The following is a 55,896-nucleotide window of genomic DNA, read 5'->3' as shown; positions in this document are numbered from 1 at the left end:
GGCCTGCCCCGTATCACCGCAGGTGGCGAGGCCATGGCGAGCTGGTGAAGGATCTTCGCGGCCGGCAACGATCCGGGCTCGGGCACCTCGCGTGCCCGCGCTCTCGCCTACCGTGCTGCCCATGAGCGATGCTTCGCCCACCGTTCGCCGGCCCGGTCCGCGGCTCTCCCGCACCGGCCGGTTCGTTCTTGTGGCCGTGCTGGGTGTCCTGATCGTGCTGGTCGCCCTGGCTGTCCTGCTGCTGCCGCGCGTGCTGCGCGGGCCCGGGCGGACGCTGACCGTTCCGGAGGGGCAGCGGGCCGGGCAGGTCTACGCCGCCGCCGACAAGGCCCTGCATCTGCCCGCCGGGTCCACCGCGAAGGCCGCCAAGCGCACGCGCCTTCCGCTCCCGGCGGAGGCGAAGGGCAATCCGGAGGGCTACCTCTACCCGGCGACCTATCCGATCGACGCCGACACCACCCCGGCGTCCCTGCTCGCGTACATGGTGAAGACCGCCAACCAGCGCCTCGCCGCCGACAGGATCACCTCGTACCGGACGGTGCTCATCGCCAGCATCGTGCAGGCGGAGGCGGACCGGCCGGCCGACATGGGCAAGGTCGCCCGGGTCATCGACAACCGGCTCGCCCACGACATGCCGTTGCAGATGGACTCGACGATCAACTACGCGCTGGGCCGCAGCACGCTCCACACCAGCCACGCCGACACCCGCACCAAGAGCCCGTACAACACCTACCGCTACCCGGGCCTGCCGCCGACGCCGATCGACAATCCCGGTGCGGACGCGCTGAAGGCGGCCGGTGCGCCGCCCGCCGGTGACTGGCTCTACTTCGTCACCGTCAAGCCGGGTGACACCCGCTTCACCGGCGACTACCAGGAACATCTGCGTAATGTGCGGGAGTTCAACGAGCGGCAGCGCAGCAGCGGGAGTGGCGGGGGCGGGGCTTAGGGCGGCCGTCCTTCGCCCCGCCGCCGGGACGTGCCTACTCCTCGCCCGCCAGGGTGAGCGCCTTCAGCCGGCGGGCGGCGTACCAGGTCGCGGCGACCGTGAGCCCCACCAGCAGGCAGACGGCGAGCGGAAGCTGGACGTCGGAGGTGAGCGCACCGTCCGCGGCCGCCTTCTGGCCGACGGCCAGTGCCCACTGCTGGACGCTGAGGGTCTTCGCGCCCGGGATCAGCGTCCCCACGAACGCCTCCCAGACCAGGGCGTAGACCAGGCCGAACACGACGGCGTGCCGGCTGATCGTGCCGAAGAGCAGGAAGAGGGCGCTGTAGGCGACCGAGGCGACGGCCGCCGCCACCGCGTATCCCACGGCCATCTGCTGGCTGTTGCCGTTGAGCAGGAAGCCGGCGAGCAGGACGGGGAGGGCGGAGAAGGCGACCGTGACGCCTATCGCGACCAGGAGTTTGGTGAGGATGATCGTCGGCCGGGAGACCGGCTTGGCCAGGAGGTAGACCACCGAGCCGTCGTCGATCTCCGGGCCGATCGCGCCCGTACCGGCGATGACGCCGATCAGCGGGACCATCGTGCCCAGCGCGAAGCCGCCCAGGATGCCGCCGGCGGTGGAGTCGTCGGCGCCGGCCAGCACCCGGACGGCCACCGCGAGGGTCACCAGCAGGGCGGGCAGCACGAAGAGGATCAGGGCCCGCCGGCGGCCCAGCAGGGCGCGGTAGGTGAGCCGGGCGACGGTCGGGTGGAACAGTGAGGTCCTGGGCGCGGCGGGTGCCGCGGGCCGGGCCGCCGGAGTGGTCGTGGACATGCGTCAGGGCTCCTTTCAGGCCTCAGGCCGCTACGAGGTAGGAGAAGACGGATTCCAGCGACTCGTCGGAGGGCGAGACCGTCAGCAGGCGGATGCCGTGGTCGCGGGCGACCCGCGGCAGGAGTTCGGTGAAGCGGCCGAAGTCGACCGCCTGGATGCGCAGCGCGCCCTCGGTGAGGTCCACCTCGATACCGGCCGTCGAGGGGTCGGCGATCAGTGCGCCGGCCAGCGCCCGGTCGTTGTCGGACCGGACGAGATAGCGGTGCGGGCGGTCCGTCATCAGCCGGCGGATCTTGCGGAAGTCGCCGGACGCGGCGTGCCGTCCCGCCACCACCACCTCGATGTGCGTGGCGAGTTGCTCGACCTCTTCGAGGATGTGCGAGGAGAACAGGACCGTACGGCCCTCGTCGCCCATCCGCCGCAGCAGCTCCATCAGCTGCATCCGCTGACGCGGGTCCATGCCGTTGAACGGCTCGTCCAGCAGCAGCACCGACGGGTCGTGGACCAGCGCGGACGCCATCTTCACCCGCTGTCGCATGCCCTTGCTGTACGTCGAGATCTTGCGGTTCTGGGCGTACTCCATCTCGACGGTGGCCAGCGCCCTGGCCGCCTCCGCCCGGCCGAGGCCGTGCAACTCGGCGTTGGCGAGCACGAATTCGCGGCCCGTGAGGAAGTCGTACATCCCCTCGCGCTCCGGGACGATGCCGATGTGGCGGTAGATGCCGGCGTTGCGCCAGATCGTCGTCCCGTCGAGGGTGACGGAGCCGTTGGAGGGCGCGAGGAAGCCGCCCATCATGTTGATGAGGGTGGACTTGCCGGCGCCGTTGGGGCCGAGCAGGCCGGTCACGCCGGGGCCGATGGCCATCGTGATGTCGTTGACGGCAACGACGTTGCCGAACCAGCGGGAGACATGGTCGATGTGCAGAGTCGTCATGGGCGCGGCCCATTCCTTCGGAGGGTGGTGGCGGGCGACAGACGGAAGGCGCATGGGCGCAGCCCATCCCTGGGAAGGGCGGTGGTGGGTGACAGACGGAAGGCGCATGGGCGCAGCCCATCCCTGGGAAGGGCGGTGGTGGGTGACGGGTGGGCGGTCACAGTCCGGCCTTCCGGTAGCGGCGCATCAGGAGCGCGTAGCTGCCGACGATGACGGCCAGCGTCACGAGCAGGTAGACGACGCCGGCGCCGGTGGTCGGGGCCAGGTCGTTGGGGAAGGAGCTGCTGCCGCCGAGGAAGGTCGACTGCACCCCGTCGATCAGCGTGATGGGGGAGAACAGCCCCAGCCAGCCGACGGCGGACTCGTTGCCCTGGACGAAGGCGATGCCCTGGACCGCGCTCACCGCGGCGTACGGAATGGTGAGGACGGCGATCACGGCGGCGACGCCGAAGCCGCGGCGCGGGGTGGCCGCGGAGACCACCAGGCCGATGCCGGCGAACAGCAGCGAGAGCAGCACCACGGCGATCAGTCCTTGCCCCAGGCCCTTGGTCTGGTCGAGGAAGTCCAGCTTCGCCAGCAGCGCCCCGACGTAGAGGATCAGCAGCGGCGCGCCGGTGAGGATGAACAGGGCCGCGGCCATGGCCGCGAACTTCGAGGCCACGTAGTCGACCCGCTCGATGGGCCGGGAGAAATACAGCGGTATCGACTTGAACCGCAGATCGCGGGAGACCGACTGCGGCGCCTGGGCGGCCAGATAGAGGCCGATGACGGCCTGGAGGTAGACGGCGTAGCGGGAGTAGCCGACCGGGAGGGCCCCGGCCTTGGTGACCACCGCCACCGCCACCATGATCGCGGCGGGCAGGCACATCGTGGCGAAGAGCAGCATCGGCAGCACCTTGCTCTTGGCCGAGCGGCCCAGACCGTAGGCGCCGCGCAGGCTCTGCGAGAAGAGCGACCGGCGGGCGTAGGCGCGGCCCAGGCGGGGGCCGTCGTAGTGGCGGTAGCCGATGTTGTGGATATAAGCGCCGCCCGGATCGGCGGAGGGGGCCGCCGGATGCGCGGACGTCATGGGCTCAGGCGACATCGTGGGCGCCTCCGTCCTGGGTGGCGTACGGGGCGCTCGGGGCGCCTGCGGGGGCGGGGGCGGACTGCGCCGCGTCCGCGTCGCGGAAGACCTCGGCGATCTGGTGGCGGCGCTGTTCCATCCGGATCAGGCCGAGCCCGAGTCCGGCGACGGTGTCCCGCACCAGGTCGTACGTCTGGTCGCCGGCCGCCTCGACGAACAGCAGGTGGCCGGCGGCGAGGCCCTCGGACCCGGCCGCGCGGGTGGTCACCGTGGCCCCGGCGGCGGCCAGGGCCGCACGCAGCGCCTCGGTGCCGTCCGGATGGGCGTCGGTGTCCGTGACCTCGACCGCCAGCGAGGCCGTGACCTGTGTGAACTCGTCGGTCGAGGAGGACCGCAGCAGTTTGCCGCCGTCGATGACGACGACATGGTCACAGGTGCGCTCCAGCTCTCCGAGGAGGTGGGAGGTCACCAGGACGGAGATCCCGAAGTCGCTGTGGACACGGCGGATCAGGCCGAGCATCTCGTCCCGGCCGGCCGGGTCGAGGCCGTTGGTGGGCTCGTCGAGGAACACCAGCTGCGGGTCGTGGACCAGCGCCTGGGCCAGCTTCACCCGCTGCTTCATACCCGTCGAGTAGCCGCCGATGGGGCGGTAGCGCTCCTCGTAGAGGCCGACATGGCGCAGGGTGTCCGCGGTGCGCTCGCGGGCGGCGGTCGGTGGCAGCCCGGACATCCGGGCCATGTGCACGACGAATTCGGTGGCCGAGACGTCCGGCGGCAGGCAGTCGTGCTCGGGCATGTAGCCGACCCGCTCACGGATGGTGCCGCCGTCCTTGGTCACGTCCAGGCCGAGCACATGCGCGGTCCCTTCGGTGGCGGGGGCCAGTCCGAGAAGGATCTTGATCAGGGTGGACTTACCGGCGCCGTTGGCACCCACCAGGCCCGTTACGCCGGGGGCGATGTCAACGGAGAGCCGGTCCAAGGCGGTCACCCGCGGGTACCGCTTGCTCAGGCTTTCGGTCACGATCACAGTCACGTCATCGACGGTAGTGGCGCCGGCCACACCGGTCGTCAACCCAAACGATGGGATGTTCCTCCCCCTGCGGTATTACGTGCCCGTAGGGGTCTCCTGCTGTGAGCTGGTCCGGCGTAGGGGTCACGGGGTCGCCGGGGCGGCGTCACGGGGCGCCGAGGTGACGTCATGGGGGGGGGCGGTGCGGCGTCATGCGGGGGGCCGGGGCGGGCGTCACGGGGCGGCGGGTGCGGGTACGCGGGCCTCTTCGGCGGAGGGGGCGGGTCCCCTTGCGCGGGCGGGCGGGCCTCTTGACGCAGCCGTCGGGCATTGTCACATTCATCAGTGTCACCTTGCGGGCGCGTACCACGATGAACGTCTCACGGACGGACGGTTGACGATGGCCTCAGTCACCTCAGCGACGTCACCAGGAGCCGGCGAACTCGGCGCCCGGCTCAGGGGGTTCCGAGCGGCCCAACGGCTCGCCTATGCCTGCGCCGAAGCGGTGGCAGCCCAGCTCAGGCCCGGGGTGACCGAACGCGAGGCGGCGCGGATGCAGCGCGAGTGGCTGCGTGAGCGCGGGGTGCGGGACTGGTTCCATCTGCCGTTCGCCTGGTTCGGCGACCGCACCGCCTTCGTCAACTTCCGGGTGCCGCTCCAGTTCTTCCCCACCCATCGTGAGCTGGAGCCGGGGATGCCCTTCATCCTCGACCTGGCTCCCCTGCACAACGGCTACCCCGCCGACGTCGGCTACTCCGGCTGCCTGGGCCTCAACCCCGTGCACGACCGGCTGCTCGCCGACCTCGGGGCGCACCGGGAGCTGATCCTGCGCGAGGTGCGCGAACGGCGCCCGCTGCGGGAGATCTACGCGGACGTCGACCGGCTGATGGTGCGGCAGGGCTATGCCAACCGCCACCGGGCCTACCCCTTCGGCGTCATCGCGCACAAGATCGACCAGGTCCGGCAGCGCCGCTGGTCCCCCACGCTCTTCGGGTTCGGCGTCCAGTCCCTGAAGGGCCTGGCCTCCGACGCACGGCACGGTCACCGTGACGGCTGGTCCCCGCTGTGGAGCCCGTACCGCTTCTCCGACCACCCGCCGCAGCCGGGTCTGTGGGCGGTCGAACCCCACCTCGGTTTCCGGGGAACGGGCGCGAAGTTCGAGGAGATTCTGGTCGTCACGGACTCCAAGGACCCACAGGAGAGCGCCTTTTGGCTGGATGACGACCTGCCGCATGTGCGGCGCTGCCAGGAGCAGGAGGAGAAGGCCGCGTGAACACGGGACGTGGACGCGGAACGGGCAACGGACGGGGCCCGGGGAAGGGACGCGGAATGCGACGGCGAATGGGGCGGGGCATGGGACGGGGCAGGGGACAAGGCAGGGGACGGGACCTGGGGAACGGGCCGGGCTCGGGACGGGGCCCGGGGCAGCGGCACGGGGTCGGGTCCCACGCGGGTTCCGGAGCCGGGGCGGGCGTCGGGGCCGGGAAGCCGGGTGCGGCCGGGGACGGTGCTGGTGCCGGGCTCGCCGGGGCCCGGGAGCGCTGGGTGCGGACCGGGGGGATCGAGCTGTGCGTCGCCGAACTCGGCGATCCGGCACAGCCCACGGTGCTGCTGGTGCACGGCTACCCGGACAGCAAGGAGGTGTGGTCCGAGGTCGCCCGCGGTCTGGCCGACCGGTTCCATGTGGTGCTCTACGACGTCCGGGGCTGCGGCCGGTCCATCGCCCCGCAACCGCTGCGGGGCGGCTTCACCCTGGAGAAGCTCACGGACGACTTCCTGGCCGTCGCCGACGCCGTGAGCCCCGACCACCCGGTCCATCTGGTCGGTCACGACTGGGGCTCGGTGCAGGGCTGGGAGTTCGCCACGGTGCGGCGTACGGAGGGCCGGATCGCCTCCTTCACCTCCATGTCGGGCCCGTCGCTGGACCACTTCGGCCACTGGCTCAAGAAGCGGACGGCGCGCCCCACCCCACGGCGGGCCGCTCAACTCCTCCACCAGAGCGCCAAGTCCTGGTACATCTACCTGCTGCACACCCCCGTGCTGCCCGAGCTGGCGTGGAAGGGACCGCTCGGCAAGCGCTGGCCGAAGCTCCTCCAGCGGGTGGAGAAGCTGCCGGGCGGTGACTACCCGACCGCTTCGCTGCCGGCCGACGCGGCCCATGGCACCTGGCTCTACCGCGACAACGTGCTCCCCCGGCTCCGCCGCCCGCGCCCCGACGCCTATGCGCACTGCCCGGTCCAGCTCATCACCCCCACCGGCGACGCGTTTCTCTCACCGCGGCTGTACGACGACCTGGAGCAGTGGGCGCCGCAGCTGGTACGCCGTACCCTCCCCGCCAAGCACTGGGTGCCACGCACCCGCCCCGACCAGCTCGTCTCCTGGATCGGCGAGTTCGTCACCGCCAAGGAGGAGGGAGATCCGGCGCGGCAGGTCGTGGCGTCCGGCGCCTACGCCGAGCGGTTCGGCGGGCAGCTGGTGCTGGTGACCGGCGCGGCCGGCGGCATCGGCCGGGCGACGGCCTTCGCCTTCGCCGAGGCCGGGGCGCGGATCATCGCCGTCGACCGGGACGCCGAAGGCGCGGCCCGGACCGCCGAGATGTCCCGGCTGATCGGTGCGCCCCGGGCCTGGACGGAGACCGTCGATGTCTCGGACGAGGCGGCGATGGAGAAGCTCGCCGACAAGGTCCACGCGGAGTACGGCACCGTCGACGTCCTGGTGAACAACGCCGGCATCGGCCTGTCCGGCCCCTTCCTCCAGACCGGCACCGAGGACTGGAAGAAGGTCCTGGACGTCAATCTGTGGGGCGTCATCCACGGCTGCCGGATCTTCGGCAAGCGGATGGCGGACCGCGGCCAGGGCGGCCACATCGTCAACACCGCCTCGGCCGCGGCCTTCCTGCCGTCGAAGACACTGCCCGCGTACAGCACCTCCAAGGCGGCCGTCCTGATGCTCAGCGAGTGTCTGCGCGCCGAGCTGGCGGACCAGGGCATCGGCGTCTCGGCCATCTGCCCCGGGATCATCAACACCGGCATCACCGCCACCGCCCGCTTCGCCGGCGTCTCACCCGACGAGGAGAAGCGCCGCCAGGCCAAGGCCACCCGGCTGTACGGGCTGCGCAACTACCCGCCGGAGAAGGTCGCCGACGCCATCCTGCGCGCGGTGACCCGCAACCAGGCGGTGGTACCGGTCACCCCCGAAGCACGCGCCACCCTGCTGCTGTCCCGCCTCGCCCCCCGCGCGGTACGAGCCCTCGGCCGCTTCGGACCACGGTTGTAGGGGGAGGAGTCGGTGGGGACGCCGGGGGCGTCGCGCACGGCCGGGCCGCTGCGCCCCGGCCCGCTACCCTCCCGGCGTTTGGCCGCTCCCAGGGCTGGCGGCTCCCTCGGTCACCTGGCGTGGGGGGAGCCGGGTGCGGCGAGTCCTCGGCGTCGAGGGCGGTCGTACCATCCCTCGCAGGAAGGGTCGCTGCGTACGGCCGTCGCCTGCCTGGCGTCCTCCCCGGCCGAACGAGGCCGCGGCGTGGGCCAGTGGGCCGCACGGCCGTCTCGTCTCTCGCGGCCATCTCGTAAGGAGCACCACAGTGACCGAGCAGCCGCCAACGGCCCAGTCCCACACCGCCGAATACCGCATCGAGGACCTGGCTCACCTCAGCGGCGCCACGGTCCGCACGATTCGCGCCTATCAGGACCGTGGACTGCTTCCCCGACCGGAACGCCGCGGCCGGGCCAATGTCTACGGCAACGCCCATCTGGCCCGGCTGCGCCAGATCGCCGATCTGCTCGACCGCGGCTACACCCTCGCCAGCATCAAGGAACTCCTGGAGGCCTGGGACGCGGGCCGCGACCTCGGCGGGGTCCTGGGCCTGGTCGCCGAGATCGACGGGCCGTGGACCGACGAGAAGGCGTCCCGCATCAGCCGCACCGACCTGGAAGCCGCCTTCGGGGGCAGCCCCGACGAGTCAGCGCTCGCCGAGGCCGTCGAACTCGGCGTCCTGGAACGCATCCCCGGCCGGGACGACGAGTTCCTCGTCCCCAGCCCGCAGGAACTCGCCGTCGCCACCGAACTGCACTCCGCCGGCGTCCCGCTGACAGCGATCTCCGGTCATCTGCGGGAGGTACGCGGCCAGGTCGAGCACATCGCCGCCCGCTTCCTGGACTTCACCACCGAGCATGTCTTCCAGCCGTACCTGGACCACCCGCCCACCGAGGCCGATGCCGCGGAGGCCGCCACCCTCGTACGCCGGCTCCGCCCCCTGGCCCAGCAGACCATCGACGCCGAACTCGCCCGCGCCATGCGCACCCTGGCCACCCGCTATCTGCGCCATCACCTCAGCGAGGCACTGCCGGCAGAGACCCGGATGCCCGCAGGGGGGACGGCCAAGGCCGAGGACGGGCCCGGGACCGATGCCGATGCCGGGACCGGGGCCGGGGCCGGCAGCAGGGCGGAGGTCTGGAGCGTCCCCACGCCTCGGTCCGCTTCCAGCCCGCCGACCGCCCTGTCAGCGGCCCCGCTTCCCGCACCCGGGCCAACGACGGACCCCCGCACCGCGGCCGCACCGGTGGATGCCCCGACGCCCGGCCTGGAGACTGTCCTGCTCCCCGCCGAGGCCGTGCGGGCCGTACGGGATCTGGTCGGCGCGGCGAACACGACCGCCTTCATCACCGCCGCCGCACACCGGGAGGCACAGGCCCGCACAATGGACGCCCTGGTGACGAGCCGCGCAGGAAGCGGCAGCGGCAGCGGCAGCGGCAGCGGCAGCGGCCCAAACTGCGGCGCCTCGGCGGGCGACTCGGGCACCCCCACCGACAGCCCCGGCGACGACCCCGAGCCCGCGGACCGGCCCTAAGACCAGCCCACCCCCACCCCCACCTCCCGCAAACCACCAGTCCACCAGACCGCAGACCCGCACACCCGCAATCCAGCCCCACACACTCTTCAGCTCTCAAGAATCAAGCGGTCCGCGGCTCCTGCCGCGCCCTCCCCCCCCCACCTCAACAGATCTCATCCGGAAGCCAGTTGCCGTGAAATCCGTACGGCACACGCTGCGGGAGGTGGACCGTGGCGACCGGGTCGGCGGATATGTCCTCCGAGTCGAGTACGACGAGATCGCTGGTGTCGGTGGAGGCGTCGTAGATGTAGGTGATCAGCCAGCCCGGGCCTCCCGGGCGGTCGTCCGCCGGGGCGAAGACCGCCTCGCCCGGCGTGCGCCCGGGGCCGAAGTCATGCCGGACGGCCGCGCCGGTCCGCAGGTCGTAGCGGAGCAGGGCGCCGGGTATCGGGTCGGTGCCCGGCAGCTCGGCGACCGTGGCATGGCCGAAGCGGGCCGGCTGTCCGGCGAGGCGGTCGTCCACCCGGGGGAACTCGCAGAACCGGTCGTCGAGTTGCTCCTCGGTGACCGTGCCCGCCACCAGGTCGACCGTCCAGCGCCAGAGGTGCGCCGGGGTCCGGCCGCCGTAATCGGCATAGCGGAAGACATGGAGGACGATCCGCTGGTCGCCGTCGTCATAGGCGTTCAGGGCGTGGAAGACATAGCAGGGGTCGAGGGGCAGCCAGCGGACCTCGCCGTAGGGATCGTCGCGGCGCAGCACACCGAGCCGGGCGCCGTACTCCGGGTCCCAGTGGTACGGCATACCGGGGTGGCTGCGGTCGAAGACGACCGGGAGGTCCATGAAGATGACATGGCCGGCGGTCAGATGGAAGTCGTGCATCATCGTGTGCCCCGGAACATCGACGGGGCGGCTGATCACCAACTCCCCCGCGGCGTCGGTGCGGTGGTAGGTCAGATAGGGCGGGGTGGGGCCGCCGTATCCGAAGAAGTGCAGCTCACCAGTGGTGGGGCAGGTCTTGGGGTGGGCGGTCATGGCGGTGGTGAGCCGGCCACCGAAGTCATGGACGCCGACGGTCTCCAGCTCATGGCCGGGGCGGCAGTCGATCTCGTAGGGGAACGACGACTCGACCAGGGCGAGGGTGCGTCCGGCGTGCCGGACGACATGGGTGTTGGCCACACCCGCCGCCGGATTGCGGCGGCCCTGCGCATCCACCGGTCGCGCGCCGTCGGTGAAGGTGGCGGTGCGGACCCAGCGGTTGCGGTAGGAGACGGCCCGGCCGCCCTCCAGGCGCAGGCCGTGGACCATGCCGTCGCCGAAGAACCAGTGGGGAGTGGCGGCATCCCGTGGGTTGGGGCCGTTGCGCAGGAACCAGCCGCTGAGTTCGGGCGGGATCGTGCCCGTCACCGGCAGGTCGTAGGCGGTCAGCTCGTCCGTCACCGGGGCGAAGTTGCCGGCCATGTGCGGTGCGGGAGCGGTGGATTCGGTTGCGGTGGTCGGGGGTGCGGATGTCATGAGGCCAGGCCTCCTTGGATGTCGGCCCGCGTGCCGGAGGCCTTCATGAAGCGGGCACGGGCCCGCTCCGGGTAGACGGCGGTGAAGCGGGCGGGAAGGACGAATCCGGCGAACTGGATGAGGATCGAGAAGGCCGCGTGCCACCCGTAGGCGGAGGCGGCCGCCTGGGCCAGGGCGCTGAGGGTGAAGGACAGCGCCCACGCGGCCGTGAGCACGACGTTGATGCGGCGGAAGAACGGGGTGTGCCAGACCTCCGGCGGAGCCATCCGCCGCGCGATCCCCATCGTGAAGGGCCGCCGCACGGCGATCGACAGCCAGGCGATGACCGCCAGCCACCCCATCGACAGGGCGCTGCCGTACATCCTGAGACCGCTGTCGGGGCGGCCGAAGGCCAGTGCGGCGAGGGCCGCGAAGAACACGATCGTGCCGTACTCCAGCAGGCGCAGGCCGGGCGACAGGCCCGCGGCGCGGTCGGCGACGAGCAGCGCGGCGGCGGTCACCAGACCGGCGAGCGCGCCCCACTGCCAGCCGGCCGAGGACACCCCCGCGAAGACCAGCCACGGGATGAAGCCCCGCAGATAGTTCATGTTCCCCCCTCATCACGCGCGGCCGCACGACTCGGCGTCACGACGAGCCACCTGGAACCGCACCGCACATTCCAACTTCGACATGTCGAACATGGAAGCTCCACCTTTGACATGTCAACAGTGGAAGGTAAAGTGCCGGTCATGAGCCTGAGACATGCCGTGCTGGGCCTGCTGGCCGAGTCCCCCGCGAGCGGCTACGACCTGATGAAGCTGTTCAACGCCTCGCTCGCCAGCGTCTGGCCGGCCACCCAGAGCCAGGTCTACGGCGAGCTCACCAAACTCACCACCGCCGGCCTGGTCGAGGTCGCCGCCCACGGTCCCCGCGGCCGCAAGGAGTACGCGATCACCGGGGACGGCCTGGCGGAGCTGCGCCACTGGCTGACCGACGTCGAGCCCAGCGGCCCCCAGCGCCACGACGGCCTGCTGCGCGTCTTCTTCCTCGGGGTCGTCACCCCGCTCGAGGCGCAGACGTTCCTGCTGCATCAGGCCGAGCGCGCCGCGCGTACCCGTACCTCGCTCGAACAGCTCGACGAGACCGCCGAGTGGGACGAGGAGATGATTTCGGTCTACGGGCGGATCGCGCTGGAGTACGGCCTGCGGATATCGGCGGTCCAGGAGGAGTGGGCCCGTTGGGCAGCCGATGAGGTGACCAGCGCAAAGGCGCGCAGGGCCGGCGAACTGACCCGGGCGCAGCACAAGGGGAAGGGCGAGGAACCGCGCACGGAGGCCCGGCCGGGCAGCGAAGAGGAGTGACGCACCGGGCAGCCGCGGGACCGCAGGGCGCCCGGCCGCAGGGCGCCCCGCCACAGGCGCCCTGCCACAAGCGCCCTGCCACAGCCCCACGGCCCCAGGCCCCGGCCCGTCCATGGCCCCACCCCGGAATTCACGTGCCACCGCCCGCTCCCCGCGGCACTCTGGAGGCATGAACAGCCAGCGCTCCGTGCGCATCTCGAAGTATCTGGCGAAGCATCTCCGCCATGAACCGGAGCGGATCGGCCTCACCCTCGACGCCCAGGGCTGGGTGCCGGTAGCCGAGCTCATGACGGCGGCAGCGCGGCACGGATTCCCGTTCTCACGGGCCGAGTTGGCGGCCGTGGTCGCCGGCAACGACAAACAGCGCTACACCCTCGACGGCGACCGCATCCGCGCCAACCAGGGCCATTCGGTCCCGGTCGACCTCGACCTGCCTCCGGCCGCGCCCCCCTCGCATCTCTTCCACGGCACCGTGGCCCGCAGCGTGGCCGCCATCCGGGACGAGGGGCTGCGGCCGATGTCGCGGCACGACGTCCATCTCTCCCCCGACCGCGAGACCGCGACCCGGGTGGGCGCCCGACGCGGCAGGCCCGTGGTCCTGACCGTCGACGCGGGCGCCATGCACCGCGCCGGTCATGTCTTCCGGGTCAGCGCCAACGGGGTCTGGCTCACCCGCCGCGTGCCGCCCGAGTTCCTGCGTTTCCCGGGCTGAGCCACCCGCCCTCAGCGCTCAGAGCCCCGGCGCGCCCCACACCGGGAACCACCGCGCCAGATCCTCCTCGATCGTCAGATCGTCCCCGAGCATCGCCCGCACCTGCAGCTCCAGTGGGTTGTCACGCTTCTCGCCGCCGTCCCGCTGCGGCGCGAAGGGGTAGAACGTGCCCCGCTTGTAGAGGTAGACCAGCGCCAGCGACCGCTGCTCCTCCGTGCGGAAGCCGACCAGCGAACACAGCAGCTGGGGACCGAACCCGGCCTCCTCCAGGGACGTGTTGACCGCGTGCAGGTCGTTGACCAGGCCCGCCGCGTCCTCCGGCGGATGCTCGACGAGCAGCCAGGTATAGCCGTACGCGTCCCGGGTGAACTCCACGGAGCCGTCCAGCAGGGACCGCGCCTCCTCCTGGATACGGGCGAACGTCCCGCCCTCGACACTCGCGAAGCACACCGACCCCCGTCCGGTGGGCACGAAACCCGACGCGGCCTGAAGGGTCACCGCGGCGGACGGCAGCGCGAAGAGCTGGTCGAGGTCGGGCCGGACCGGCTTGCTGCGGCCGAGGATGGCGTCCAGAAAACCCATCTGCTGCTCACTCCTTGATCGTCACGGCCGTCCGGTCGGCAGCGGCACCTCATGCGCACCGTGCCTCACGCCCGCCCCAGCTCCGTCGAGATCCGGGCCAGCTGGTCCAGCCGCTGTTCCAGCGTCGGGTGCGAGGACAGCAGCTTGCTGAAGCTCTCCTTGTTGAACGCGGGCGCGAAGTAGAAGGCGTTGTACGGCTGGGCCTTGCGCAGATCCTCGGTCGGGATTCTCGCGATCTGGCCCGTGACCTTGGTCAGCGCGGCGGCCAGTGCCGACGGCCGGCCGGTCAGCAGGGCGGCGGCCCGGTCGGCGGACAGCTCGCGGTAACGGGACAACAGCCGGGTCAGCAGGAAGCTCAGCGCGTAGACGACCACGCTGACGGCGGTGACGATGAGCACGGCGATGGCCGCGTTCTGGTCCCGGTTGCGGCTGATCCCGCTCCACAGGGCGGCCCGGGTGATGATCCCGGCCAATACGCCGAGGAACGAGGCGATGGTCATCACGGCGACATCGCGGTGCGCGACATGCGAGAGCTCGTGGGCCAGCACCCCCTCCAGCTCCTCCGGCTCCAGCCGCCGGAGCAGCCCCGTGGTGGCGCACACCAGCGAGTTCTTCTGGCCGCGGCCGGTGGCGAAGGCGTTCGGCACGTCCGACTCGGCGATCGCGACCCGCGGCTTGGGCATGTCGGCCAGCGCGCACAGCCGGTCGACGGCGCCGTGCAGTTCGGGCGCCTGCTCCGGGGTGACCTCCCGTGCGCCCATGCTGAAGGCCGCGATCCGGTCGCTGAACCAGAACTGCGCGACGAACAGGGCGCCGGCGATCACCAGCACCACCACCCAGGCGCCCTTGAGCAGCACCACCAGCACGCCGACGACCACGACGTACAGCAGTCCGATGAAGAACATCGTCGTGACCATGCGCGAGGTCAGCCCGCGGTCCGGGGCGAATCGGGTCTGTGCCATGGCTCCTCCACACACGCCGCACTTCGCGCAGTGCACCGGCCCGCTCGCGCGCCGCCTCGCACCGCGCGCCGCATGCCGCGCACTGCGCCGCTGCCCCAATTCTCCCTCTTCAGGGCTATATGCGGGATAAAGCCCAGGCCAGGGGGCGGCGCGGCGCGTCGGGCATACGGGAGCAGCGGGGCGCGCGGGCGGTGGCGCGCCCCGGCCCCGTAGGAGCGCCCGGCCGGGAACCGTCCACCGGGCGCCACCGGGACCGTCCTACAGGGCGGCCAGTTGCGCCGCCCCCTCCGTGGCGATCCGCTCGAAGACCGCGGGATCGGCCTCGAAGAGCGAATCGGCGATCGGCCAGTGGAGGACCAGCTCGTCGATGCCCAGCTCGGCGTGGTGACCGGCGAAGTCCACGAAGGCGTCCACGGAGTCCAGCGGACGGTCCGGGGTGAAGCCGGCCAGCATGATCTTCTTCAGCTCGGCGACGTCACGGCCCTGGTCGGCGCAGGCCTTGCCCAGCCGCTCGATCTGTCCGCGGATCGCCTCGCGCGACTCGGCCGGCGTGCCGCCCCCGTTCGACACCTTGGGATCGCCGGTCGTCACCCAGGCCTGGCCGTACCGGGCGGCCAGCTCCAGCCCGCGCGGGCCGGTGGCCGCCACCGCGAAGGGCAGCCGCGGCCGCTGCACACACCCGGGAATGTTGCGCACCTCGTGCGCGGAGTAGTGCGTGCCCTCATGGGAGACCACGTCCTGGCTCAGCAGCCGGTCCAGCAGCGCGACGAACTCGGCGAAGTGGTCGGCCCGTTCGCGCGGCGCCCAGGGCTCCTGGCCGAGCGCGGTGGCGTCGAAACCGTTGCCGCCGGCGCCGACGCCGAGGGTGATCCGGCCGTCGCTGATGTCGTCGAGCGAGATCAGTTCCTTGGCGAGGGTGACCGGGTGCCGGAAGTTCGGCGAGGTGACGAGGGTGCCCAGCCGCAGCCGGGAGGTCACACCGGCGGCCGCGGTCAGCGTCGGCACGGCGCCGAACCAGGTGGTGTCGCGGAAGCTCCGCCACGACAGGTGGTCATAGGTGTACGCGGCGTGGAAGCCCAGCTCCTCGGCGCGCTGCCACACCTCCCGCCCGCCCTCGGACCAGCGGCGGACCGGGAGTATCAAGGTGCTCAGTCGCATACACCGAGCCTACGGCCGCCCCCATGGACCGGACGATTCCGCGCGGTGCACCGGGACAGCAGCGCCCGCCTGCCCGAACGCCCCGGCCGGGCGGCGCACGGGCTCATGCGCGCAACCCACCGCACGCCTGTGCACGGCGGTACGGGAAGATGGCACCGTGACTGATGCCTCCGCCCCATCCCTCCGGGCGCCCGAAACGGCCGTTACGCCCCGGCTGATCGCCACCGACCTCGACGGCACGCTGCTGCACGACGACAAGACGGTCTCCGACCGCACCATCGCCGCGCTCGCCGCCGCGGAGCGGGCCGGCCTGGAGGTCTTCTTCGTCACCGGACGCCCGGCCCGCTGGATGGGCGTGGTCAGCGACCATGTGCACGGTCACGGCCTGGCGATCTGCGCCAACGGCGCGGCCGTCGTCGACCTGCACCGCGGCGGCCGGATCGTCGAGGTCAGCCCCCTGGAGCGGCACGCAGCCCGCCAGATCGTAGACGCGCTGCGCGGCGCCGCGCCGGGCACCTCGTTCGCGGTGGAGCGGACCGGCGGCATCCACTACGAGCCGCAGTACCCGCCGCTGCTCCTCGACCCGGCCGCGGTCGTGGCCCCCGCGGAGAAGTTGCTCGCCGACGACTTCGTCCCGCCCCTGGGACCGGAGGACGCCGACCCGGACGGACCGGACGGTGGCACGGACCTGCCCGCCTTCCCCGACCAGCCCGTGATCAAGCTGCTGGCGCACCACCCCGAGCTGGACCCCGACGCCTTCCTCGCCCTGGCCCGTAAGGCGGCCGGCGGTCTCGCCACCTTCACCCGGTCCAGCCCCACCGCCCTCCTGGAGATCAGCGGGCCCGGCGTGAGCAAGGCCGGCACCCTCGCCCGCTGCTGTGCGGAGCGCGGTATCGCGCCGGAAGAGGTCGTCGCCTTCGGGGACATGCCGAACGACATAGCGATGCTGTCCTGGGCCGGCGCCGCGTACGCCATGGCCAACGCGCACCCGGACGTGCTGGCCGCCACGACGCGCCGTACCGCGTCCAACAACGACGACGGGGTCGCGGCCGTCATCGAGCGCATCCTGCGGGACGGTCACCTCTAGGACCTGCCCGGCCCGCGACGCCGTCGGCCCCCGCGTCGGCTCACAGCGGCGCCTCCCACACCACCGTCGTGCCCGTGCCGCCCTCGCCCAGCCCCGGGCCGTACGTGCTGGAGCCGCCCAGCGACTCCGCCCGGTTGGCGAGGTTCCTGAGGCCGCTGCGGCGGCCGTTCTCCGGGATGCCGATGCCGTCGTCGGCGACGGTGAGACGGACGCCGTCGGTGCCGTCCGGGAGCCGGATCGTGGCGTCGACGACGACCTCGATCCGGGAGGCCTGGGCGTGCCGGAAGGCGTTCGACAGCGCCTCCCGCAGCGCCGCGATCAGGTTCTTGCCGGTCAGCTCGCCGACCCGGGAGTCGACCGGGCCGACGAAACCGGCCGACGGCTGGAAGCCGAGCGGTACGGCGGCGGTGCCGATCTCACGCAGCACCCGGGTCCGCAGCCCGGACGGCGCCTCGGCCGGGCCCTGTTGGAGGGCGAAGATCGCGGTCCGGATCTCCTGGATGGTCACATCCAGCTCGTCGACGGCCTTGCCGACGCCCTGGGCCACATCCGGCACGATGGTCCTGCGCTGGGCGCTCTCCAGCATCATGCCGGTCGCGAACAGCCGTTGAATCACGAGATCGTGCAGGTCACGGGCGATCCGGTCGCGGTCCTCGTAGACCGCGAGGCGCTCACGGTCGCGCTGGGCGTCGGCCAGCACCAGCGCCAGCGCGGCCTGCGCCGCGAACTGGGTGGCCAGCGTCCGCTCGGCACCGGTGAACGGGCGCGCGCCCCGGGACCGCGGTGTCGCGAGGGTCCCCAGCACCCGTCCGCCGCTCTTGAGCGGCAGCATCATGCTGGGGCCGAAGCGCTGCGCGATATCGGTGACCATGCGCGGATCGGTGGCCGAGTCGTCCACGAACACCGGCTCCCCGGCGAGGAGTTGCTCGACCACCGGGCTGTCGGTGGGAATCTGCGTCCCCATGATCCCGGCGGGATCGTCCGCCGACACCGCGACGATCTCCAGGCCGCCCTCCTCATCGGGCAGCAGCACGATCCCGGCCGCCGAGTCCGCCAGCTTCCTGGCCTGCTCGGCGACCACCGCGAGCGCGTCGTCGACATCGCTGCCGGCCAGGAGTTCGGTGGTCACCGCCACCGAGCCGTCGATCCACCGCTCCCGCTGCCGGGTCGCCGCATGCAGCCGGGCGTTGCCGATCGCGATACCGGCCTCGGTGGCCAGCACCCGCACCATGTGCAGGTCCTCCTCGCTGAACACCCCGCCGTCGCGCTTCTCCGTCAGATAGAGGTTGCCGAAGATGTCGCCCTGGACGCGGATGGGCACCCCGAGGAAGGTCCGCATCGGCGGGTGCCCCGGCGGGAAACCGGCCGAGCGGGCGTCCTTCGTCAGATCGTCGAGGCGCAGCGGCTTGGGATCGTGGATGAGCGCACCCAGCAGCCCCTTGTGGCCGTCGGGCAGCGCCCCGATCCGCTCGTGCTGCTGCGGGGTCACGCCGTACGTCACGAAGTCGGACAGCCCCTCACGGGCGTCGTCGATGATCCCGATCGCCGCATAGCGGGCGTCGGCCAGCTCGGCGGCGGTCTCCACGATCCGGTCGAGGGTGACGTGCAGATCGAGCCCCGCGCCGACCGTGCGCATCGCTTCCAGCAGCTGCGGCACCCGGGCCGTCAGCTCCGACGAGAGACCCCGCAGGCTGCGGGTCGCCTCGGTGGCGGCCTCCATGGGGTCGGGGGCCGCGTCCGGGCCACCGCTCCCGATGCCCCCGGGGTCTGAGGGGGGTCCTGCCGTGGCTGCCATGCCCCGAGCCTAATAAGGGCTGATTTCCGGGGAAAGTCCAGGTTTGCGGAGGAGGGGTGCCGGCGGGCTGCTCGGACGGGCTGCCCCTGCGTACGGGGGCGCTCCCGCCTACGCCACCGGCTGGGCCGCGCCGTACGCCGCGTCCACCGCCCGCTCGCGCTCCAGCATCCGCCGGAACGGGCCGTCCGCCGCGGCCAGCTCCGCGTAGGTCCCGCGCTGCACGGCCCGGCCGCGGTCCAGGACCAGTACCTCGTCGACCGCGTCGAGACCGGTGAGCCGGTGGGTGATCAGGACCGTCGTACGGCCCTCGGTCGCGGTCAGCAGATCGGCGGTCAGCGCGTCGGCGGTGGCCAGGTCGAGGTGCTCGGCGGGCTCGTCCAGGACGAGCACCGGGAAGTCCGCGAGCAGCGCACGGGCCAGTGCCAGCCGCTGGCGCTGGCCGCCGGACAGCCGGGCGCCGCGCTCCCCGACCATGGTGTCCAGGCGGGCCGGCAGCCCCCGCACCCAGTCGGCGAGCCGCGCCCGGCCGAGCACGTCCCACAGGTCCTGGTCGCCGGGGGTCCCCCGCCGGTCCGGACGGGCGAGCCTGAGGTTCTCCCGCAGCGAGCTGTCGAAGAGGTGCGCGTCCTGCGCACACAGCCCGACCAGCCGCCGCACCGCGTCCCCGGCCATCTCCCTGGCGTCCGTACCGCCCAGCGTGTAGCTGCCCGACTCCTCGTCCAGGAAGCGCAGCAGCACCTGTGCCAGCGTGGTCTTGCCGGAGCCGGACGCGCCGACGACGGCGAGCCGGTGCCCGGCGGTCAGGGTGAAGCCGATGCCGTCCAGTGCCGGCCGGTCCTGGCCCGGGTGACGTGCGGTCAGCTCCCGTACGGCCAGCGGGAACGGCGTCGCGGGCGCGGGGGCCGGGGCGGCCGGCTCGGACACCGGCGCGGGCGCGTCCAGCACCTCGAAGACCCGCTCGGCGGCGTGCCGGGTGCGCCCGCGGTACTGCACGGCGAGCGGCAGCCCCGTCACCGCCTCGAACGCGGCCAGCGGGGTCAGCACGACGACGGCCAGCGCCACACCCGTCAGCCGGCCCGCCTGCACGGCCTGGACGCCGGCCACCGCCGAGGCCGCGACCGTCAGCCCGCACAGCAGCGCCGACAGCCCGGCACCGGTCCCGGCCACGGCGGCCGAGCGGGACGCGATCCGGGTCAGCTCCCGGTCCGCGCGGCGCACCGCGTCCGTACGGGCCCCCAGGGCCCCGGCCACCGTCAACTCGGCGGTACCGGTGAGCACATCGACGACCCGGGTGGCGAGCCGTCCGCGGGCCGGCGCCAGCCGGCGCTCCGTACGGCGGGCCAGCGCGCCCGAGAGCACCGGCACCCCCACGCCGGTGAGCAGCAGCCCGACGGCGAGGATCGCACCGGCCTCCGGCAGCAGCCATCCGGTGAAGCCGACCGTGCCGGCGCCGACCAGCAGCGCCGCGCCCACGGGCAGCAGCCAGCGCAGAAAGTAGTCCTGCACCGCATCGACATCGGCCACCAGCCGCGACAGCAGATCGCCCCGGCTGCGCTCCCGGAGCCCGGCCGGCGCCAGCCGCTCCAGCCGCCGGAAGACGGCCACCCGCACGTCGGCGAGCATGCGGAACACCGCGTCATGGGCCACCAGCCGCTCGGCGTACCGGAAGACTGCGCGCCCGATGCCGAACGCCCTGGTCGCGGTCACCGCCACCATCAGATACAGCACCGGAGGCTGCTGCGCCGCACGCGAGATCAGCCAGCCGGAGGTCGCCATCAGACCCACCGCGCAGCCCAGTGCCAGGCTCCCGAGCAGCAGCGCCCACGCGAACCGCGCCCGGTGGGCACGGGCCAGCCGCCGCAGCCGGGTGAGCGCCGGCCCGCGGGCGGTGGCCTCGTCGGGCGCGGCTTCGGACGTGAGCTCAGGGGATTCGGGCGCCGTGTCCGCGACCGTCGCCGTCCCGGCGGGACCGCCGTCCCCGGCGACCGCGTCCCCGGCCGTCTGCGGGCACACCGCCGGCGGGGCGTCCGCCCCGGCCGACACCGCCGGCGGGTCCGGCAGCCGCACCACCCGGTCGGCCACCGCCAGCAGCGCCGGCCGGTGGACGACGAGCAGCACCGTACGGCCGGCCGCGAGCCGGCGGACCGCGGCCACGATCGCCTCCTCGGTGGCACCGTCCAGATTCGCGGTGGGCTCGTCCAGGAGCAGGATCGGGCGGTCGGCGAGGAAGGCGCGGGCGATCCCGAGGCGCTGACGCTGGCCGGCGGAGAGCCCGGCACCGGACTCGCCGAGCCGGGTCGCCGTCCCGTCCGGGAGCGCGTCGACGAAGTCCAGGGCGCCCGCGTCGCTCAGGGCGGTGCGCACCGCGGCGTCGTCCGCGTCCGGCCGCGCCAGCCGTACGTTCTCGGCGATGGTGCCGGCGAAGAGATGCGGGTGCTGCGGCACCCAGGCGATCCGCTGCCGCCAGCCTCCGGGGTCGAGGGAGGCGATGTCCCTGCCGTCGGCCAGGGCCCGGCCCCCGGACGGTGCGGTGAAGCCGAGCAGCACGCTCAGCAGCGTGGTCTTGCCGGCGCCGGAGGGCCCGACCAGCGCGACGGTCTCGCCGGGCCGCACCTCGAACGAGGTCGCGGGCAGCGAGTCGGTGGTCCGCCCGGGATGGCGGACCACCAGGTCCTCGACGGCCAGCGCGGTGCCCCGGGGCGCGGGGGCGGTGCCGGGCGTCCGCAGCGGCGTCTCCAGCACCGCGAAGATCTCCTCCGCGGCCGAGAGCCCCTCGGCCGCGGCGTGGTACTGCGCCCCGACCTGCCGCAGCGGCAGATACGCCTCGGGCGCCAGCACCAGCACCATCAGGCCGGTGTAGAGGTCGAGTTCACCGTGCACCAGCCGCATGCCGATGCCGACCGCGACCAGTGCGACGGAGAGGGTGGCGAGGAGTTCGAGGGCGAAGGAGGAGAGGAAGGCGATCCGCAGGGTGCGCAGGGTGGCCCGGCGGTATTCACCGGTGATGGACCGGATCGACGCGGCCTGGGCCTTGGCCCGGCCGAAGACCTTGAGGGTGGGCAGGCCCTCGACGACATCGAGGAAGTGGCCCGACAGCCGGGCGAGCAGCCGCCATTGACGGTCCATCCGCGCCTGGGTGGCCCAGCCGATCAGGATCATGAACAGCGGGATCAGCGGAAGCGTGACCACGATCGTCAGCGCCGAGATCCAGTCGCCGGTGACGATCCGGGCCAGCACCGCCAGCGGAACCACGACCGCCAGGCCCAGCTGCGGCAGGTAGCGGGCGAAGTAGTCGTCCAGCGCGTCGATGCCCCGGGTGGCGAGGGCGGTGAGTTCGCCGGTGCGCATTTCGAGCGTCCCCGGACCGGCCGCGGTGCCCGGACCGGCTGCGTCCGTGACGTCCGCGTCCGGGCCCGGCTCGCCGCCGTCCGCGCGACCGAGTACCGCGCCGGGGCCCAGCCGCGCCGCCCGCTCGACCAGCCGCATCCGCAGCTCGGACTTGGCCGCCGCGCCGGCCCGGTGCGCGGCCAGCTCGGTGAGCCAGGAGACCAGGCCACGTCCGACGGAGACCGCGGCGAGCAGCGCCAGCGGCGTGCTCAGGGCGGCGACCGGGAGATCCTGCTGGAAGGCACCGACCACGACCTCGGCGATCAGCATCGCCTGGCCGACGACCAGGCCCGCTCCGGCCAGCCCGAGCACCACCACCGCGATCAGAAAGCCTCGGGTGGCGTGGGCGTAGCGGAGCAGACGCGGGTCGACGGGTTTCACGTGAAACATTCCATCCTGCTGAGGCCGCCCCGAGGGGCGGCAACTCAACTAGTGGGTCTCTGCGAGGTGTTGGGTGCCGATGCGCTTGCGGAACACCCAGTACGTCCACCCCTGGTAGAGCAGGACGAGCGGGGTGGCGAAGGCGGCACCCCACGTCATGATCTTCAGGGTGTAGGGGCTGGACGCGGCGTTGCTGACCGTGAGGTTCCAGCTCTCGTTCAGCGTGGACGGCATGACGTTCGGGAAGAGCGTCAGGAACAGCATCACGACCACGGCCACGACGCTGAGGCCGGAGAAGGTGAACGCCCAGCCCTCACGCCCGAGCCGGTTGGCCACCAGCGCCGCGACCAGCGCGACCACCGCCACGATCGTGGCGACCAGGCTGCTGCTGTCGCCGTTGCCGGCCTGGGTCCAGCCGAGGAAAGCTGCCACCAGCACCGCGGCGACCGGCCCGAGGACGGCCGCCATCCTGCGTGCCCGCTCCCGGATGTCGCCCACCGTCTTGAGCGAGGCGAACACCGCACCGTGGAAGGTGAACAGCACCAGCGTGACCAGGCCGCCCAGGAGCGCGTACGGATTCAGCAGGTCGAGCAGGCTCCCCACGTACTCCATGTGGCTGTCGATCTTGACCCCGTGCACGAGGTTGGCGAACAGCACGCCCCACAGCACCGCGGGCAGCAGCGAGGCCCAGAAGATCGTGTGCTCCCAGTTCCGCTGCCAGCGCTCCCCGCTCCGCTTGACGCGGTACTCGAAGGCGACCCCGCGCAGGATCAGACAGATGAGGATCAGCAGCAGCGGCAGGTAGAAGCCGGAGAAGAGGGTGGCGTACCACTCGGGGAAGGCCGCGAAGGTCGCACCGGCCGCACTGATCAGCCAGACCTCGTTGCCGTCCCAGACCGGCCCGATGGTGTTGATCAGTACGCGCTTCTCACTCCGGTCCCGGGCGAGGAGCTTGGTGAGGACGCCGATTCCGAAGTCGAATCCTTCGAGGAAGAAGTACCCGGTCCAGAGAACGGCGATCAGGATGAACCAGACGTCGTGGAGTTGCACAGTCGCCTCCTAGTACGAGAAGGCCATCGGCCGGTCGGCGTCCGTGCTGTCGCCGCCGATCTTGGTGGGCGGGTTGAGGTCGGAGTCACTGAGCTCCGGGGGGCCGGCCTTGACGTACTTCACCAGCAGCTTGACCTCGACCACGGCGAGGATCGCGTAGAGCGTGGTGAAGACGATCATCGAGGTGAGCACCTCACCCTGCGAGACGCCCGGGGACACCGCGTCGGAGGTGCGCAGCACGCCGTAGACGGCCCAGGGCTGGCGGCCCATCTCGGTGAAGATCCAGCCCCAGGAGTTCGCGAGGAGCGGGAAGCCGAGGGTGACGAAGGCGAGCGACCAGTACCACTTGCTCAGACGGGCACCGAGCTCCTTGTTCCTGGTGAGCACGAGCCGGGGTGGCTCCTCGTCCCCCGTCCGCAGCCCCGGCGCCAGCCAGAACTTCTTCCGGGTGAGCCACAGCCCGGCGAGGCCGATGGCGAACGACGACATCCCGAAGCCGATCATCCAGCGGAAGCCCCAGTAGGCGACCGGGATGTTGGGCCGGTAGTCACCGGGTCCGAACTTCTGCTGCTCGGAGCGGTTGACGTCGTTGATGCCGGGGACCGGCGAGGAGAAGTCGTTGTGGGCGAGGAAGGAGAGCAGACCGGGAACCTCGATGGCGACCTTGTTGTGGCCCTGGTCGACGTCCCCATAGGCGAAGACCGAGAACGGCGCCGGCTTCTCCGTCTCCCACAGCGCCTCGGCGGCCGCCATCTTCATCGGCTGCTGCTTGAACATCACCTTGCCGAGCTCGTCACCGCTGACCGCGGTGAGGATGCCGGCGATGACCATCGTGATCAGCCCGAGCCGCAGCGACGTCCGCATGACCGTGAGGTGCTTCTTGCGCATCAGGTGGAAGGCGGATATGCCGACCATGAACGCGGCGCCCGTCAGGAAGGCCGCGGTCAGCGTGTGGAAGACGACGACCAGGGTGGTGTCCTGGGTGAGGACCTTCCAGAAGTCGGTCAGTTCGGCGCGGCCGTTGGCGGCGTTGTACTTGTAGCCGACCGGGTGCTGCATCCAGGAGTTCGCGGCCAGGATGAAGTACGAGGAGAGAATCGTGCCGATGGAGACCATCCACATGCAGAAGCAGTGAATCCTCTTCGGCAGCTTGTCCCAGCCGAAGATCCACAGTCCGATGAAGGTGGACTCGAAGAAGAACGCGATCAGCGCCTCGAAGGCCAGCGGAGCACCGAACACGTCGCCGACGAACCGCGAGTAGTCGGACCAGTTCATACCGAACTGGAACTCCTGGACGATGCCGGTGACGACACCCATCGCGATGTTGATCAGAAACAGCTTGCCCCAGAACTTGGTGGCCTTGAGGTACTTCTCCTTACCCGTGCGTACCCATGCGGTCTCGAGTCCGGCCACCAGAGCGGCGAGGGAGATCGTCAGGGGGACGAACAGGAAGTGGTAGACGGTCGTGATGCCGAATTGCCATCGCGCCAGAGTCTCTGGCGCCAACGCCAGTTCCATGTCGTGCTCCTTACGTCGCCGTGTCGCGCCACGGCAATGCCCCTTTTGCAACGCATAAACGCCACATAATGGACGAGCTTGTGAACGCGTTCACATTCACAAGCAATTATCTCCTACGGCTTTCGGCCACATCCGCGGGGGGTACGTGACCGCGGTCACGTAGGTGCGAAAACGGTTCGAGGCCGCGGGTCGACGGACCCACGGCCTCGGTAAAACGCTCCTGCGACGGCCTACAGCGCCTTGCGGAACTCCTCCGTGGCCTGCAGGAACAGATCCATCGCCGGGCTCTCGCCGATCGTCACCCGCACCCCCTCGCCGGGGAACGGCCGCACGACCACGCCGGCCCGCTCACAGGCCGCCGCGAAGTCGGCCGTACGGTCCCCCAGCCGCAGCCAGACGAAGTTGGCCTGCGATTCCGGGACCGTCCAGCCCTGCCCGAGCAGCCCGTCCACCACGCGCGCCCGCTCCGCCACGAGGGCGTCGACCCGCTCCAGCAGCGCAGCCTCGCTGCGCAGCGAGGCCACCGCCGCCTCCTGGGCGAGCTGGCTGACGCCGAAGGGCACCGCCGTCTTGCGCAGCGCCGCGGCCACCGGCTCATGGGCCACCGCGAAGCCGACCCGCAGCCCCGCCAGGCCGTACGCCTTGGAGAAGGTCCGCAGCACACACACATTGGGGCGGTCGCGGTAGAGGTCGATACCGTCCGGCACCTCGGCGTCCCGGATGAACTCGCGATAGGCCTCGTCCAGCACCACCAGCACATCGCCCGGCACCCGGTCCAGGAAGGACTCCAGCTCCGCACGGCGCACGACGGTGCCGGTGGGGTTGTTGGGGTTGCAGACGAAGATCAGCCGGGTCCGCTCGGTGATCGCGGCCAGCATCGCGTCCAGGTCGTGCACCTCGCCGGAGGTCAGCGGGACCTGCACGGGCGTGGCACCGGATACCTGGGTGATGATCGGGTACGCCTCGAACGAGCGCCAGGCGTAGATCACTTCGTCCCCGGGCCCGGCCGTCGCCTGGACCAGCTGCTGGGCCACCCCGACCGATCCGGTGCCCGTCGCCAGGTGCTCCACCGGCACCGAGAACCGCTCGGACAGCTCCGCCATCAGCCCCGTGCAGGCCATGTCCGGGTAGCGGTTGAAGGCCCCGGCGGCGGTCACCGCGCTCTCCAGGACGCCCGGCAGCGGCGGATAGGGGTTCTCATTGGAGGACAGCTTGTATGTGACGGGGCCGTCGGCCGCCGCCGGCCGGCCCGGCTTGTAGGTCGGGACGCCGTCCAGCGCAGCACGCAGCTTCGGGGTCTTCTCGCTCACCGCAGGTCCTCCTCGACCGTCCGCTCATCTCCAATACTGCACACCTTATGAGGATTGACCCGTTCGGCGGCAGCCCCGGCCCGGCGGCGACTCCGCTCCGCCCTCCGGACGACCCTCCGGAGATCCCGCGCGGAGCCCCGCGGGAGCGCTCCCCGGACCGGCGCACGCCGGTGGCTTGCGCCGTGGCGCGCGTCCCCCGTCAAGGTGACTTGAGACCGGTTCGGGACCGGAACCGATCGACAGGTGACGGCAGAAAAACTCCCTCAGAATGATCACTTTGCGCATCAACTTCCTTTATTTTCCAGGGAATTGCGGATTGATCACCGTGCAGAAACGTGCCTTTCCACAGCCGTTGGCAGCCCCCCGTGAATGCCTCTAACGAGCCCTACTATCGGCTCGCCATGACAGCAGCAGGGAAGCACCAGGTGAGCCGGTCGACCGGTCGCCGGCTGGGACGCGCGGGCATCCGGGACGTGGCCGCCGCAGCCGGTGTGTCGATCACGACCGTCTCCGACGCGCTCAACGGCAAGGGCCGGCTTCCGGATGCCACCCGTAGCCATGTCCGCGAAGTGGCCGACCGGCTGGGCTACCGCCCGTCCGCAGCCGCCCGCACCCTCCGTACCGGCAAGTCCGGGCTCCTCGGCCTGACCGTGACCACGTACGGGGACGAACCCTTCACCTTCACCGAATTCGCCTACTTCGCCGAGATGGCCAGAGCCGCCACCTCGGCGGCCCTGGCCCGCGGCTATGCGCTGGTCATCCTCCCGGCGACCTCCCGCCACGACGTGTGGTCCAACGTCGCCCTCGACGGGACCGTCGTCATCGACCCCGCCGACGGCGACCCCGTCGTCACCGAACTCGTCCGGCACGGCATCCCCGTCGTCTCCGACGGCCGCCCCGGCGGCACGCTGCCGGTCACCGGCTGGGTCGACAACGATCACGAGGCGGCCGTCCTCGGGCTGCTCGACCATCTCGCCGACGCCGGCGCCCGCCGCATCGGACTCCTCACGGGCAACACCACCGACACCTACACCCGGCTCTCGACCACCGCGTATCTGCACTGGTGCGAGCGGGTCGGCCAAGATCCGGTGTACGAGTCCTACCCGGCGCACGACCCGTGCGCGGGGGCCGTCGCCGCCGACCGGCTGCTGGCCCGCCCGGACCGTCCGGACGCCGTCTACGGGCTCTTCGACCCCAACGGCACGGACCTGCTCGCCGCCGCCCGGCGCTACGGCCTGCGGGTGCCGGAGGACCTGCTGCTGGTCTGCTGCAGCGAGTCCACCCTCTACGCCGCCACCGAACCGCCGATCACCACGCTGTCCCTCAAACCGCGCCGCATCGGCACCGCCGTCATCCAGATCCTCATCGACGCGATCGAAGGGCTGGACCACGGCCGGCCCATCGAACAGGTGATACCCACCGATCTCATCGTCCGTGCCTCGTCCCAGCGACGGTCACCGCGCACGACCGTCAGTCCTCCGCGGGGACCGGCCGGCGACTGAAGGGGCTCCCACGTACGGACGACCGGGCGTTCTCAGCTACCAGGAAAAAACAGGGCGATCACGGGATAAACCAGCCTCGAATGCCGGGCTCCGGTGGATTGACCACCCCCGGGTGCGTCACAACCCGCGACCAGCATTCCTATGATGGGCGGACGACACTGCGGACCGCCGTCGACCAGGCAAAGGTCCGAGAGGTGCACGGCGGCGCGAGGTGGAGGGGTCGATGACTCAGGGGGCCAGTCTGGGACCCATGGTGCGGACCATGGCGGGAGAAACTCCGGCGCCTGCTCCGCCGCCAGGAGTGCCTTCCGGCACGCCCGCAGGGTCCCCCGTGCCGCCCGTCGGCCCGCCGCTCCACCTGCCCGCCGGCGCCCCGGCCGCGCCCCCCGCGGCACCGCCCGCCGAGCTGCCCGAGGAGTACACCCCGACCGCGCGGGACCTCCCGGTCATCGCCCCGGGCCGTACGGACACCCTCATCGACCGCCCGGCGGTCGTCCCGGTGCCCGAACCGGCCGGGGACCCCGACGCGCCCGAGGGCATGGGCCCGTTGTACGTCGTCGGCGATGTGCACGGCTACTACGACGAGCTGCGCGAGGCGCTGGCCGCCGAGGGCCTGATCGACGCCGACGGCAACTGGGCGGCGGGCAACGCCCGGCTCTGGTTCCTCGGCGACTTCACCGACCGCGGCCCGGACGGGATCGGCGTCATCGACCTCGTCATGCAGCTCTCCGCCGAGGCCGCTGCGGCCGGCGGCTACTGCAAGGCCCTGATGGGCAATCACGAACTGCTGCTGCTGGGCGCCAAGCGGTTCGGCGACACGCCCGTACAGTCCGGCGCCGGCACCGCGTCCTTCCAGGCCGCCTGGCTCCTCAACGGCGGCCAGAAGTCCGACATGGACCGCCTGGAGGACCACCACCTCCAGTGGATGGCCCGGCTCGACGCCGTGATGGAGGAGGACGGGCATCTGCTCGTGCACTCCGACACCACCGCCTACCTCGAATACGGCGACTCCATCGAGGCCGTCAACGACACCGTCCACGACGTACTCACCCGCAGCGAAGCGGATGAAGTCTGGGATCTGTTCCGGAAGTTCACCAAGCGCTTCGCCTTCCGCGACGAGTCCGGCTCGGACGCCGTCCGGGAACTCCTCGACGCCTACGGCGGCGACCGCGTGGTCCACGGCCACAGCCCGATCCCGTATCTGCTGGGCGAGGTCGGCGCGGAGGAAGGCGAAAGCGAGGCCATCGCCGTCGACGGTCCGCATGTCTACGCCGACGGTCTGGCGATCGCCATGGACGGCGGTGTCACGATGGCCGGAAAGCTGTTGGTCGTTCAACTTCCGCTGGCCGGCTGAGAATTGCCGGGGGAGCCTGCCGCCGGTCGGCCGACGGGCGGCAGGACGAAAGCCGGGGGCGGCACCGGCAAAAACCGGTCGTGGCATTACTCAATTTCCGCAAACTCTCTGTCACGCCGTGCCGGAGTCGCTCTACCATCGGTCTATCCGTAGCAGGCTCTCCTCCGTTTCCGCCCACTGCCCGGCCAACGCCGGCCGTACGGCCCTACGGAGCATCGGGGGACCCATATGAACAGCGCTCCGCACCTGCTGAACGAGGACCGCGCGGACTTCGCGCGCATCCTCGATGAGGCGCTGCGTACCGCCCCATACCGCCCGGACGACCTGACCGACGCCACGGGACACCCGCTCAACACCGAGCAGTTGCGCACGATGGCGCTCGGCGCGACCACGGCCATCGCCGCCTGCGCCGCGGCCGAATACCAACGCTATGTGCATCTCCGCGCCGCTCTGCGCGCACCGGCACCCGTCGCGTCCGCCACCGATACGGGCGGCGAGGAGCAGAGTGTGGCCGCCGGCGGGAGTCCGAACCCGGACAGCGCCACGATCCTGGAAGCGGCCGAAAGCACCGGCGCGGGGCTGACCGCCATGATCGCCGTGCTCGCCCCCGTGCTCGCCGGTATCGCCGCGGTCCTCTTCCTCCTCATCGGATATGTGCTGCGCGCCATCAGCCCCGACAAGTCCCTGGCCCAGCCGCTGATCAGCGTCGGCTGGATCTTCGCAGCGCTGACCGCGGCGGGCGGTCTCGTCGCCATGGCCGGACTGCTCCTCACGGCGCTGCGCAACGGCGCGTCCGCCCAGGTCGCCGCAGTCGAACCGGCCGAGGCGCTGGACCGGGCCCGCGAGGACTGGCACCGCGCCCTCCTGGAACGCGGCCTGCTGCCCTTCCTCCGCACGGCCCTCACCGGCCCCACCAGCGGCCCGGACGACGGCCCCGAGCCCCATGTCCCACGCCGCACCACGTCCTCTGAGAGCCGTATCCCCACCCTCGGCTACACCCGCCCGGAGTTCACCAGCCCCGACAGCGGCTCCTCGGGCTCCCGCCCGCGCTACTCCAGCCCGGACTTCACCAGCCCGGATTACGGCGGGCCGGATCACCAGCAGGAGTAGGGCCCGGGCCCGCGCGGGTGCGGTCCTGCGGCTCGGCGGGCGCGCTGTGGCGCCGGCACCGGGAAGGCCCCCGCCCGTTGTCGGGCAGGGGCCTTTCGCCGAGTGCGTCCGGGCGGAACGGCCAGACGGAACGGCTAGTCCGCGATCGGCAGATAGACGCGGTTGCCCGCCGCCGCGAACTCCTTCGACTTCTCGGCCATTCCGGCCTCGGGGTCGACGGCCAGATCCCCGCCGTGCTCGCGGCGGATGTCCTGACTGATCTTCATCGAGCAGAACTTCGGGCCGCACATCGAGCAGAAGTGCGCCGTCTTCGCCGGTTCGGCCGGCAGCGTCGCGTCATGGAAGGCGCGGGCCGTGTCCGGGTCGAGGGCCAGGTTGAACTGGTCCTCCCAGCGGAACTCGAAACGGGCGTCCGAGAGCGCGTCGTCCCACTCCTGGGCGCCCGCGTGGCCCTTGGCCAGGTCCGCCGCATGGGCCGCGATCTTGTAGGTGATGACACCGGTCTTGACGTCGTCGCGGTCCGGCAGGCCCAGGTGCTCCTTGGGCGTGACGTAGCAGAGCATCGCGGTGCCCCACCAGGCGATCATCGCCGCGCCGATACCGGAGGTGATGTGGTCGTAGGCCGGGGCGATGTCGGTGGTCAGCGGGCCGAGTGTGTAGAACGGCGCCTCCTCGCAGATCTCCTGCTGAAGGTCGATGTTCTCCTTGATCTTGTGCATCGGGACGTGCCCCGGGCCCTCGATCATGGTCTGTACGCCGTGCCGCTTGGCGATGGTGTTCAGCTCGCCGAGCGTCCGCAGCTCCGCGAACTGCGCCTCGTCGTTGGCGTCTGCGATGGAGCCGGGGCGCAGACCGTCACCGAGGGAGAAGGTGACGTCGTAGGAGGCGAGGATCTCGCAGAGCTCCTCGAAGTGCGTGTAGAGGAACGACTCCTGATGGTGCGCCAGACACCAGGCCGCCATGATCGAACCACCGCGGGAGACGATGCCGGTCTTGCGGCGGGCCGTGAGCGGCACATAGCGAAGCAGCACACCGGCGTGCACCGTCATGTAGTCGACGCCCTGTTCGGCCTGCTCGATGACGGTGTCCTTGTAGATCTCCCAGGTCAGTTCCTCGGCCTTGCCGTCGACCTTCTCCAGCGCCTGGTAGAGGGGGACGGTGCCGATGGGGACGGGGGAGTTGCGCAGCACCCACTCGCGGGTGGTGTGGATGTTGCGGCCGGTGGAGAGGTCCATGACGGTGTCGGCGCCCCAACGGGTCGCCCAGGTCATCTTCTCCACCTCCTCCTCGATGGAGGAAGTGACCGCGGAATTGCCGATGTTGGCGTTCACCTTCACCAGGAAGTTCTTGCCGATGATCATCGGCTCGATCTCCGGGTGGTTGACGTTGGCGGGCAGCACCGCGCGGCCGGCCGCGATCTCGTCGCGGACGAACTCGGGCGTGACCTTCTCACGGAGGGCGACGTACTCCATCTCCGTGGTGATCTCGCCGCGCTGGGCGTACGCGAGCTGGGTGACCGCTCCTTCACGGCCGCGGCGCGGCTGACGGGGGCGGCCGGGGAAGACCGCGTCGAGGTTCTTGAGTCCGCCGCGCGGCGAGGTGTGCTTGAGGCCGTCGTCCTCCGGCCGCATGGGGCGGCCCGCGTACTCCTCGGTGTCGCCGCGGCCGATGATCCAGTTCTCCCGCAGCGGTGCCAGACCACGGCGGACGTCGGTTTCGATATTGGGGTCGGTGTACGGCCCTGACGTGTCGTAGAGCGTCACGTCCTTGCCGTTGGTGAGGTGCACCCGCCGGACCGGCACCCGAAGGTCGGGACGCGATCCGGAGACATAGCCCTTGTGCCAGCCGATCTGCGGCTTTTCGCCGTCGTTGGCACCGTTTTCGGGCGTGCGTGCATCCTGCAGAGTCATGGAGACCCAACTCCCTACGCCGGCATTACCCGGTAACAGGTTCGGCGGTCGACGCAGCGGCTTCCGTCCGTCGGCGTTTCACGTGAAACGCCGCTGGGACGAAGGTCAGCGCCCTCTCAGCCCGGTGCTCCGAGCTCCCGCGATTGCAAAGGTGCCACCACGGTAGCGGCCGATGTGGCGCGGTGAACAGTGGGCCCCTGGAGTTCTTGCGATGATCGGGCGGTGTCGCCTCATGAGTCCCACAGCCACTCCGCCCCGCACTCCCACGGGCACGGTCATGGCCCGGCCGCGCCCGTCTCCCGGCATCTGCGCAAGGTCATCGCGGCCGTACTGATCCCGTTCGCGGCCGCGGTGGCGGTCGGCCTGGTCGTGCTCTGGCCCGGCGGAGCACCGCCGCACAAACCGTCGGGTGTCGGCTTCGACCAGCCCACGGAGACGGCCCGGGTGATCAAAGTGGTGGAGGTGAACTGCGCGGATGTCCACGCCGAGCAGCAGCCCCAGCCCCCGTCGCCGACGGGGCAGCCACCGGCCGCGGGAGCGGACAAGGGAAAGCCCTGCCAGCAGGCGACGATCGAAGTCACCACCGGGCAGAACAAGGGGCACACCTTCCGGACCGTGGTGACACCGGACGCGCTGCGCCACTACACCACCGGCCAGGAGGTGGTGGTGGCGTACTCCCCCAAGGCGCCGAAGGATCTCCAGTACTCGGTCAGCGATGTGGACCGGTCGCTGCCGATGTGGCTACTGGCCGCGATCTTTGCCTTCGCGGTCGTGATCGTCGGCCGGCTGCGCGGCGTCCTCGCGCTGGTGGCACTGGCGGCCAGCTTCGTCGTCCTGACGCTGTTCATCCTTCCGGCGATCCTCCAGGGCTCCAATCCGCTGGTGGTGGCGGTGATCGGGGGCAGCGCAATCATGCTGATCGCGCTCTACCTGTGCCACGGGCTGACCGCCCGTACCTCCGTGGCCGTGCTCGGCACACTCGCGTCCTTGCTGCTGATCGGGCTGCTCGGATCGGTCTTCATCGGCTGGGCACTGCTGACCGGCAACACGGATGACACGACCGGACTGGTGCACGGTCTGTACCCGGACATCGAGATCCGCGGACTGCTGCTGGCGGGGATCATCATCGGTTCGCTGGGTGTGCTCGACGATGTGACGGTGACCCAGACCGCCGCGGTCTGGGAGCTCAAGGAGGCGGACCCGTCGGCCGGCTGGCGCAAGCTGTACGGCGCCGCGATGCGCATCGGCCGGGATCACATCGCGTCCGTCGTCAACACCCTGGTGCTGGCCTACGCGGGTGCCGCACTGCCCCTGCTGTTGCTGTTCTCGATCGCACAGAGCAGCGTCGGTACGGTCGCTTCGAGCGAGGTGGTCGCGGAGGAGATCGTCCGCACGCTCGTGGGCAGCATCGGACTGGTCGCCGCGGTGCCGCTGACCACGCTGCTGGCCGCGCTGGTCGTCTCGGCGGACCGGCAGGCACCGGCAGCCCGGAACGGGCGGGCCGCACCGGCGAGTGACGACCTGGGGGCCGGAGCCCCGGCCGGGGCGGCCTCCGGGGCCGAGGTCACCGGCGGCGCGCCGACGAGCCCCACGGGCGGCCGGGCGGGACGACGTGGGGGACGCGGCAAGCGGCGTAAGCAGTGAGGACGGGGACGGGAGCGGGGGAGGGCGGAGACGGGCCGGTCAGCCGGCCGGGGCCTCCGTGAGAATCCGGTCCAGCACGGCCTCGAGGGTGTCGCAGACCTCTTCCTTGCCCAGCGGCACCAGCCGGTCCGTACGGTCCAGGAAGGCCACCAGCGGCGCCGCGCTCACCCGGAACAGCGCAGACTCGGCGCCGACCTGAAGGCTGATGAGGACATCGCTGAGGTTCTCGGGGGAGGCCGGCTCGATCCGCACATCCCCCTCACCGGACGGCCGGCTCAGCCCGTCCAACAGCAGTTCCCGGCCGAAAGCCCAGGTCACCGGCGCGTCGCCGGGCAGATCGAAGGTGAGGCGGACGGCGTAGGGATCGGCGCTGGCGAAGTCCAGCTCCACCGGAATCCGGAACGCAAGCTCCTCCGAGACGACGAAGCTCATGATCACTTCTGCCTGAACTGTGTCGGTCATCAACCACTGCCCCGCACTTGATCGGAGATGGCCGGGAAAACCCCCGGTAGCCCTATTGGCGCCATCGTCTGCCACGCGCCAGCAGATCACAAGGAGTGAGTTTTCAGATACTGATAGAGAAGGCGAGTGTCGTTAGTGTCGCCTCCGCCATTTTCCGTAGTCGGTCTGTGACGGACCGCAATCGACGCAGTTCGTCCACGGGCAACGAAACCGCCAACGTCGCGGCGGCCGCCCCGACCTGGACAGGAATGGCAGCACACACCGTGCCCAGGGCATATTCCTGACGCTCGTAAGCGGCGTGACCGCGACGCACCGTATCCAAACGCCGCAGCAATTCGCCCTCAGATGACACGGAAAAGGGCGTTATCGACTGGACGGGATGGCGCGCGAGATGATCCTTCCGCGTCGGCTCGTCGAGCTGCGCCAGAAGACACTGCCCGATCGCGTGGGCGTGCGCGGTGGCGCGGAAGTCGGCCCATTCCACCACCGGCGGCCGCGCCGGATCACCCGTCACCGCCAGCACCTCGACTTCACCCTCACGGTAGACAGCGAAGTAGACGGCGGCGCCCAGTTCCTGGCCCACCACGGCCAGCGCTTCGGAGAGATGAGCGCGTTGCCGGCGCCCGGCCCCGGCCCGGCCGATCTCCTCGGCCGCCGTACCGAGGACGAAGACCCCGTTCTCCCGCTGGAGATAGCCCTCGTGCGTCAGGGTCCGCAGCAGGTGGTACGCCGTCGGCAGCGGCAGCCCCGCTTCTCGGGCCAGCTGCTTGGCGGGTGCGCCGTCGATATGCGCACCGGCCGCCTCCAGCAGCCGGAGCGCCCGCCGCACCGAACCGATCAAGGTGGGGTGGGAGTCGGATTCGCCGTTCACCATCGCCAAGGCCAAACCCCCAGGTCCGCTCTCAGAGGGGCGCAGGGCCCCGGTCGCGGGACCAACTCCCGTGACCGCGCGCGTCTCCCGGCACCCGCGAGGGGCGGCCCGACCGGGCTCGTCGGGCTTTCCGGAACGCCGCCGTCCGGAAGACGCCTGCGACCGGCACCCTAGCTCGGCCGGGCCGGGCGGCAGGGCGAAAGCCGGGGGAGTTACCCCGCCCGCGCACCCCTGAGCGGGACTGTGCGGGCGGGGTTCGACAGCGGAGTCAACTGCGTGGCAATGAGGGGCATTTGAGGGGGTTTGCGAGGTGATGGGCCCGGTGACCACCGCCGGGCAGGACCCTTGCCCCATGACCGTCCACGGTCGGGCGCTGGAGGGCACGCGCACCGGCGGTCGATCGCGTCGGCCGTGGCTTACCAGTCGCCCTTCGAGGAAGAAGACGACGAGCCGCCGACCCGGCGGACGAGGTAGATGACCCCGGCGATCAGGGCCGCCGCGATGAGGACCTTGAACAGCACGCTGATCAGAAAGCCGAGCGCGCTGGCGATCAGTCCGCCGAAGACGACGATCACGATGACGGGCGCCACGACCCAGGTGACCCACCACGGAAGCCCTGCGAGTATCCCTTTACCGGCCACTGCTCTCCCCTGCTTTCTTTCTGTCGCGCTGTCGTTGTCCGTACCGCGCTGTCGTCCGCTGCGCTGTGCTCGCGCCGATGGCACCGTCCGCGTGCTGCGCGTCTGCCGCCGCACGCCTCAGGTTTCCCTTCACCCACGATGCTAGGACGCTGACCACGGTCGCGGGGGCTTCGTATCCCCGGTCCTCCCCTGACCCGTCCCCTACGGGTCCCCAGGCCCGGCCCTTAGCTCTCAGGAGGAGAGAAGACCACCATCACCCTGAGGTCCTCGCTGATGTGGTGGAACTTGTGGGGCACCCCGGCGGGCACATAGACCACGCTTCCCCGCGCCACCGACTGTGTCTCCTGCCCTACGGTGATCGCCGCCCGGCCGCTGACCACGAGATACACCTCGTCCTGGGCGTGCGGCTGCTGTGGATCGACGCTTCCGGCATCCAGCGCGTACAGCCCGACCGACATGTTGCGCTCCCGGAGGAACTGCAGATACGCGCCATCGTTGGCGGCCCGCTCCGCTTCCAGCTCATCCAGTCGGAAGGCCTTCATGCCGTTCGCACCCCTCACTCGTTCAGAGTCGTCTGCGACGATCTCACCATGAAGCATTTTCTGGTCAAGACGATCGCCAATGCCGCGGCGCTTGCCGTGGCCATCTGGCTGCTCAAGGACATCACGCTCACCGGTGAGAACACCGGCCACCAAGTACTGACCCTGATCCTCGTCGCGCTGATCTTCGGGCTGGTCAATTTCCTGGTCAAGCCCCTGGTGAAGCTGCTCTCCTTCCCCCTGTTCATCCTCACGCTCGGCCTGATCACACTGGTCGTGAACGCGCTGATGCTGCTGCTCACCTCCTGGCTCGCAGGCAAGGCCGATCTCGCCTTCCATGTGAACGGCTTCTGGACGGCCATGCTCGGCGGCGTGATCATCTCCATCGTCGCCTGGGCGATGCACGTGATCCTTCCCGACGAGGACTGAGCCTTGACCGCTCCCTTCCGTATCTGCTTCGTCTGCACCGGCAACATCTGCCGGTCGCCGATGGCCGAGTCCGTCTTCCGCGCCCGCCTCGCGGAGGACGGGCTCGACGGCCTGGTCGAGGTCGACAGCGCGGGGACCGGCGGCTGGCACGAGGGCGAGGGCGCCGACCCGCGCACGGTCGCCGTACTGCGCGCGGGGGGCTATGAACACGCGCACACCGCCCGGCAGTTCCAGACCTCCTGGTTCGACCACCTCGACCTGGTCATCGCGCTCGACTCGGGGCATCTGCGCGAGCTGCGCCGCCTGGCCCCCACCGCACAGGACGCCGCCAAGGTCCGCCTGCTGCGTGCGTACGGGACGGGCACGGTGACGGAGAGCGGCTCGGGCCCGGTGGCCACCCCGGCCTCCGGGCCCGTTCCCGTTCCCGATGCCGCCGGTGATCTCGATGTGCCCGATCCGTACTACGGCGGTTTCGAGGGCTTCGAGGAGTGCCTGGAGATGGTCGAGACGGCGAGCGACGGCCTGCTGGCCGCGGTCCGCACCGCGCTCCCGGCCCCTACCGTCGTCACGGCCCGCACCGCCGCCCACGACAGTCGGCCGATCGCCCGTGAACCGCATCCGCCGCAGCTTGAGGAGCACGCATGACCGGCGACGGCACCCGCGCCGTACGAGCCGGGCTCCCGGAGCCGGACGCCCATGAGCCGGCCCTCCCCGGGCCGGTGTTCGCGGCGCACTACCACCTCCCCGGCGACGCGACCGGCCCCTACACCTACGGCCGCGACGCCAACCCGACCTGGACCCGTCTGGAACAGGCCATCGGCGCCCTGGAGTCGCCGGACGAGAGCGCCCATACCGTCGCCTTCGCCTCCGGGATGGCGGCGATCAGCGCGGTCCTCTTCTCCCACCTGCGCTCCGGCGACGCGGTGGTGCTCCCCGGCGACGGCTATCAGCTGCTGCCCGCCGTGCGCGCACGTCTGGAGAGCTATGGCATCGAGGTCCGTACGGCGCCGACAGCACACGACGCTCAGCTCGATGTACTGGACGGCGCCCGGCTGCTGTGGATCGAGACGCCCTCCAACCCCGGCCTCGATGTCTGCGACATCCGGCGGCTGTCCGACGCGGCGCACCGCCGGGGCGCGCTGGTCGCCGTCGACAACACCCTCGCCACCCCGCTCGGCCAGCGGCCCCTCGACCTCGGGGCGGACTTCTCGGTGGCCAGCGGCACCAAGGCGCTGACCGGCCACGGCGACGTACTGCTGGGCTATGTGAGCACCCGGGACGCCGCACTCGCCGATTCCGTACGGCTGTGGCGCAAGACCGTGGGCGCGATCCCCGGCCCCATGGAGAGCTGGCTCGCGCATCGCTCCCTCGCCACCCTCGCACTGCGTGTCCGCCAGCAGTCGGCCGGTGCGCTGGCCCTGGCCACGGCGCTGACCGACCGCCCGGAGGTGAGCGGTCTGCGGCACCCCGGACTGCCGTCCGACCCGTCCCACGAGCCGGCCACCCGGCAGATGCGGCCGGGCCACTTCGGCTGCGTGGTGTCCTTCGTGCTGCCGGACAAGTCCTTCGCCGAGCGGTTCCTGGCCGCGCTGACCCTGGTGGACGAGGCGACGAGCTTCGGGGGCGTACGGTCCAGTGCGGAGCGGAGGGCCCGTTGGGGCGGGGACGCGGTGCCGGAGGGCTTCATCCGCTTCTCCGTCGGCATCGAGGAGCCGGAGGATCTGATCGCGGATGTCCTCCGGGCACTGGACTCGGCCGCGCACCGCTGACCGGGCGCCGCTTGAACCGCAGCGCCGGGACATGTCGAACAGGCTGAGTGCGCCGCCACGTCCGGCGCCTCTCATGGCATAAGAGCGGCCGGCAGGGTATCCCCCCTCGTCACCCTGCCGGCCTGCGGTTCCCATGGCCCCGAGCCCACGCGTTTCACGTGAAACCAGATGTTCCACGTGAAACCAACCGCTCGAACAAGGCTAGTTGACCGAGCGTCAGTGTCCAATCACGCTAGCGACACATCCCTATCGACAAATTTATGGTTGTCCCGCGACCAGGCTTCCGAGGGGCGCAGGAGGTACGTGATGGATCTGGCCCTGCTGCGCACCTTTGTCACGGTGCACCGAGCCGGCTCCTTCACCCGCGCCGCGGCGTTACTCGGCCTCTCCCAACCCGCGGTGACCAGCCAGATCCGTACGCTGGAAAGGCAGTTGGGCCGCCCGCTCTTCCTCCGCTACGCCCGCGGCGTCACCGCCACCACCATCGGCGACGAACTCGCCCACAAAGTGGCGCCGCACCTGGACGCGCTCACCGAGATCACCGAGGCGGGTCTGGACCGGGACTCCGTCACCCGCACCCTCCATCTCGCCGGGCCCCCGGAGTTCCTCACCGAGCGCGCGCTCCCGGCACTGACCCCGCTGATATCGCAGGGCCTCTCCCTCCGTACGGCCTTCGGGTCCGCGGAGGAGATGCTGACCGGCCTGGCGGCCGGCCACCACGATCTGGCCGTCACCACGACCCGGCCGCGCGGCGGGCTGCTCACCGCCACCCCGCTGTGCGACGAGGAGCATGTGCTGGTCGCCGCACCACACTGGGCGGACCGGCTGGGCGGCCCCGGGGCGCTGCGGGGCGAGGGCGTCCGCCTGCTGGATTCCGTGCCGATCGTCGAGGTCCACGAGAGTCTGCCGCTGATCGCCCGCTACTGGTCCGCGGTCTTCGACGCCAAGCCCACGGCCTCCGCCGCCGTGATCGCCGGCGATCTGCGGGCGGTGCTGTCCTGCGTCGCGGCCGGCGCGGGGCTCGCCGTACTGCCCCGCTACCTGTGCGCCGACGCGCTCGCCGGCGGCGAGGTCATGACCCTGCTCGACCCGGCGGTGCCCCCGCTGCGGACCTATTTCCTGGCCGTACGGACCGGGACGCTGGGTCTGCCGCATATCGCGCGGGCGCATGAAGGGCTGCTGCGCACCGCTGTCGACTGGTGACCGAGGGACGTGGGTTTCACCAGGTCGTGACTGCGGCATCTGTCCCCTATGAACGAACGGCCAGTCGTCAAACGCACCGCCCGCGCGATTCTGCTCGACGGTGCGGACCTCGTTCTGATCAAGCGCACCAAGCCGGGCCGGGCCCCGTACTGGATCACTCCCGGCGGTGGTGTCGAGCCCGAGGACGCCACCGTCATCGATGCCCTCCACCGCGAGCTGGACGAGGAGCTGGGCGCGAAGATCAAGGACGTGGTGCCGGTGTTCGTGGACACCGTCGAGCACTTCAGCGACGGCGGGGTGGACGGCGTGAAGGTCCAGCACTTCTTCGTCTGCCGGCTCGACGCGATGGACCCGGCACGCCGGCACGGCCCCGAGGTCGAGGAGCCCTGCGGGGACTACGAGATCGTGCGGGTGCCCTTCACCCGCGTCGGCATCGCCTCCGTCGAGGTCGTACCGCTGTCGCTGCGCCACTACCTGGACGGCAACATCGAGGGCGTACGGGCCATGCACGCCCCCGACCTGGGCTGAGCGGAGCGCGAGGCACCGCGCGCCGCCTGCTGCCGCGGGGCGCCGTGTCAGCCGTCGCGCCGGTCGAACCAACCACGGAACCCGGCCTCGTCCTCCGCGGGGCGACGCGGCCGGGCGCGGGCGAGCACCCGCTCGACCCGGTCGAGGAACTCCGCGTTCAGCTCCTCCACGAAGTCCCGCCGGCCGGAGACACCGGGCGCGGAGCCGTGACCGGACTCGGGCTGTGCGGCCTGCGGCGCGGCGGCATGGGCGCGGTCGCCCCCGTACACCGGGGCCGCGGTCTGGCGGGCCGTGTCATCCGTGTCCTCGTGGAGTCCGCCCCGCAGGTGCTCGTTGCCGCGCTCCGGGCGCCGGAACGCCGGGCGCTCGCCCGCCTCGGCCGCAGCGCCGAAGAAGTCGCCGCCCTTGCGCTTGCTGTCGTCGGTGCCCCACGCCCGCGCCCCGCGCTGCTGCGCCGGGACCTTCTGCAGATGCGGAATGTGCTTGGCGCAGTGGATGTACGCCTCTTCGACCTCGACCGTGACCCACAGCTGGGCGCGCCGTCCGGGGACCGGGTCGACCGGCAGGCCGGTGTACTGCGCCCGCATCTCCTCGTCCATGACCACCCGTGCGCGGCCGTTGATGTGCAGCCCGATCCGGTCCCGGGTGAAGTCGATCATCAGGATGCCCAGGCGCGGGTTCTCCGAGATGTTCCCCACGGACGCCATGACACCGTTGCCACGGTATTCCGGGTACGCCAGCGTCCGGTCGTCGAGCACCTGGATGAACCCCGGCGGGCCGGCCCGGAAGGTCGAGTCGCAGTCACCGTGCCGGTCGGCCGTGGCCAGGAAGAACATCTCCTGACGGGCCACGAACTCCCGCATACGGGCGTTGAGATGGTCCAGGACCTGGTCCCGGTAGAAACGGTCGGCGCGTTCGGTCGTGCCCAGCCTCTGCTGTACCAGGTGCTCGCCGTCGCTCCCGGGGCGCTCCTGCCTCGGCATACCCCACCCCTCCCCTGTCGGACCGTACTCGCCCTGCACTGCCAAGACCTCAATCGCCTGCCGAGACGAGCTCTTCAATGGAGTCGTGCCGTATGCGGTCGGTCGGGATGCCGACTCCCACCAAAGCGTCCACACCGCTGCGGATCAACCCCGGCGGCCCGGAAAGGTAGGCGTCGTACTCCGGGAACGGTCCGTATTGCCGCACCGCGTCCGGAAGCTGTCCGGTTTCGCTGCTGGTCCCGCCGCGGGCCGCCGGTCCGGTGGCGACGACCGGGCGGACCGAGAGCCAGGGATGGGCCTGTTCCAGGCGCAGCATGGTGTCGAGGTCGTAGAGGTCCTGGTCGCTGCGGGCGCCGTAGAAGACCTCGACGGGACGCCGGACGCCGTGTTCCGCGACGTCCTCGATCAGCGCCTTGATGGGCGCGATGCCGGTGCCGCCGCCGACGCACAGCAGACCGCTGCGCGTCGTGTGGTCGACGGTCATCGCGCCGCCGGGCGCACCGAGCCGGATGACGTCGCCGGGGCGGGCGCGATGCACCATGGCGTTGGAGACCCAGCCGGCCGGTACCGCCTTGACGTGGAACGAGAGCAGGCCGTCGGAGCGGGGCGCCGAGGCGAAGGAGTAGTGCCGCCAGATGCGCGGCCACCAGGGGGTTTCCACGCTGGTGTACTGCCCGGCGAGGAACGGATAGGGCTGGTCGGGGCGGACCGTGACCACCGCGATGTCGGGCGTGCGCAGCTCGTGGGAGACGACCTCGGCCTGCCACCAGGCGGGGGCGACCGCCTCGTCCTCGGCGGCCGCGTCGATCATGATCTGCGAGATCGCCGTGTAGGCGCGCACCCAGGCGGCCTGGGTCTCCGGGTCCCAACTGGTCGTGGCGTAGCGCGCGAGCGCGCTGAGCAGGCATTCGCCGACCGCCGGGTAGTGGTCGGGCTGGGTGCCGTACTTGCGGTGCCCACGACCGAGGTTCGCGAGGTACGCGGAGAGCACCTCGGCGTCGTCGACGTGCTGGGCCGCGGTGAGCAGCGCCTTGAAGAGCCGGTCGCGCTGGGTGTCCATCGAGGCGGGGAACAGCGCCCGCAGATCGGGGTACTGGACGAAGAGCAGCGCGTAGAAGTACGAGGTGACCTTGTCGGCCACCGGCTCGATCTCCGCCATGGTGCGACGGATGAGCACCGCGTCGGGAGAGGCGGGGCTCGCGTGGGAGGCCGAGGCGGTCAGGTCTTCGAGAGAGGGCTCCCGCGAGGGAGCGGCGGGACGAGCCTGGGGCGTGAAGACCGAGGGCGCGGGAGCCGCGCTCTGGGCGGGCGGTGCCGGGGCAGGGGGCGCCGGGGCAGGCGATGCCGGGGCAGGTGGTGCCGGGGCAGGTGGTGCCGGGGCAGGTGGTGCCGGGGCGGCACTGGCCGCGGCGGCTCCCGTGGCGCGCGCCGATTCGTGTACGGGCTCGGGCTCATGGCCGGGGCCGGACACCCGCTCCCAGGTCGGATGACTCACCGGGAACGGCTGGTGTTCCCAGCCGGGCCCGGTCTCGCGGCGCTGCGGCGCGGCTGCCGGGGCGGCGTGCCCGGCGGCGGCCGCGGACTGCTCGCTGTAGTGGGGTGCGGTCGGCGCCCCGCCCGCCTCGTGCCGTGCCTGCGGAACCTGCGAGGGCTCGGTCTCACGCTCACGTGTGGCGGCGGTGCCTACCGGCCGGATGGGGTTGACCGGCCGACTGGGTATCCGTTCCCGGTCGTTGCGCTCATCTCTCTCGTACCGCTCATGGTGGCCTCTGTGGTCCACGCGGTCGGGATGTGCACTCCGGTCGTCCGGTTCGGCCCGGCCGTCCTCGCCTTGTTGCCGGTCCTGGCTGTTTTGCCGCTCCTGCTGTTCCTCGGAGGACTTCTTCGCCGGCGGAGTGAACCAACCCCAATCGCCACTGCTCCCGCCGGAAGATCCGTTATCGGCCGACGTAGTGGTCGGAGCGTCCATGGTCTGCCTCGCCTCGAACGTCTATCGGTCGTCTTCGCACTTCCGTGGAACGGAACTGCCCGGAATTCCCCCGCCCTGCCCCGGAATTCTTCATCGATTAAGCGATCCCGGCAACATCCTCCAAAGCGGACAATCTCACTTCCTCGTGACAATACGGAGTAGATGCCGTGTCAGCAGCATGCCACCTTGCTCATCACGAGGGACAAATAGTCGGAAGTCCAGGTGTCGCGGGCCGCTTCGCCGCTAGACTGGAGGGTTCTTACTCGCCCTTCGCGTACCCGCGGAAGCCTTCACTCCGCCAAGCCGGAGTCGACCATACCGGCAGTAGTTGAAACCACAAGTCCTGATCTTGGAACACTCCGCGCGGGCCTTCCGATAACAGTGATCCTCCCCACAGACTGCATTTTGAGCGCACACAGCGGACGAATCCGCCGTGGAAACTTCGGAATTACTGGCCAGTACGCACCAGCTCGTATGCCTCGCGCAGATCATGGCCCGCATACGCAAATGAGGCCAGGTCGCTGACATGGTGATCCGCATTCACGGCCACGGACCGCGGAACTGCCGCAAACAGTTCGGTGTCCGACAGGGAGTCGCCGTATGCCACGCAGTCGGCGCGGGTCACCCCGAACCGCGCACAGAGTTCATCCGCGACACGCACCTTCGCCTCGGAGGTGAGGATGCCGGCCGGCTCCACCGCCTGCCGGATCGGCACCGCCGGCCAGAGGGAGCCGTGCGCCGCGTCGGCACCCCAGGCCAGCAGCCGTTCGACAAAGAAGGCCGGGGACAGGGAAATCACCGCGCACCGTTCACCACGTGCCCGGATATCGGCCCAGACCTCCCGGATTCCGGTCAGCCACGGCGCCCCGTCGAAGGCCGCGGCCACCTGCGTTTCGGTCAGTTCGGCGGCCCACAGCTCACAGGCGCGCTGCGCGAACCGCACCGGTGTCAGCTCACCCGCCGCGAATCCGCGCTCCAGCTCACCGATCTCCCGCTCCAGCCCGAGCTGCCGGGAGATCTCGATCGCGGCCGCGGACCCGTAGAGCAGGGTCCCGTCCATGTCGAACAGATGCAGCTTGCTCATGGCCCCGGAGCCTAGGGGGCCCGGCCTCAGGATGCGTGGGCGGGAGGGGGTATGGGTGCAACCAGGTTGTTACAGGCCCAAATCCGGCCAGACGAGCGCCTCTCGTCCCCTGGTCCGGGTTCGTACGCGTACTCAAGGCCGGGTACGCACGGATACTCCCGCCGGCAGATGTCACCCGCGGCGCGGGGCGGGACGGTGTCGGTATGCAGCAGCTCAGCCGCCCCGCCCGCCGGGCCGTCCTCGTCCTTCACCTCGCCGTCTCCGTCAGCTGGCTCGGTCTCACCCTCGGGCTGCTCGCACTCGGCATCACCGGTTACACCACCGGCTCCCCGGAGACGGCGACGGTCGCCTACCGGGCGATGAAGATCTTCAGTGACTGGCTGGTCCTCCCTCTGGCCTTCGGCTCGCTGGTCAGCGGGCTGGTGCTGTCCCTGGGCACCGCCTGGGGGCTGACCCTGCACCGCTGGGTCGTGGTGAAGTTCTGGCTGACGCTCGTCACCGTGCTGCTGTCGGTGTTCTCGCTGCGGCCCGGCATCAACCGCCTCGCCGCCGAGGCCGCCGCGGGCAGCCCGGCCCCGGACATCAGCCTCGTCATCGCGCCGTCGGTCGCCACGGCCACCTATCTCTTCCTCACCGCGCTCTCCGTCCTCAAGCCCTGGGGACTGACCGGACGCGGCAGCCGACTGCGCGCGGCACGGTCGGCGGAGGCCCGCGCCGGCCGGGCACCGAGCAACAGCATCAAGGGCGCGGGCCTCCACTAGCGGCGCGGAGGCCGGAGCGGGCGAGGCCGGCGTCGGGCGGAACCGACGTCAGGCCAGGCCAATGTCAGACGAGGTCGGCCTCCGCTGTCGCCGCGGTGACGATCCGGTGGTCCTGTTCGGGGGCGCCGCCGCCGAAGCCGAGCGCGCCGATCAGCCGGCCGTCCCGGTGCAGTGGCACTCCGCCCGCGAGGAAGAGCAGCGGGCGGTCCAGCGCCGTGGGCAGCGTGTGGAAGAGCCCCTCGGGGCGTACCAGGTCGACGAGGTCGGCGGTCGGCGCATCCAACTGCAGGGCGGTGTACGCCTTGCGGGTGCTGGTCTCCCCGGAGATCAGCACGGCGGTGTCGTCCCGCCGGAAGCCGAGCAGGTGACCGCCCGCGTCCAGAACGGTGACGCTGCCCTTCACCCCGAGGCCGTCGGCGGCACGGACGGCGGCCTCGATCAAAGCCTCGGCCTCGCGGGTGGTGAGGGGGCGGACGGTGGGAGCGGCAGTGGGGGTGGTGGTGCTCATGAGGGGGTCCTTTGGGGTGTGGTGGCGCGGGCCGTGCCGGGGGTGCGCGGAGCGCCGGTGATACAGGGGTCCTGCGGGGGGGGTGGTGCGGACGCGGCCGTCAGCCGTGTGCCGGGACGGGTTCGTCGGCGGTCGCGGTGGGTCCGCCGGCGACCACCACCTGGCCGCGGCCGGTCTGACGCCGCTCCAGGGCGGAGGCGAATATCGCCACGCCGAGCGCCGCGACGGTCATCAGGGCACCGACCCAGTTGGGTGCGGTGTAGCCCAGGCCGGCCGAGATGACGATCCCGCCGAGCCAGGCGGCCAGTGCGTTGCCGAAGTTGAAGGCCGCGATGTTGCCGGCCGAGGCGAGGGTGGGCGCCGCGGCGGCCTGGTCCATCACCCGCTTCTGCAGCGGCGGCACGGTGGCGAAGCCGAAGATGCCGATCAGCGCGAGGGTGACGGTGGCGGCGGTCTTGTCGTGCGCGGTGAAGGTGAACGCGGCCAGCGAGAGCGCCAACCCGGTCAACGACACATACAGCATCGGCATCATGGCGCGGTCGGTGAACCGGCCGGAGACGAGGTTTCCGCCGACCATGCCGAGGCCGAAGACGGCCGTCAGCCAGATCACGGAGGACGGCGCGAAGCCGGTGACCTCGGTCATCATCGAGGCGAGGTAGGTGACGGCGGCGAAGACGCCGCCGAAGCCCAGGATCGTCATCAGCATCGCGAGGCCGACCTGGGGGTTGCGGAACACGGCGAGCTCGCTGCCCAGGGGAGAGGCCGCCTTCGCCCGCTGTGCGGGGACCAGCCCGAGGATTCCCAGCAGGCCGAGCACGCCGAGCGCGGTGATGGCGTAGAAGGTGAATCGCCAGTCGAAGTGCTGGCTGAGCATGGTGCCGGCCGGGACGCCCACGACGTTGGCGACGGTCAGACCGCTGAACATGAGCGAGAGGGCGGTGGCCCGCTTCTGGGGTGCGACGAGGTCGGCGGCCACCAACGCGCCGATGCCGAAGAACGCGCCATGCGTGAACGCGGCCACGATCCGCCCGGCCAGCATGATCCCGAAGTTGGGCGCGAGGGCCGTGAGCAGATTGCCCACGATGAACAGGCCCATCAGCAGCACCAGCATCTGCTTGCGGGTGAAGCGGGTGCCGAGAGCCGTCATCAGCGGCGCCCCGACGACCACACCGAGTGCATAGAGGGTGGTCGCGTATCCGGCGAGGGGGATGGAGACACCGAAGCCGGCCGCCATGTCGGGCAGCAGACCCATGACCGCGAACTCGGTCGTTCCGATCCCGAAGGCACCGATGGCGAGAGCCAGGAGTGCGAGAGGCATGACGGAGTGATCCCTTCACATCATTGCGTGCGTCGCTTACGAGCGTTCACAATAATTGCATGCGCGGGTTAATTGCAAGCGCCGTATATTTCGGAGGTGGCCTATCCTGGTTCCCGCGCCCCTTGAGGAGGTCTTCGATGACGCAGCAGACACGGGACACGCAGGAGACGGCGGCCCCGGAGCCGGCAGCGGCCGCGCCCGGCTGCACCCCGGCGGAGCCCCTGGGCCTGGCACAGGGCTGGTGCGCCCTGTCCGCACTGCACGGCCGGATCGAGTCGCACATCGAGCGCGCGCTGCAGACCGCTCACGACCTCAGCGTCCGGGAGTTCTCGGTCCTCAATGTGCTCAGCGAGCAGCACGACGGACCGGGTGGTCATCTGCGGATGCACCAGGTCGCGGACTCCGTCGTCCTCAGCCAGAGCGCCACGACCCGCCTGGTCACCCGGCTCGAGGAGCGCGGGCTGCTCTCGCGCTACCTGTGCCCCGACGACCGGCGCGGCATCTACACCAACGTGACACCCGATGGCCTCGCGCTCCTGGTGGAGGCCCGGCCCACCCACGACGGCGCGCTGCGCGAAGCCCTCAAGGACGCCTCGCAGCGCCCCGAGCTGGCACCACTGGTCAACGCCGTCGAGACGCTCGCGCCACCGAAGTGACGCCGGTCGGCGCATGAGAGCAGAGCCTGCGGCGGTAAGGGCGGCGGGCTCGCCTGCCTGCCGCCCCCGTGATCGCACGGCATAAGGTCGCGCCCATGAGCGAAATCGAGATACGCCGGGCGACCGCGTCCGATCTTCCCGCCATTGTCGCGATGCTCGCCGACGACCCCCTGGGCGCCACCCGCGAGTCACCGGACGACCTGACTCCGTACCGCGCCGCGTTCGAAGCGCTGGCCTCCGATCCGCAGCAGCACCTGGTCGTGGCGGACCGCGCCGGCCGGACGGTCGGCACCCTCCAGCTCACCGTCATACCGGGCCTGTCCCGGCGCGGCGCGACCCGCTCGGTCATCGAGGGCGTACGGGTCCACCGTGACGAGCGCGGCGGAGGCCTCGGCACCCAGCTCATCGAGTGGGCGGTCGCGGAGTCCCGCACACTCGGCTGCCAGATGGTGCAGCTCACCTCGGACGCGACCCGGATCGACGCACACCGCTTCTACGAGCGCCTCGGATTCGAGGCCTCGCACCTGGGTTTCAAGCTCCCGCTCTGAGGAACGGGCGGTCGGCCGGGCACCCGGCCACGCCCGCTCACGTCCGGCGCGTACGCTCCCGCGCCCGGTGTGCCTTCTGCCGGCAGGCACCACCGCAGTAGCGTGCGGGCCGGCCCGTGCGGGCCGCCGCGATGGCCGCACCGCACACCCCACACCGCGATTCGTTACGTTTCACCGGCTCGGATTCGAGTTCCGTTACCACGCGTTCCGGTCGCAGCGCATCGCACATCAGCGCCGTCATCCGGCTCGGAACGCCGCCCTCGACCCCGGTTCCCGCCGCGGCCCGCTCCATCGAAAGACAGCCGACCAGCAGCGCCCTGAGGTCGGCTATCCCGACGTCCTGCCGTACGGCATCCGCCGCCTGGGCCCGTCTGAGCAGGACTTCCAGCGCGTCATCGAAGTCCTGCCCGACTCCCGGCGAGGGCTCGAAGGGCCCCGCGCCGGCCGCCTCCAACGCGTCGCACAACGCCCTGTTCCGTGACGCGAGCCGTACCACCGAGGACAGAAAGCGAAAGAAGACCGGACCGGGGTCCGGAACCTCGGCCAGGTCCCTGGCGGTGTCGGCGAAAAGCTCGATCCGGTCCACGATCGTCGCCCTGAACAGGGCTTCCTTGGACGGGAAATGGCGATAGACGGTCCCGGCACCGACCCCGGCGCGGCGCGCGATCTCCCCGAGCGGAACCCTCAACCCCTGTTCCTCGAAGGCGAATCGGGCCGCCTGGAGCACCAGCGCCCTGTTGCGCCGCGCATCCGCACGGGAGGGTGCCGCACCGCCGTCCGCCACTGCCGTGCCTCCTGAAAACGCTCGACGCCGGGTCCCGCACTCCGCGATTTCCAACCGGGTCGTTCGTTCCGATTCTATGGGACGGCCTGAGCAAGATCGTTAACGGCTCGGCCGTCGCGCCGGGCGGGGATGCACCGGACGGCTGGGCGGCGCGCTGGCCTTCGGCGGCCGGAGGGCGGCGGACGGCGGGGACGCCGGGCAGCGGGCAGCGGGCGGCGGGCGGCGGACGGCTCGACCGCGAAGGCGCACGCCCACCAGCGCCTACGGCGTCTTCAGCGTCCAGCCTGCTCCCGTACCCCCGGGCCCGCCACTGGACTACTCCTGGCGGGACCAGACCGCGGGCCCACCGCCACGCCGTCGGCCCGCGGCAACCTCCGCGCGCGTACGACTCCCCCTCCGCTACGCCGCCAACAGCGCCTGCGCACAAGGTGTTTCACGTGAAACGACGCCTCGTCCCGGCATGCGTGTGGGGCCGTGTTTCACGTGAAACACGGCCCCACATCGACAGCTCGCCTGCGTCCAGGCGCTTGCTCGGCTCAGCCGGCGACCACCGCGTCCCACGCCGCGCCCGCCGCCTGGGCCGCGGCCTCGGCGTCCACGGACACGCCCAGCGCTCGCAGTCCGCCTGCCAGCGCCAGCAGCGAGGCCGTGACCACCGCCCGGTCGGCGGCGCGGCCATAGTGGTTCACCCGGATCATCTCCTTGGCCAGCGCGCCCGCCGCGGCCTGCACCGGTACCGCTGCGTCCAGCGCGACCGCGGCCGTCACGATCTCCCGCGCGTCCATTCCCTCAGGCGCCCGGAGCGTGGTGGCGACCGGCGCCGCGTCCTCCTCGCGCACGACATACGGAGCGAGCCCGCCCAGCGCCCGCACGCCGGCCCTGGTCGCCGAGGCCGCCGCCCGGTGCCGGGTGAGCACCGTCTCCAGACCTTCGGCCTCCAGACGGTCGGCGGCCTGCTCCAGCGCGAGCATCTCCAGCTGCGCGGGAGCATGCGGAAGTGCGGTACGTCCGCCGTCGATCCAGCGCTCCTTCCAGTCCAGCAGCGAGAGGTACGAGCGCCGCGGTGCCTGCTCATTGGCGGCGATCCGCTCCCAGGCGCGGGGGCTGACCGACGCCACCGACACCCCGGCAGGCCCGGCCATCGCCTTCTGCCCGCCGATCACACAGAGGTCCACGCCCCACTCGTCGGTGAGCAGCGGCTCGGCGCCCACCGAGGCGACCGCGTCCAGCATCAGCAGCGCACCGTGCTCCCGCACCACCGCGCCGATCTCGGCGACGGGGTTGGTGTTGCCGGTGGCCGCCTCGGCGTGCACCAGGCTCACGAAGTCGATCTCGGGGCGTTCGCGCAGCGCCTCCGCCACCTGCTGCGGGGCGACCGCTCCCGTGAACGGTGCGGTGACGGTGACCACCTCGGCGCCACAGGAACGCAGCCAGCCGCCGAAGGTCTCACCGTACGGACCGGTGATGATGTTGAGCGCGGTGCTGCCGGGCCGCACCGCCGAGCGGATGCAGGCCTCCAGGGGCAGCAGCGCCTCGCCCTGCATCGCCACGACATCGCAACGGGTACCCATCAGGGCCGCGACCCTGTCCTCGATCCGCGCGAAGTGGGCCGCGGTGAGCGGCGGCAGATCGAGCAGGTCCGGGGCGGCGGAGTTCGCGGTCGGATCAGACACAGCAGTCACAGGGCCTTCCAGCGGTAGCGAGCCGGCTCGGCGCGGCTCCTGACATCGGGATCGACTGTACGTCCGTGCGCCAGGCCCCCGCCGTACGGGCCTCAGGTCCGCCAACCCTCCGCATCCACCCCGCCGGGCACCGGCGCCGACGGCTCGTACGGACCGCGGGTGAACACGAAGGTGCCGAGATCCAGGTGGCTGACCGCCCCGTCCCGGTCCCGCCTCACCCGCAGCGTCTCGCCCTCGTAATAGCCGTCCAGACCGGTCCATGTGCCGTCGCTCTCGGCCCGGAACCGCGCGCCGCGGCCCGTCGCGGACAGCGGGGTGAGCTCCAGTCCGCGCCCGGCCCGCAGCCGCAGCGCATGGGGGTTCGCGCCCCAGTACCAGGGGCCGGTCAGCGCCAGCAGTTCCGGATCATCCAGCGGTTCGGGCAGCGGACGCCAGGGCTCGGGGATGCGGGGTTCGTGCGTGCGGACAATCCCGATGAGATCGGCGGCAACGGCCCCGGGCGCCGGGCCCGAGGTGCAGTTGGTGAGGACGACCCCGGCCAGGTTTTCCTCGGCATCGGTCCACAGCGCCGCCAGGAACCCGGGCATCGAGCCCTGGTGCCCGACCAGCAGCCGCCCCTCCCGCCGCAGCATCTGCACGCCCAGGCCGTAGCCCTCCTCCCATGTCCCGCTCGCCGGCGGCACGGCCGGTGCCCGCAGCTCCGCCAGGCTCGCCGCGCCCAGCACCCGCGCGTCGCCCCGCAGCAGGAACGCCGCCCAGCGGCACAGGTCCTGAACCGTCGACCACAGCTGCCCCGCCGGGCCCATCAGGCCGGTGTCCTCGGCCGGCTCCGGCAGCAGTGCGTCGGCCCACGGGTGCACCGCCCAGCCATGCGCGTACGGCGCTTCCGGCAGCAGCGTCGTGCGGCTCATGCCCAGCGGCTCCAACACTTCGCGCCGCAGGACCTCGCCCCACGGAACTCCGTCCCGCAGCCGTTCGACCAGCGCGCCGAGCAGGGCGTAGCCGAGGTTGGAGTAGTGGTGCCGCCCTGCCGGAACCCGCTGCGGGCGCTCGCCGAAGAGGTCGGCCGGCTCGGGCCGCAGCTCGCCCGTGGTCCGCTCCCACCAGGGGCCCCGCGGCTCGGCCGCCAACCCCGCACTGTGGGAGAGCAGTTGCGTGAGCGTCGCGTCCGGCACCGGTGTGTCCTCCAGATACCTGCCGACCGGGTCCTCCAGCCGCAGCAGCCCCTCGTCCCGCAGCCGCAGCACCAGCACGGCGACAAAGGTCTTGGTGAGCGATCCGATCCGGTACTGCACATCGCCGTGCGGTACCTCCCCGTCCACCGAGCCCCGGCCCCCGGTCCACACCGCCCGTCCGTCACGGACGACCGCGCCCGTCATCGACGGCGTGCGCCCCTCGGACTGGCCGACCGCCAGCCGGTGCAGCAACGCCCGCCGTGTCGGCGCCAGCAGCTCAGCGAACTCGTCGGCGGTGGCGGCCGCGCTCAGCCCCTGGCCGACGGGCTCGGGACGGGAAGACTCCGGGGACGGGGGGACGGTCATGGCGCTCCTCAACAGCGAATCCGGCTCGGCCCGGCCCATCCTCGCCGTCTCACCGGAGCGCGGGCGACCCTATTACCGCGCCCAGTGCGGTCTGCTCGTCCTCCGGCAGCCTCCGCGACGCATGCACCATGTGCAGCGCGGACCGCAGGCGCACCCGGTCAGCGGCCGTGCCGAGGAAGCCGAGGTAGGCGGGGAGCGTCAGTCCCAGCGCCATCAGCTCGCCCCGCGCACACCACCGCGACACCAGCTCCCGCACCCGCCCGTCGGCCGCCTCGTCGAGGAGCCGCGGCGCCCCCGCCGCGGCGGCTTCCTCCCCGGCGGAGTCGTCGCAGGCCACGGCCGTCTCCCGCAGCCCCGCCGCGATCGCGAAGCGGTTCCAGTCGCCGTACTGCCCCTCGGGAGCCTGCTCCACCCGTTCCGCGGCCCGCACGAGATACGTATGCGCCGCAGCCGTCCGGCCGAGCTGACGACAGGCCTGACTCATGTTCAGGAACAACGACGCGTAGAAGCCCGCCACCCGCTCGTCCCCCACCCGGTCGGCACGGTCCAGGCACTCCTGGTTCCAACGGAGCGTCTCCTCGGGCGAGTTCTGGTGCCGTGCCAGGTAGTGCGCGGCGATGCACGCCTCGTAGTCGTCGGTGGCCTCGTCCCACGCCTGCTGGAAGAGTGCGCGCGCCGCACCCGCCCGGCCCTCCGCCTCGGCCTGCATCCCCGCCACGCACAGGCGCACCACGGACAGTTCCGTATCCATCAGTCCGCTCCCCTCCTCAAGTCCGCTCCCCTCATCCGTTCTCAGTGACCGGCCCCCGGTCACGGCCTCGGTCGCCGGTGCGCCCGGCACCGGCGCGGTCCGGCGCGGCGGTCTCGCGCACCGGCATCACCAAGGTCGTGAAACTTCCCTGGTCGGCCGAGCGGACCAGAACGGGCCGGTCCGGCGCGGTGATCTCCAGCAGCACATCCGGCCCCACCCCGGCCTCCAGCGCGGGCACCAGTACGGCCGGGTCGAAGGAGATCCGCAGCCCCGGCCCGGTGTGCACCATCCGCATCCGTACGGTCTCCCGGCCCCCGCCCGTCACCTCCAGCACCGGCCCGGCCGCGAGATCCCCCCGGTCTCCCGCCGGGTCCGGAGCCGCCGGTCCGCCCGCGTCCGGCCCGTCCCGCCGGTCCGCGCCGAGCACCGCCAGGGACACCGGCCCCGCCGCCCGCAACTGCCGGAGCGTCACCGCCCGCGCCGTCTGCCCTGCCCCGTAGCGCCGGTACCCGGTCACGGCATCCACCCGCGCAGGCCGCAGCAGCCCGCAGTCGTCGTAGAACCGCAGGGCACTCGGCGCGAGCCCCACCCGGCGGGCGAAGACGCCGATGGTCAGCAGCTGTCCGGTGTCGTCCATGGACGCGATTGTGGAGCTTCGACCAGGCTGAAGGTCAACGCCGACGGCGGTCCCGGGCGGTGCGCACGGCCGGTCGTGCCGCGCCGCTTCAGGCGGTCAGCTCCGCGGCGCTCCGGAACGTCCGCCGGTAGGCCAGCGGTGCCACCCCCACCGCGCTGTGCAGATGCTGGCGCAGCGAGGTCCCGGTGCCGAAGCCCGCGTGATGGGCGACGAGGTCGATCGGCCAGTCCGTGGTCTCCAGCAGATGCCGGGCGCGCTCGATGCGCTGTCCGGCGAGCCACTGCCCCGGGCTCATGCCGACCTCGTCGCGGAACCGCCGGGTGAGGGTGCGCACGCTGACCCGGGCGTGCGCGGCGAGGTCGGTCAGGGCGAGCGGCTCGCCGAGACGTTCCAGGGCCCAGGCGCGGGTGGCGGCGGTGCCGCCCGCCGAGGGTTCCGGCACCGGCTGCCGGATGAACTGGGCCTGTCCACCGTCCCGCCAGGGCGGCACCACACACAGCCGGGCCACCTCGTTGGCGACGGCGCTGCCGTGGTCACGGCGCACGAGGTGCACACACAGATCCACCCCGGCGGCGGCTCCGGCCGAGGTGAGGACGTCACCGTCGTCGACGAACAGCACATTGGGATCGACCCGGACGGTGGTGAAGAGCCGTTGCAGTTCGGTGGCCTCCCGCCAGTGTGTGGTGGCCGGCCGGTGGTCGAGCAGCCCGGCGGCGGCGAGGACGAAGGCCCCGGTGCAGATGGCGACCATGCGGGTGCCGGGCCGGACGTGCGCCAGCGCCGCCCGCAGGTCATCGGACAGCCGGCCGTCCTCCCGGTGCGTGTGCGCCCCGTGGGCCGGCGGGATGACGACGGTGTCGACCTGCGCGAGGACGGAGGCGTCCGCGGCGACCGCGATGTCGTAGTCGGCATCGGTGCGCACCGTCCGCCCGTCCAGGCTGCAGGTGACGACGGAGTAGAGCGGTTCACCGGCGGCGTCCCGGGCGGCGCCGAAGATCCGCGCGGGAATCCCCAGCTCGAAGGGGACGACACCGTCCAGGGCGAGAACTGCGACGCGATGCATGACCCGATTCTTTCAAACGTTGGCCTTTAGGACACCGCCGGGCTCCCGGCAGCCGCGGAATGCTGGCAGCACCTCGGGAAACGCGGCCGCCGGGCGGCGCGTGCACCCGCTCCCCGCCACAGGCACAGACGAAGGAGACCCATGTCCGAGACCGGGACCCCGCAGATGCGGGCCGTCAGCCAGGACACCGCCGGAGGCCCTGAGGTCCTCAAGGTGATCACGACCGACCGGCCGGTGCCCGGCCCCACGGAGATCCTGGTCCGGGTACACGCCGCGGGCGTCAACCCGACCGACTGGAAGACGCGGAGCGGCGGCCGGTTCCTCGACGGCAGCAGCGAGCAGCCGTTCATCCTGGGCTTCGACGTCTCCGGTGTGGTCGAGGCGGTCGGCCTCGGCGTCACCCTCTTCGCCCCGGGCGACCAGGTCTTCGGCATGCCGCGCTTCCCCCACCCCGCCGGGGCCTACGCCGAGTACGTCACCGCCCCGGCGCGCCACTTCGCCCCTCTTCCCGCCGGCCTGGACCACGTCCACGGCGCCGCGCTCCCGCTGGCGGCGCTGACCGCCTGGCAGGCCCTGGTCGACACCGCGAACGTGCAGCCCGGCGCCCGGGTGCTGATCCATGCGGCGGCGGGCGGCGTCGGTCACCTCGCGGTGCAGATCGCCAAGTCCCGCGGCGCGTACGTGATCGGCACCGCCCGGCGGGCCAAGCACGAGTTCCTGCGCGATCTGGGCGCCGATGAACTCGTCGACTACACGGAGCAGGACTTCGCGACCGCGGTACGCGACGTCGACCTCGTCTTCGACACCATCGGCGGTGACTATGTCGCCCGCTCGCTGCGCACCCTGCGCCCCGGCGGTTCGCTGGTCTCGATCGTGCCGCCGGACGACGCCTTCCCCGCCGACCAGGCGCGCGAGGCGGGCGTACACACGGCGTTCGTCCTCGTCGAGCCCGACCGGTCCGGCCTGCAGGCCGTCGCCGAGCTGGTGAACGCCGGAAAGCTGCGGGTCAACGTCGAGACGGCCGTCCCGCTGGAGGACGCCGCGAAGGCCCACGCCCTGGGCGAGACGGGCCGCACCACCGGCAAGATCGTCCTGACGGTCGCGCCCTGACGACGGCCACCGCTCCGAGACCCCGCCCCAGTAGGACGCTTTCCTTGGGTGTGTCCTAGGACCTGTCGTCAAACTCCCGTCGTTCGCCCGAAGGGCGGCCCCGCGGGGTCTGGTGCGTGCGATCGCAAGGCGGAGGGTCGCCCCGATACT

General features: G+C 71.5%; 50 protein-coding genes. 20 read left to right on the top strand and 30 right to left on the bottom strand.

The genetic code is table 11. The features are described from left to right. Positions 1-121 precede the first annotated feature (121 nt). A complete protein-coding gene (gene mltG / locus ACWC9R_RS00250) occupies positions 122-946 on the top strand; it encodes an endolytic transglycosylase MltG (RefSeq protein WP_450727441.1) in 825 nt (274 codons plus the stop codon). A 34-nt stretch (positions 947-980) separates the two neighbouring features. On the opposite strand, the gene ACWC9R_RS00245 is transcribed toward mltG, so the two are convergent. The 4 genes from ACWC9R_RS00245 to ACWC9R_RS00230 form a co-directional block, all read right to left on the bottom strand. After that, on the bottom strand, positions 981-1,700 hold the full coding sequence (locus ACWC9R_RS00245) for an ABC transporter permease subunit (RefSeq protein ID WP_450727874.1): 720 nt from the start codon (positions 1,698-1,700) through the stop codon (positions 981-983). A 79-nt stretch (positions 1,701-1,779) separates the two neighbouring features. Then, positions 1,780-2,691, bottom strand: coding sequence for an ABC transporter ATP-binding protein (locus ACWC9R_RS00240; protein ID WP_362604057.1), 912 nt, complete (start codon positions 2,689-2,691; stop codon positions 1,780-1,782). Positions 2,692-2,848: 157 nt separating this feature from the next. Then, a complete protein-coding gene (locus ACWC9R_RS00235) occupies positions 2,849-3,760 on the bottom strand; it encodes an ABC transporter permease (RefSeq protein WP_450727439.1) in 912 nt (303 codons plus the stop codon). 4 nt (positions 3,761-3,764) lie between these two features. Next, positions 3,765-4,817, bottom strand: coding sequence for an ABC transporter ATP-binding protein (locus ACWC9R_RS00230; RefSeq protein ID WP_450727437.1), 1,053 nt, complete (start codon positions 4,815-4,817; stop codon positions 3,765-3,767). A 349-nt stretch (positions 4,818-5,166) separates the two neighbouring features. On the opposite strand from ACWC9R_RS00230, the gene ACWC9R_RS00225 reads away from it, so the two are divergent. The 3 genes from ACWC9R_RS00225 (at position 5,167) to ACWC9R_RS00215 (ending at position 9,612) form a co-directional block, all read left to right on the top strand. After that, a complete protein-coding gene (locus ACWC9R_RS00225) occupies positions 5,167-6,039 on the top strand; it encodes a M24 family metallopeptidase (RefSeq protein WP_450727435.1) in 873 nt (290 codons plus the stop codon). A gap of 272 nt (positions 6,040-6,311) precedes the next feature. Continuing rightward, complete coding sequence (locus ACWC9R_RS00220; RefSeq protein ID WP_450727433.1) at positions 6,312-8,042, top strand: SDR family oxidoreductase; 1,731 nt, start codon at positions 6,312-6,314, stop codon at positions 8,040-8,042. Positions 8,043-8,346: 304 nt separating this feature from the next. Next, positions 8,347-9,612, top strand: coding sequence for a MerR family transcriptional regulator (locus ACWC9R_RS00215; protein ID WP_450727431.1), 1,266 nt, complete (start codon positions 8,347-8,349; stop codon positions 9,610-9,612). A 145-nt stretch (positions 9,613-9,757) separates the two neighbouring features. Here ACWC9R_RS00215 and ACWC9R_RS00210 read toward each other — a convergent pair whose 3' ends face one another. Further along, positions 9,758-11,107, bottom strand: coding sequence for a carotenoid oxygenase family protein (locus ACWC9R_RS00210; RefSeq protein WP_450727429.1), 1,350 nt, complete (start codon positions 11,105-11,107; stop codon positions 9,758-9,760). Continuing rightward, the gene (locus ACWC9R_RS00205) at positions 11,104-11,694 is read right to left on the bottom strand and encodes a hypothetical protein (RefSeq protein WP_450727427.1); all 591 of its coding nucleotides are present in this window, start codon (positions 11,692-11,694) and stop codon (positions 11,104-11,106) included. Before ACWC9R_RS00205 ends, ACWC9R_RS00210 begins: the two co-directional genes overlap by 4 nt. Before the next feature lie 141 nt (positions 11,695-11,835). On the opposite strand from ACWC9R_RS00205, the gene ACWC9R_RS00200 reads away from it, so the two are divergent. Continuing rightward, entirely contained in the window at positions 11,836-12,447 is a 612-nt protein-coding gene (locus ACWC9R_RS00200) for a PadR family transcriptional regulator (RefSeq protein WP_450727425.1), read from the top strand. Between the two features lie 169 nt (positions 12,448-12,616). Next, positions 12,617-13,159: an RNA 2'-phosphotransferase gene (locus ACWC9R_RS00195; protein WP_450727423.1), complete on the top strand. Its 543-nt coding sequence runs from the start codon at positions 12,617-12,619 to the stop codon at positions 13,157-13,159. A gap of 18 nt (positions 13,160-13,177) precedes the next feature. Here ACWC9R_RS00195 and pspAB read toward each other — a convergent pair whose 3' ends face one another. The 3 genes from pspAB to ACWC9R_RS00180 form a co-directional block, all read right to left on the bottom strand. Next, positions 13,178-13,741, bottom strand: a complete 564-nt coding sequence (gene pspAB / locus ACWC9R_RS00190) for a PspA-associated protein PspAB (RefSeq protein WP_450727421.1) — start codon at positions 13,739-13,741, stop codon at positions 13,178-13,180. Positions 13,742-13,806: 65 nt separating this feature from the next. Next, entirely contained in the window at positions 13,807-14,703 is an 897-nt protein-coding gene (gene htpX, locus ACWC9R_RS00185; RefSeq protein ID WP_450727419.1) for a zinc metalloprotease HtpX, read from the bottom strand. Positions 14,704-14,961: 258 nt separating this feature from the next. Beyond that, entirely contained in the window at positions 14,962-15,861 is a 900-nt protein-coding gene (locus ACWC9R_RS00180) for an LLM class flavin-dependent oxidoreductase (RefSeq protein WP_450727417.1), read from the bottom strand. A gap of 157 nt (positions 15,862-16,018) precedes the next feature. Here ACWC9R_RS00180 and ACWC9R_RS00175 point away from each other — a divergent pair, with 157 nt between their 5' ends. After that, the gene (locus tag ACWC9R_RS00175) at positions 16,019-16,948 is read left to right on the top strand and encodes an HAD hydrolase family protein (RefSeq protein ID WP_450727415.1); all 930 of its coding nucleotides are present in this window, start codon (positions 16,019-16,021) and stop codon (positions 16,946-16,948) included. 40 nt (positions 16,949-16,988) lie between these two features. Here ACWC9R_RS00175 and ACWC9R_RS00170 read toward each other — a convergent pair whose 3' ends face one another. The 5 genes from ACWC9R_RS00170 to hisC all read right to left on the bottom strand — a co-directional run bounded on the left by ACWC9R_RS00170 (position 16,989) and on the right by hisC (position 26,389). Continuing rightward, on the bottom strand, positions 16,989-18,668 hold the full coding sequence (locus ACWC9R_RS00170) for a sensor histidine kinase (RefSeq protein ID WP_450727872.1): 1,680 nt from the start codon (positions 18,666-18,668) through the stop codon (positions 16,989-16,991). Between the two features lie 183 nt (positions 18,669-18,851). Further along, positions 18,852-22,511 carry a thiol reductant ABC exporter subunit CydD gene (gene cydD / locus ACWC9R_RS00165; RefSeq protein ID WP_450727413.1) on the bottom strand — a complete coding sequence of 1,220 codons (3,660 nt, stop codon included), beginning with the start codon at positions 22,509-22,511 and terminating at the stop codon, positions 18,852-18,854. Positions 22,512-22,559: 48 nt separating this feature from the next. After that, a complete protein-coding gene (cydB, locus tag ACWC9R_RS00160) occupies positions 22,560-23,561 on the bottom strand; it encodes a cytochrome d ubiquinol oxidase subunit II (protein ID WP_450727411.1) in 1,002 nt (333 codons plus the stop codon). Between the two features lie 9 nt (positions 23,562-23,570). Next, positions 23,571-25,079 (bottom strand): cytochrome ubiquinol oxidase subunit I, encoded by a 1,509-nt coding sequence (locus ACWC9R_RS00155; RefSeq protein WP_450727409.1) that lies wholly within the window; start codon positions 25,077-25,079, stop codon positions 23,571-23,573. Between the two features lie 230 nt (positions 25,080-25,309). After that, complete coding sequence (gene hisC / locus ACWC9R_RS00150; protein WP_450727407.1) at positions 25,310-26,389, bottom strand: histidinol-phosphate transaminase; 1,080 nt, start codon at positions 26,387-26,389, stop codon at positions 25,310-25,312. A gap of 401 nt (positions 26,390-26,790) precedes the next feature. On the opposite strand from hisC, the gene ACWC9R_RS00145 reads away from it, so the two are divergent. The 3 genes from ACWC9R_RS00145 (at position 26,791) to ACWC9R_RS00135 (ending at position 30,355) form a co-directional block, all read left to right on the top strand. Continuing rightward, positions 26,791-27,891 (top strand): LacI family DNA-binding transcriptional regulator, encoded by a 1,101-nt coding sequence (locus tag ACWC9R_RS00145; RefSeq protein WP_362600247.1) that lies wholly within the window; start codon positions 26,791-26,793, stop codon positions 27,889-27,891. Between the two features lie 250 nt (positions 27,892-28,141). Further along, positions 28,142-29,245, top strand: coding sequence for a metallophosphoesterase (locus ACWC9R_RS00140; protein ID WP_450727404.1), 1,104 nt, complete (start codon positions 28,142-28,144; stop codon positions 29,243-29,245). A 228-nt stretch (positions 29,246-29,473) separates the two neighbouring features. Beyond that, positions 29,474-30,355: a hypothetical protein gene (locus tag ACWC9R_RS00135; protein WP_450727402.1), complete on the top strand. Its 882-nt coding sequence runs from the start codon at positions 29,474-29,476 to the stop codon at positions 30,353-30,355. A gap of 134 nt (positions 30,356-30,489) precedes the next feature. Here ACWC9R_RS00135 and thiC read toward each other — a convergent pair whose 3' ends face one another. Continuing rightward, positions 30,490-32,265 carry a phosphomethylpyrimidine synthase ThiC gene (gene thiC / locus ACWC9R_RS00130; RefSeq protein WP_362600256.1) on the bottom strand — a complete coding sequence of 592 codons (1,776 nt, stop codon included), beginning with the start codon at positions 32,263-32,265 and terminating at the stop codon, positions 30,490-30,492. A gap of 222 nt (positions 32,266-32,487) precedes the next feature. Between thiC and ACWC9R_RS00125 the strand changes: the two genes are divergently transcribed. After that, on the top strand, positions 32,488-33,909 hold the full coding sequence (locus ACWC9R_RS00125; RefSeq protein WP_450727400.1) for a YibE/F family protein: 1,422 nt from the start codon (positions 32,488-32,490) through the stop codon (positions 33,907-33,909). Between the two features lie 39 nt (positions 33,910-33,948). Here ACWC9R_RS00125 and ACWC9R_RS00120 read toward each other — a convergent pair whose 3' ends face one another. The 4 genes from ACWC9R_RS00120 to ACWC9R_RS00105 form a co-directional block, all read right to left on the bottom strand. Further along, the gene (locus ACWC9R_RS00120) at positions 33,949-34,371 is read right to left on the bottom strand and encodes an SsgA family sporulation/cell division regulator (protein WP_362600259.1); all 423 of its coding nucleotides are present in this window, start codon (positions 34,369-34,371) and stop codon (positions 33,949-33,951) included. Positions 34,372-34,474: 103 nt separating this feature from the next. Beyond that, positions 34,475-35,245, bottom strand: a complete 771-nt coding sequence (locus ACWC9R_RS00115) for an IclR family transcriptional regulator (RefSeq protein WP_450727870.1) — start codon at positions 35,243-35,245, stop codon at positions 34,475-34,477. A 413-nt stretch (positions 35,246-35,658) separates the two neighbouring features. Continuing rightward, positions 35,659-35,883, bottom strand: coding sequence for a DUF5326 family protein (locus tag ACWC9R_RS00110; RefSeq protein WP_450727397.1), 225 nt, complete (start codon positions 35,881-35,883; stop codon positions 35,659-35,661). 224 nt (positions 35,884-36,107) lie between these two features. After that, entirely contained in the window at positions 36,108-36,425 is a 318-nt protein-coding gene (locus tag ACWC9R_RS00105; RefSeq protein ID WP_362600265.1) for a cupin domain-containing protein, read from the bottom strand. A 48-nt stretch (positions 36,426-36,473) separates the two neighbouring features. On the opposite strand from ACWC9R_RS00105, the gene ACWC9R_RS00100 reads away from it, so the two are divergent. From ACWC9R_RS00100 to ACWC9R_RS00080, 5 genes are all read left to right on the top strand, one after another. Then, positions 36,474-36,851, top strand: coding sequence for a phage holin family protein (locus ACWC9R_RS00100; protein WP_362600267.1), 378 nt, complete (start codon positions 36,474-36,476; stop codon positions 36,849-36,851). 3 nt (positions 36,852-36,854) lie between these two features. Continuing rightward, positions 36,855-37,496: a low molecular weight protein-tyrosine-phosphatase gene (locus ACWC9R_RS00095; protein ID WP_450727394.1), complete on the top strand. Its 642-nt coding sequence runs from the start codon at positions 36,855-36,857 to the stop codon at positions 37,494-37,496. Beyond that, a complete protein-coding gene (locus ACWC9R_RS00090; RefSeq protein ID WP_450727392.1) occupies positions 37,493-38,620 on the top strand; it encodes a cystathionine gamma-lyase in 1,128 nt (375 codons plus the stop codon). Before ACWC9R_RS00095 ends, ACWC9R_RS00090 begins: the two co-directional genes overlap by 4 nt. A 306-nt stretch (positions 38,621-38,926) precedes the next feature. Continuing rightward, on the top strand, positions 38,927-39,823 hold the full coding sequence (locus ACWC9R_RS00085) for a LysR family transcriptional regulator (RefSeq protein WP_450727390.1): 897 nt from the start codon (positions 38,927-38,929) through the stop codon (positions 39,821-39,823). Positions 39,824-39,871: 48 nt separating this feature from the next. Then, entirely contained in the window at positions 39,872-40,351 is a 480-nt protein-coding gene (locus tag ACWC9R_RS00080; RefSeq protein WP_450727388.1) for an NUDIX domain-containing protein, read from the top strand. A gap of 47 nt (positions 40,352-40,398) precedes the next feature. Here the strand turns inward: ACWC9R_RS00080 and ACWC9R_RS00075 are convergent, their stop codons facing one another. The 3 genes from ACWC9R_RS00075 to ACWC9R_RS00065 all read right to left on the bottom strand — a co-directional run bounded on the left by ACWC9R_RS00075 (position 40,399) and on the right by ACWC9R_RS00065 (position 44,387). Further along, positions 40,399-41,334 (bottom strand): pyridoxamine 5'-phosphate oxidase family protein, encoded by a 936-nt coding sequence (locus ACWC9R_RS00075; RefSeq protein WP_450727386.1) that lies wholly within the window; start codon positions 41,332-41,334, stop codon positions 40,399-40,401. A gap of 49 nt (positions 41,335-41,383) precedes the next feature. Next, positions 41,384-43,303, bottom strand: a complete 1,920-nt coding sequence (locus tag ACWC9R_RS00070; RefSeq protein ID WP_450727384.1) for a globin domain-containing protein — start codon at positions 43,301-43,303, stop codon at positions 41,384-41,386. 448 nt (positions 43,304-43,751) lie between these two features. Next, complete coding sequence (locus tag ACWC9R_RS00065) at positions 43,752-44,387, bottom strand: HAD family hydrolase (RefSeq protein WP_450727382.1); 636 nt, start codon at positions 44,385-44,387, stop codon at positions 43,752-43,754. Positions 44,388-44,590: 203 nt separating this feature from the next. On the opposite strand from ACWC9R_RS00065, the gene ACWC9R_RS00060 reads away from it, so the two are divergent. Beyond that, complete coding sequence (locus ACWC9R_RS00060; RefSeq protein ID WP_450727380.1) at positions 44,591-45,148, top strand: DUF2269 domain-containing protein; 558 nt, start codon at positions 44,591-44,593, stop codon at positions 45,146-45,148. 64 nt (positions 45,149-45,212) lie between these two features. Here ACWC9R_RS00060 and ACWC9R_RS00055 read toward each other — a convergent pair whose 3' ends face one another. Both ACWC9R_RS00055 and ACWC9R_RS00050 read right to left on the bottom strand, forming a co-directional pair. Further along, positions 45,213-45,656 (bottom strand): GlcG/HbpS family heme-binding protein, encoded by a 444-nt coding sequence (locus ACWC9R_RS00055; protein WP_450727378.1) that lies wholly within the window; start codon positions 45,654-45,656, stop codon positions 45,213-45,215. 100 nt (positions 45,657-45,756) lie between these two features. After that, entirely contained in the window at positions 45,757-46,974 is a 1,218-nt protein-coding gene (locus ACWC9R_RS00050; RefSeq protein ID WP_450727376.1) for an MFS transporter, read from the bottom strand. A gap of 137 nt (positions 46,975-47,111) precedes the next feature. On the opposite strand from ACWC9R_RS00050, the gene ACWC9R_RS00045 reads away from it, so the two are divergent. Beyond that, positions 47,112-47,630 (top strand): MarR family winged helix-turn-helix transcriptional regulator, encoded by a 519-nt coding sequence (locus ACWC9R_RS00045; protein WP_450727374.1) that lies wholly within the window; start codon positions 47,112-47,114, stop codon positions 47,628-47,630. 95 nt (positions 47,631-47,725) lie between these two features. Next, on the top strand, positions 47,726-48,178 hold the full coding sequence (locus tag ACWC9R_RS00040) for an N-acetyltransferase family protein (protein ID WP_450727372.1): 453 nt from the start codon (positions 47,726-47,728) through the stop codon (positions 48,176-48,178). A gap of 37 nt (positions 48,179-48,215) precedes the next feature. Here the strand turns inward: ACWC9R_RS00040 and ACWC9R_RS00035 are convergent, their stop codons facing one another. From ACWC9R_RS00035 to ACWC9R_RS00010, 6 genes are all read right to left on the bottom strand, one after another. Further along, a complete protein-coding gene (locus tag ACWC9R_RS00035; protein WP_450727370.1) occupies positions 48,216-48,905 on the bottom strand; it encodes a TetR/AcrR family transcriptional regulator in 690 nt (229 codons plus the stop codon). Between the two features lie 593 nt (positions 48,906-49,498). After that, positions 49,499-50,635, bottom strand: a complete 1,137-nt coding sequence (locus ACWC9R_RS00030; protein ID WP_450727868.1) for a pyridoxal-phosphate-dependent aminotransferase family protein — start codon at positions 50,633-50,635, stop codon at positions 49,499-49,501. 101 nt (positions 50,636-50,736) lie between these two features. Then, positions 50,737-52,185: a serine hydrolase domain-containing protein gene (locus tag ACWC9R_RS00025; RefSeq protein WP_450727368.1), complete on the bottom strand. Its 1,449-nt coding sequence runs from the start codon at positions 52,183-52,185 to the stop codon at positions 50,737-50,739. A 49-nt stretch (positions 52,186-52,234) separates the two neighbouring features. Continuing rightward, positions 52,235-52,936: a hypothetical protein gene (locus tag ACWC9R_RS00020; RefSeq protein WP_450727366.1), complete on the bottom strand. Its 702-nt coding sequence runs from the start codon at positions 52,934-52,936 to the stop codon at positions 52,235-52,237. A 31-nt stretch (positions 52,937-52,967) separates the two neighbouring features. Next, a complete protein-coding gene (locus ACWC9R_RS00015; protein WP_450727364.1) occupies positions 52,968-53,573 on the bottom strand; it encodes a MerR family DNA-binding transcriptional regulator in 606 nt (201 codons plus the stop codon). A gap of 88 nt (positions 53,574-53,661) precedes the next feature. Then, positions 53,662-54,636 (bottom strand): GlxA family transcriptional regulator, encoded by a 975-nt coding sequence (locus tag ACWC9R_RS00010; RefSeq protein ID WP_450727362.1) that lies wholly within the window; start codon positions 54,634-54,636, stop codon positions 53,662-53,664. 141 nt (positions 54,637-54,777) lie between these two features. On the opposite strand from ACWC9R_RS00010, the gene ACWC9R_RS00005 reads away from it, so the two are divergent. Further along, positions 54,778-55,746, top strand: coding sequence for an NADP-dependent oxidoreductase (locus tag ACWC9R_RS00005; RefSeq protein WP_450727360.1), 969 nt, complete (start codon positions 54,778-54,780; stop codon positions 55,744-55,746). Positions 55,747-55,896: the final 150 nt, after the last annotated feature.

This window comes from Streptomyces sp. NPDC001219, assembly GCF_053597915.1.
The sequence above is the reverse complement of the archived record's forward strand: the minus strand, read 5'-3'. Positions and strand labels throughout refer to the sequence as shown.

What these genes read in the sequence shown, in the direction of transcription:
- ACWC9R_RS00010 (WP_450727362.1), bottom strand. Translation starts at nt 54,636, where the DNA reads ATGCATCGCGTCGCAGTTCTCGCCCTGGACGGTGTCGTCCCCTTCGAG.
- ACWC9R_RS00145 (WP_362600247.1), top strand. Translation starts at nt 26,791, where the DNA reads ATGACAGCAGCAGGGAAGCACCAGGTGAGCCGGTCGACCGGTCGCCGG.
- ACWC9R_RS00040 (WP_450727372.1), top strand. Translation starts at nt 47,726, where the DNA reads ATGAGCGAAATCGAGATACGCCGGGCGACCGCGTCCGATCTTCCCGCC.
- ACWC9R_RS00005 (WP_450727360.1), top strand. Translation starts at nt 54,778, where the DNA reads ATGTCCGAGACCGGGACCCCGCAGATGCGGGCCGTCAGCCAGGACACC.
- ACWC9R_RS00055 (WP_450727378.1), bottom strand. Translation starts at nt 45,656, where the DNA reads ATGAGCACCACCACCCCCACTGCCGCTCCCACCGTCCGCCCCCTCACC.
- ACWC9R_RS00240 (WP_362604057.1), bottom strand. Translation starts at nt 2,691, where the DNA reads ATGACGACTCTGCACATCGACCATGTCTCCCGCTGGTTCGGCAACGTC.
- htpX (WP_450727419.1), bottom strand. Translation starts at nt 14,703, where the DNA reads ATGGCACAGACCCGATTCGCCCCGGACCGCGGGCTGACCTCGCGCATG.
- ACWC9R_RS00105 (WP_362600265.1), bottom strand. Translation starts at nt 36,425, where the DNA reads ATGAAGGCCTTCCGACTGGATGAGCTGGAAGCGGAGCGGGCCGCCAAC.
- ACWC9R_RS00100 (WP_362600267.1), top strand. Translation starts at nt 36,474, where the DNA reads ATGAAGCATTTTCTGGTCAAGACGATCGCCAATGCCGCGGCGCTTGCC.
- ACWC9R_RS00065 (WP_450727382.1), bottom strand. Translation starts at nt 44,387, where the DNA reads ATGAGCAAGCTGCATCTGTTCGACATGGACGGGACCCTGCTCTACGGG.
- ACWC9R_RS00020 (WP_450727366.1), bottom strand. Translation starts at nt 52,936, where the DNA reads ATGGATACGGAACTGTCCGTGGTGCGCCTGTGCGTGGCGGGGATGCAG.
- ACWC9R_RS00195 (WP_450727423.1), top strand. Translation starts at nt 12,617, where the DNA reads ATGAACAGCCAGCGCTCCGTGCGCATCTCGAAGTATCTGGCGAAGCAT.
- ACWC9R_RS00050 (WP_450727376.1), bottom strand. Translation starts at nt 46,974, where the DNA reads ATGCCTCTCGCACTCCTGGCTCTCGCCATCGGTGCCTTCGGGATCGGA.
- ACWC9R_RS00140 (WP_450727404.1), top strand. Translation starts at nt 28,142, where the DNA reads ATGGTGCGGACCATGGCGGGAGAAACTCCGGCGCCTGCTCCGCCGCCA.
- ACWC9R_RS00080 (WP_450727388.1), top strand. Translation starts at nt 39,872, where the DNA reads ATGAACGAACGGCCAGTCGTCAAACGCACCGCCCGCGCGATTCTGCTC.
- ACWC9R_RS00210 (WP_450727429.1), bottom strand. Translation starts at nt 11,107, where the DNA reads ATGACATCCGCACCCCCGACCACCGCAACCGAATCCACCGCTCCCGCA.
- ACWC9R_RS00075 (WP_450727386.1), bottom strand. Translation starts at nt 41,334, where the DNA reads ATGCCGAGGCAGGAGCGCCCCGGGAGCGACGGCGAGCACCTGGTACAG.
- mltG (WP_450727441.1), top strand. Translation starts at nt 122, where the DNA reads ATGAGCGATGCTTCGCCCACCGTTCGCCGGCCCGGTCCGCGGCTCTCC.
- ACWC9R_RS00115 (WP_450727870.1), bottom strand. Translation starts at nt 35,245, where the DNA reads ATGGTGAACGGCGAATCCGACTCCCACCCCACCTTGATCGGTTCGGTG.
- ACWC9R_RS00045 (WP_450727374.1), top strand. Translation starts at nt 47,112, where the DNA reads ATGACGCAGCAGACACGGGACACGCAGGAGACGGCGGCCCCGGAGCCG.
- ACWC9R_RS00200 (WP_450727425.1), top strand. Translation starts at nt 11,836, where the DNA reads ATGAGCCTGAGACATGCCGTGCTGGGCCTGCTGGCCGAGTCCCCCGCG.
- ACWC9R_RS00090 (WP_450727392.1), top strand. Translation starts at nt 37,493, where the DNA reads ATGACCGGCGACGGCACCCGCGCCGTACGAGCCGGGCTCCCGGAGCCG.
- ACWC9R_RS00205 (WP_450727427.1), bottom strand. Translation starts at nt 11,694, where the DNA reads ATGAACTATCTGCGGGGCTTCATCCCGTGGCTGGTCTTCGCGGGGGTG.
- ACWC9R_RS00070 (WP_450727384.1), bottom strand. Translation starts at nt 43,303, where the DNA reads ATGGACGCTCCGACCACTACGTCGGCCGATAACGGATCTTCCGGCGGG.
- ACWC9R_RS00060 (WP_450727380.1), top strand. Translation starts at nt 44,591, where the DNA reads ATGCAGCAGCTCAGCCGCCCCGCCCGCCGGGCCGTCCTCGTCCTTCAC.
- ACWC9R_RS00170 (WP_450727872.1), bottom strand. Translation starts at nt 18,668, where the DNA reads ATGGAGGCCGCCACCGAGGCGACCCGCAGCCTGCGGGGTCTCTCGTCG.
- ACWC9R_RS00015 (WP_450727364.1), bottom strand. Translation starts at nt 53,573, where the DNA reads ATGGACGACACCGGACAGCTGCTGACCATCGGCGTCTTCGCCCGCCGG.
- ACWC9R_RS00120 (WP_362600259.1), bottom strand. Translation starts at nt 34,371, where the DNA reads ATGACCGACACAGTTCAGGCAGAAGTGATCATGAGCTTCGTCGTCTCG.
- ACWC9R_RS00085 (WP_450727390.1), top strand. Translation starts at nt 38,927, where the DNA reads ATGGATCTGGCCCTGCTGCGCACCTTTGTCACGGTGCACCGAGCCGGC.
- thiC (WP_362600256.1), bottom strand. Translation starts at nt 32,265, where the DNA reads ATGACTCTGCAGGATGCACGCACGCCCGAAAACGGTGCCAACGACGGC.
- ACWC9R_RS00180 (WP_450727417.1), bottom strand. Translation starts at nt 15,861, where the DNA reads ATGCGACTGAGCACCTTGATACTCCCGGTCCGCCGCTGGTCCGAGGGC.
- ACWC9R_RS00235 (WP_450727439.1), bottom strand. Translation starts at nt 3,760, where the DNA reads ATGACGTCCGCGCATCCGGCGGCCCCCTCCGCCGATCCGGGCGGCGCT.
- pspAB (WP_450727421.1), bottom strand. Translation starts at nt 13,741, where the DNA reads ATGGGTTTTCTGGACGCCATCCTCGGCCGCAGCAAGCCGGTCCGGCCC.
- ACWC9R_RS00025 (WP_450727368.1), bottom strand. Translation starts at nt 52,185, where the DNA reads ATGACCGTCCCCCCGTCCCCGGAGTCTTCCCGTCCCGAGCCCGTCGGC.
- ACWC9R_RS00225 (WP_450727435.1), top strand. Translation starts at nt 5,167, where the DNA reads ATGGCCTCAGTCACCTCAGCGACGTCACCAGGAGCCGGCGAACTCGGC.
- ACWC9R_RS00155 (WP_450727409.1), bottom strand. Translation starts at nt 25,079, where the DNA reads ATGGAACTGGCGTTGGCGCCAGAGACTCTGGCGCGATGGCAATTCGGC.
- ACWC9R_RS00135 (WP_450727402.1), top strand. Translation starts at nt 29,474, where the DNA reads ATGAACAGCGCTCCGCACCTGCTGAACGAGGACCGCGCGGACTTCGCG.